The sequence below is a fragment of the Amycolatopsis sp. CFH S0740 genome (genome assembly GCF_004522315.1).
GTDB lineage: Bacteria > Actinomycetota > Actinomycetes > Mycobacteriales > Pseudonocardiaceae > Amycolatopsis > Amycolatopsis nivea.
The window spans coordinates 328,950-386,453 of record NZ_SDLS01000001.1; the positions used below are offsets into that span (position 1 = coordinate 328,950).

A 57,504-nucleotide genomic window follows, 5' to 3' on the forward strand; every position below is an offset into this window, starting at 1 on the left:
CGCAAGGTGCTGACGGTGAACCTGGATTCGCAGTTCCTGATGACCAAGGCCGTGCTGCCGTCGATGAAGGATGCGGGCTGGGGCCGGATCGTGAACCTCACCTCCAACTCGATCGGCCTGGTCGTGCCCGGGCTCTCCGCGTACATGGCCAGCAAAATGGGCGCGATCGGATTCACCCGGGCGCTGGCGAACGACGTCGCGGCCCACGGCATCACCGTCAACGCGGTCGGCCCGACCCTCACCCGGACCCCGGGAGTCGTGTCGGCCGTGTCGCCGGAACTGCAGGAGATCGTCTCGCAGGGGCAAGCCATCAAGAAGATCGGCGAAGCCGACGACGTCGTCGGCACGATCCTGTTCCTCACCAGCGAGGATCCGCACTTCGTCACCGGCCAGACGATCATGGCCGACGGCGGGCTGGTGCGGCTGTGACCGGGCAGGCACGCGCGAGCCGCGTCGCCGTCCTCACCGAGGGCGGCGGCCCGGTCGACAGCGGGCGGATCGAGGTGCCGCCGCCCGGACCCGGGCAGATCCTGGCGCGCACGCTGCTCGGCGGCGTCTGCGGCACGGACGTCCACCTGCGTCGCGGCGATTTCGGCCTCCCGTTTCCGGTCGTGCTCGGCCACGAAGGAACCGGCGTGGTCGAGGAACTGGGTGCCGGCGTAACTCACGACGCGGCGGGTGTCGAGCTGGTTCCCGGCGACGCGGTTTACTGGTGCCCGATACCGCCCTGTCACCGCTGCTACTACTGCACGGTCGAAAAAGACTTCTCCTCCTGCCCGCACGGTGCCTGGTTCCACCCCGCCGATCAGCCGGGCTGGGGCAGTTACGCGGACCTGGTCACCCTTCCGTCGGGGATGGCGGTGTACCGCATACCCGACGGCGCCTCGCCGGAGGCGGTCATCGCGCTCGGGTGTGCGTTGCCGGCGGTTCTGCAGGGGTTCGACCGGGCCGGGCTCCCCGGCGTCGTCGACAGTGTCGTCATCCAAGGGGCCGGTCCGATCGGCCTGTCCGCCGTGCTGGTAGCGCGGCAGCGCGGCGCGCGCACGATCGTGGTGATCGACCAGCACGAAAACCGCCTCGAGACCGCACGCGAACTCGGTGCCACCGCGACGATTCCGCTGTCGGTCGACGCGGAGCGCCGCCGGGAACGGGTGGCCGAACTGTGCGGTCCGCGCGGCCCGCGGCTGGTTGTCGAAGCCGCGGGGGTGCTGTCCGCGTTCGGCGAGGGCGTCGACCTCGCCGGGCACAACGGGTGCTATCTGCTGATCGGGCTGTGGTCAGGACACGGTGCCGCCTCGATCGACCCCACCGTCGTCGTGCACAAGAACCTTCGGATCGTGGGCTCGTGCTATGCCCAGCCCGAGCATTACTACCGGGCGATGAATCTGGCCGCGCGGCTCGAACGAACAATTCCGCTGGCGAGGATCATCACGCACCGGTTCGATGTCGCGGAAGCCGATGCCGCGCTGGACGCCGTCGAGCGCGGCGACGCGGTGAAGGCCGTGATCAGCCCGGGCGAAGCGAAGGAGCGCGAATCGTGACCCAGGCTGAGATCGGCGAACGAAGTTCGGCCGGCCGCAACAGGGTGTTCCTTGTCTGGCTGGGCCTGATCATCGTCACCTGTCTGTCGTTCTGGCTGGGCAGCGGCCACGGTTTCTCGTCGGCCACGGCGGCGAATATCGCGGTGGTCGCGGTCGCCTTCCTGAAGGTCCGCTGCATCGGGCTCTACTTCATGGAGCTGAAAGACGCGCCGCGGCGGCTGCGCGTCATTTTCGAGAGTTACTGTCTCGGGCTGTGCGCCGTGCTGATCGTCTTGTTGGCCGGCTAGTCCGGAACGCGTGGGCGGGACGCGAGTGTCCCGCCCACGCCCGGATCACGTGCGCAGGGTTTGCGACGGCAGCTGGCCGTAGCGTTCCCGATAGGCCGCGGCGAAGCGGGGCACATGCCCGAATCCCCAGCGGAAGGCGATGTCGGCGACCGAAAGACCGTCGCCGGAAACCGCCTCCCGCAGATCCTGATGCGCCCGGGACAGCCGTACTCGGCGGAGGTATTCCATCGGCGTGAGCCCGAGATGCTCGGCGAAGGCGGCCTGCAAGGACCGGACGCTGGTCCCGGCGACCTTGGCGAGGGCAGAGACGGTGTGCGCGGCGGCGGGGTCGGCGTCGATCACGTCGATGACGCGCGACAGGAGATGGGGCCGGGCCGGGCGGGCGGCGCCGCGGAGGAGGCGGTCGGAGAAGTTGTTGGGCTGGGCGGCGAGGAGCTGGCCGACGACGAGTTCTTCGAGCGGGCGCAGGACCAGGTCGGGGGCGTCGGAGTCGACGGCGTCGCGCAGCAGCATGACGGCGCGGAGCCAGTTGCGGCCGGGTCCGTCGGCGAGGTCGAACCCGATCGAGAAGTGCACGGCCTCGTCGGGCGGGCAGCCGAGCACGCCCTCGACGGTCCGCTCGACCACCTGCCTGCTCACTTTGACCGCGAGCTGGGCGCAGTCGGCGCTCCAGCGCATGCTCGATTCCTCGGTCGGGGTGAGCACGGCCGCCCGCCCCGGGCCGGATTCGATCTCGTCGGGTCCGCACTGCGAGAGGGTGTGGCCGCGGAGCGGGACGTTGATCTCGTAGTAGGAGTGCAGCCGGCCGGGGCGGACCACGACCTCGGTGCCGTGCCGGATGTCGGCGATGGTGAGGTCTTCGGTGCGCCGGGCCCGGAGCGCCGGGCCCGGAGCGCGACGTCGAGGTCCGCCCCGGGGCCGGCCACCTCGAGGGTGTGCGTGCTGAACACCTCGGAGATCTCCCGCTGGGCCTCGTCCCGGTCGGCGGTGCGCACGACGTCGGTGGCCCACCTCGGCGAAGTCCGGGGGAGCGGCCGGTTCGGTGTCGCGGTCATGGTGATCACCTGGCGCAGTCGTCGTTGTCCACGTGGTGACGGGGCGTGGTTCAGAGTGCCCCGGAGAGGAAGGCGTCCGCAAGCGCGGCGAAGGCGGCGGCGTGTTCGATCTGGACCCAGTGCCCGCAGCGGGCGAACACGTGCAGCTGGCTGTTCGGGATCAGATCGAGCAGCCGATAGCTGGTCGAGGGCGGGATGACCTGGTCGTCGCGGCCGTGCACGAGGAGCGTCTCGTGCGGGAGGACGGCGATGGCGTCTTCCGGGACAGCCATGGCCGCGACCTTGTCCTGGCGCGGGGCCGGGAACATGGCCGCGTACGCCTCGTGCACGCCCGGCCGGGTCGCGGCGCGGTAGCGGAGTTCGGCGAGTTCGTCGGTGGCGAACCGGGGGTCGTGGGCGAACACGTCGAGCAGGCGGCGCATGTTCTCCACCGACGGTTCGAAGCCCCAGACCGCCTCCAGCCCCGGGGTGATCGGGAAGTGCACGCCGACGCTGCCCATCAGCACGAGCCGGTCGACCCGGTCCGGATGCCGGGTGGCCAGCCGCAGCGCCAGCGAGCCGCCGAAGCTGTTGCCGACCACGGACACCCGGTCGAGGCCGAGCGCGTCGAGGAAGCCGACGAGGTGCTCCAGCCAGCTTTCGGCGTCGTAGACGGCGTCCTCGGGCCGTTCGGTGTAGCCGAAGCCGAGGATGTCCGGAGCGACGACCCGGTGCCGCTTCGCGAGTTCGGGCAGGACGAGCCGCCAATTCGCCGACGCGGACACGCCGGGGCCAGAGCCGTGGATCAGCAGCACCGGATCGCCGGAGCCTTGGTCGTGATAGTTCGTGGCGACGCCGTGCACGTCGACCCGCAGTCCGATCTCGGGTGATTCTTCGGTCATCGCGAACTCCTTTTTCCATTACGTCAGTGGCTGGCTGTTGCGAATCTGACACGCGCGAGAACTGCTGGGCAACGGCTTGCGTGCGGTAGTGCACAAATGCTTGCGCGAACTGGATGAGCCTCGCGCGCAACGGATCGAAATGGGCCCGGGAGCCCGCCTACAGTCCCTCGGACAGCGCGAACGAATCGACTCGACGACGAGGCGGGGTGTGCGATGAGCGATCAACCGGAAGTCTCCGGCGCGGTGCGGATCCTCCCCGCCGACGTGCGGCTGACTGTCCACAACGGAGAGTCGATCGTGGACGCGGTCCGCAGGCACGGCTACCGGACGCGCTATTGCTGCCGCCGGGGCGGATGCCGCGCCTGCAAGGCCGATCTGGTCGAGGGCCAGGTCCGCTATCCCGTCCCGGTCGCCGAATCCGCGCTCAGCGCGGAGGAGCGCGCCGCGGGCAAATGCCTTCCCTGCCGGGCACGGCCCGAGGGCGAGGTCGTCGTCCGGCTGTCCGAAAAGGACGCTTTGACGCGGGTCTTCGGAGCTTTCCGGCCCGCCAGCTGAAAACCGGGAGCGAACATGGGTGTGATCAGACTCGGGTACGTCCACGTGCGAGTCACCGATTTGCCGGGCTCGGCCGAGCACTACCGCGAGACGCTCGGCATGGACCAGGTCGCCGAGCAGGACGGGCGGCTCTACCTCAAGTCCTGGGACGAGCACGACCACCATTCGGTCGTTCTCGAGGAGGGCGGCGTCGGCCTGGTCAAACTGGGCTACAAGGTCGAGAAGTCCGGCGACCTCGACGAATTCGAGCGCCGCGCGGCGTCCTTCGGCGTGCGGGTCGAGCGGATGAGCAAGGGCGACAACGAAGGCGTCGGCGACGGCCTGCGGCTGACGCTGCCATCGGAACACACCCTCGAGCTGTACAGCGACGTCGAATATCTCGGCAACGCGACCGGGAACTGGAATCCCGATCCCTGGCCGCGTTCGGGACTGCGCGGCATCGGCGTGCCGCGTCTGGACCACACGCTGATCACCACCGAGGACCCGGCGCTGCTGGAACGGTTCTTCTCCGAGGTGCTCGGCTTCCGGGCGGCGGAACGGCTGGTCGGCGGCGCGGGCAACGACGAGCTGGTCGGCTCGTGGATGTTCTGCGGCGAACAGCCGCACGACATCGCGTTCGTGAAGGGGGAGCAGGGAAAACTCCACCACTTCGCCTACCACGTCGACGACTGGAACACCCTGCTGCGCGCGGGCGACCTCTTCTCGATGCACGACGTGCCCATCGACTTCGGCCCGGCGCGGCACGGCATCACCCGCGGCGAGACGATCTATTTCTTCGACCCGGCGGGCAACCGCAACGAGGTCTTCGCGGGCGGCTACCGCACCGGCCCGGATTTCCGCACGATCACCTGGACGATGGACAAGGCCGCGCAGGGCATCAACTACACCCACCGCGAACTCGACCCCGACTTCCTCAACGTCGTGACCTGACCGGAGAAACGACATGACCACTATGCACGCACCGGGCAACGCGAAACGGCTCCGCACGGTTCTGGGCGAGTTCTCGACCGGCGTCACCGTCGTCACCTATCGCGATGCCGACGGGCAACCGCGCGGCGCGACGATGAACTCGTTCACGTCGGTGTCGATGGATCCGCCGCTGGTCCTCGTGTCCGTGGCACGGCAGGCGCGGGCGTGCGAAGGCTTGACCGGCAACGAGTTCACGGTCAACATCCTCGCCGCCAACCAGCTCGACGTCGCCCTGCACTTCGCGGGAAAACCGCGGAACGGCGCGGTTTCCTGGCACGAACCGGAAACCGGCCCGCCGCGGCTGACCGGTGCGGCGGCGTGGCTGCAATGCCGGCCGTGGCGCACCTACGACGGCGGCGACCACGTGCTGGTGCTCGGTGAGGTCGCCTGCCACGACGCCCGCCGGCTCGAACCGTTGACGTTCCACCGCGGCGAATTCCGCCGCTCCGGCCTGAAACTGCCGCAGCTGCCGCGCACGGCGGCCTTCGCCGGGCGGCCCGCCTGCGCGTGGGTCGGCCGCGTGCACGAACTGCATGCCCTGTCCGACGCGGGGAACAGCGGCGAACCGCTCGACATCTGACCTTCGAACGAACTGGAGAACACCGTGAAAGTCACGTACTTCCAACAGGTTCCGTACCGGCACCTGGCCGAGGACTTCGAGCAGCGGTTCGAATCCGTCATCACGACGCCGTACCACGAAGTCACCGAACCGCAGCACGTCGCCGCCGCGTTCCGCGAAGCGATGGACGAACTGATGCACGCCGCCCGCGCGGGATTCGACGGCCTGGCCGTCACCGAGCACGGCCAAAGTTCCTACGACATGGCGCCGAACCCCGACATCATCGAGGCCGCCCTCGCCTACGCCACCGAGGCCGAGAACATCGAGACGGCGATCTACCCGGTCGGCCGGTCGCTGGGCAAGAGCCGGGAACCGCTGCGGGCGGCCGAGGAGCTGGCGATGCTCGACTGCATGTCGAACGGCCGCCTGGTCACCGGGTTCCCGGTCGGCCTCGCCTATGACGCCAACCTCAACAACGGCGTGCCGCCCGCGCAGACCCGGCAGCGGTTCGACGAAAACCTCGAACTGGTGCTGAAGGCGTGGACGCACCAGGGCGGCGCCTTCCCGTGGAACGGCAGGTTCGGGCAGTACCCCGGCGTCAACCTCTGGCCGCGGCCGCTGCAGCAGGCCCCGCACCCGCCGGTGTGGATCACCGGCATCGGCAACCCGCGCACCATGCAGATGACGCTCGAACGGGAATTCGGGTTCAACTACTTCGGCTGGTTCGGCCTGAAAGTCACCGGCCGCCGGATCTTCGACCGGTTCTGGGAAATCGCCGACCGGCTCGGCAAGGACGCCAACCCGTACCGCCTCGGCTTCATGCAGACCGTGTGCGTCGCCGACACCGACGCGAAGGCCGAAGCGCTGTATGCCAAGCACGCGGAGTACTTCTTCCGCAAAGGCATCGGCTCCATCCCGATGGAGCGGCTCGCGCTGCCCGGCGGCATCGACATCCGCGGCGTCGAAGCGATCATGCGCGACCCCGGCGACTTCGGCATCTACAGCAAGATGCGCACCGCCACCTTCGCCGAACTGGTCGACGCGGGCTCGGTGATCTGCGGTTCGCCGGACACCGTCGCCGAACAGCTGCTCGCCTACGCGCGGGAATACCGCATCGGCAACCTGCACGCGATGCTGCAGTTCGGCTCCATGCCGCACGAACTGGCGAAGGACAACATCGACCTGTTCGCCAGCGCGGTCATGCCGCGGTTGCAGCAGCTGTGGACCGAAGAGGGCTACCGGCACCGCTGGTGGCCCGAACGACTCGGCGGCACGCCGCTGGCCGATTCCGCCCGCCTGACAGGAGCCCTCGCATGACCAGCACCCTCGACCTCACCGAAAAGACCGTCGACGTCTGGGGCGGCGAGATCCAGCTCCGGGTCAAGGTAACGGGCCAGGGCCCCGGCCTGGTCTACCTGCACCCGGCCGCCGGGCTCGCGTGGGATCCGTTCCTGGAGCGCCTCGCCCAGGACTTCACCGTCTACGCCCCCGAATTCCCCGGCACCTCGCCCGCCGATCCGTACGCCGTCCACAAGGTCGACGATCTGTGGCAGCTCGTGCTCATATACGAGGAGGCGATCCGGAAACTGGAAATCGGCACGCCAGTCCTCATCGGACAGTCGTTCGGCGGGATGCTCGCGGCGGAACTGGCCGCCGCCTACCCCGACCGGTTCTCCCGGCTGGTCCTGCTCGATCCGATCGGCCTCTGGCGAGACGAGCATCCAGTCGCGAACTGGATCGCCGCCCCGCCCGCCGCGCTGCCGGAGCTGCTTTTCGCGGATCCCGAAGGCGACGCGGCGAAGGCGATGCTGACCCCGCCCGAAGACCCCGAGGAGGCGATCGCGGCGGGTGCGGGCCTGGTGTGGGCGCTGGGCTGCACCGGCAAGTTCGTCTGGCCGATCCCGGACAAAGGCCTCGAACGCCGCCTGCACCGGATCAGCGCGCCGACCCAGATCGTCTGGGGCGAGCAGGACAAGCTGATCCCGGCCGCCTACGCCGACGAGTTCGCCGCCCGGATCACCGGCAGCAAGGTCGCGATCGTCCCCGGCGCGGGACACATTCCGCAGGTCGAAGCCACCGACGCGACCTTCGCCTTGGTGGACGGATTCCTGCGCTGACCGGCCACGGGGTGGTGCGGGCCTCCGAGCCGGCACCATCCCGGATCCGTTTTATCCCGCAATGCGCACTAATTCCGTCTCCTCGCCGTCCTTTCGCTCCGATACGCCCGATTCGCCGGACCGCGGGTCGTTAGCGGAAGCACGACGGAAACATTCCGGTAACACCGCCCGGTTAACTTCCAGCGGCCGGGCGATGAGACGAGGAGTGTCTGAGGCGTGGTCGATACCGGAAGCACGGCGTGGTTGCTGGGTAGTGCGGCGCTGGTGATGCTGATGACGCCCGGCCTCGCGTTGTTCTACGGCGGGATGGTGCGTGCCCGGAGCGTGCTGAACGTGATGGCGATGACGTTCGTCTGTCTCGCCACCGTCGGCCTGATCTGGGTGTTCTACGGGTATTCGCTCGCGTTCGGACCTGATTGGTTCGGCGGGCTGCTCGGCACCCTGCGGCTGGCCGGGCTGCACGGGCTCGCGGAGCAGACGGTCGGGCCCGCTGGGAACCAGGTGCCGCTGTACGCGTTCGTGGCGTTCCAGATGATGTTCGCGGTCATCACGGTCGCGCTGCTGGCCGGCGCGATCGCCGAGCGGGCCCGGTTCTGGACGTGGACGGTGTTTTCCGTCGTCTGGACCACCCTTGTGTACATCCCGGTGGCGCACTGGGTTTTCGCTCCCGACGGCTGGATCGCGGCCAAGCTGCACGTGCTGGACTTCGCGGGCGGCACAGTGGTCGAGGTGAACTCCGGTGCGGCCGCGCTGGCGCTGGCGCTCGTGCTCGGCAGGCGGCACGGCTGGCCGAAGCAGGCCGTCCGGCCGCACAACCTCCCGTTCGTGATGTTCGGGGCCGGGTTGCTGTGGTTCGGCTGGTTCGGGTTCAACGCCGGGTCCGCGCTGGTCGCGAAGGGCTCGGCGGCGACGTCGTTCCTGAACACGACCGTCGCGGGGGCGGCCGCAGTGCTGGGCTGGCTGCTGGTCGAGCAGTTCCGCGACGGGAAGCCGACGACCCTCGGCGCCGCGTCCGGCGCGGTGGCCGGGCTGGTCGGGATCACGCCCGGCTGTGCTTACGTCGAACCGCTCGGCGCGGCCGCGATCGGGATCGTGGCCGGGGTCGTGTGCTCGTTCGCGGTGAGCCTCAAGTACAAGTTCGGCTTCGACGACTCCCTGGACGTGGTCGCGGTGCACGGGCTCGGCGGCTTCGCCGGGACATTGCTGATCGGTCTTTTCGCGACCGCAGGCGTGGCTCCCGGCGGCGTGAACGGCCTGTTCTACGGCGGCGGCCTCGACCAGCTGTGGCGCCAAGCGGTCGGAACTCTGGCGGTACTAGGGTATTCGCTGGCAGTGACCCTCCTGCTCGGCTGGGTCATGCACAAGTTCATGGGATTCCGGATCGACCGCGAAGCCGAGATCGACGGCGTCGACGAGGCCGAGCACGCCGAAGGGGCGTACGAGCTGGCAGTCCAGTCCGGACGCCGGGGCAGCGCGCTCGCCGGCGGACCGGGATCGCACCGGCCCGCGCGCGAGGAGACCCGATGAAGCTGCTGACCGCCGTGGTCAAGCCGTTCGTGCTGGACGACGTCCGGATCGCCCTGCAGGAGCTGGGCATCGCCGGGATGACGGTGAGCGAGGTCCGCGGCTACGGCAGGCAGAAGGGCCACACCGAGATCTACCGGGGCGCGGAGTACGAGGTCGACTTCATCACCAAGTACCGGCTGGAGATCCTGCTCGACGACGACCAGGTCGACGCCGCGCTGCGGACCGTGCTGGACACCGCGCACACCGGCAAGATCGGCGACGGCAAGATCTGGGTGACCCCGGTGGAGACGGTCGTGCGCGTCCGCACCGGGGAGCGTGGCCGCGACGCGCTCTAGGCCTCCGCTACCAGGGTTTTCAGCGGCCGCGCCAGGTCCGCCGCGTTCTCCGGCGCAGTAGTACAGGACGGTCAGTCCGCCGCCTCGCACGGCGTACCGGCCGTGTCCGTCGGTGGCCCGGCAAAGCGGTCGTGCGTGTCCGCACCGGGGAGCGTGGCCGCGACGCGCTCTAGGCCTCCCTCACCAGGGTTTTCAACGGCCGTGCCGGGTCCGCGGCGTTCTCCGGCGCGATCGTCTTCCCGGCGGCCAGCGCGCGTTTCACCGCCATGAAGTCGCCCGGCCGGTTGACTGCGTCGGCCGCGATGAGCGACCCGGCGCGGTAGTACAGGACGGTCAGTCCGCCGTCGCCGCCTCGCACGACGTACCGGTCGTGTCCGTCGGAGACCCCGGCGATCTGGATCTTCAGGTCGCCCTGATCGGACCAGAACCACGGGACCGCGCGCGGCGGTGCGGGTCTTCCGGTGAGGGTCGCGGCGGCGGCCCGGGCCTGGTCGCCCGCGTTCTGCACCGATTCCAGCCCGAGCGACGCGCCCGGCCGGTGCGGATGAGGCTGGGCCGCGCAGTCGCCGAGCGCCACCACGGCGGGGTTGCTGGTGCGGCAGAAGGCGTCCACGAGCACGCCGCGGTCGCAGGCGAGACCGAGGCGCTGGGCCAGGCCGATTTCCGGAGCCGCGCCGACCCCGGCGATGATCGTGTCGGCGGTGACGAACTCCCCGTCCGCCAATCGCACGCCGTCCGGTTCGACCGCGGCCACACCGGAGCCGAGGACGAACTCGGCGCCCCAGCCGCGATGCGCGGCCAGCAGAAACTCCGACAGCGGTTCGGCGGCGACCCGGCTCAGCAGCCGCGGCTGTTGTTCGAGGACAACGACTTCAATGCCGCGTTTCCGGGCTACCGCGGCGATTTCGAGCCCGATGAAACCCGCGCCGATCAAGACGACCCGCTTGGCATGCTCCAGCGCGAGCCGAAGCCGGACCGCGTCGTCGCGGCTGCGCAGGACATGCACGTTAGAACCGGAAAACGGCAGCGTGCGAGCCCGCGCCCCGGTCGCCAAAGCGAGCCGGTCGAACGCGACGGTCGTCCCATCGGACAGCGAGGCGGTGCCCCGGCCGTCCGCGTCGAGAACCGCGTCCTCGACCCGCACACCGGTCCGGACGGTGATGTCCTGCTCCTGATAGAACTCGGGCGAACGCAGCGCGAGCGCGTCGTCCCCGGCGGTCCCGGACAGGAACGCCTTCGACAGCGGCGGCCGTTGGTACGGCGGATGCATTTCCTCCCCGACGAGCAGAATCGGCTCGGCGTAGCCGTTTTCTCGCAGCGCGGCGGCGAGCCGGACGCCCGCTTCACCGGCGCCGGCGACCAGCACCCCGGCGCTCATTGGACCGGGGCGACGGTCACGGCGAGCCCGTCGAGCTCGTCGCACATCGCGATCTGGCAGGAAAGCCTGCTGGTGGGCCGCCGTTCGCTGGCGGCGTCGTCGAGCATCTCGTCCTCGAAGCCCGCCGCCGCCCCGACGAGCGGCAGGTGCTCCTCGCCGACGTAGACGTGGCAGGTCGCGCAGGACAGCGCGCCGCCGCATTCGGCGACGATTCCCGGCACGCCGTGCTTGATCCCGGTTTCCATCACCGACGCCCCCGGGCGGGCGTCGACGGTCTGGGCGGTGCCGTCCGGGCGGGTGAACACGATCTTGGGCATCGGTGCTCCTGAAAGAAAAGTCAGGGTCGGGGGCGGGGTTCGAGCCGGGTCGACCACGGGTGCCAGTGGTCGACCCGCGCGAGCGCAGCCAGCAGTGTTTCGGCGCCGCCGCGGTCCACGGCGAGCCACGAGGCGTCGGGACTGACCCGGTACGGGCTGAAATCCCAGAAGGCCAGGTCCTTGACCTCCCGGACCACCCCGGCCGCGGCCGCCAGTTCGCGTTCCAGCCGGGCGACGCGCAGCCGGAGCAGCTCGTTCTCGTGGCGCAGCGCGGTTTCTCCTCGGGTGTCCATTCAGAACACCAGCGTCAGATTCTCGTGCAGCTGCTCGGAATCGAGCAGGTTGACCTGCTTGAGCCGGATCTGCCAGCCGGACTCGCCGGGTTCCAGGACGTGGCCGTACCAGCCCGCGTGGATCTTCGCGATCCCGGCGCGGAACTCGTGTACGGCGAAGTTCGAACGGATCATCCGGACGCCGGAACCGGGATCGGTGGTCGTCTCGACATTCGTGGTCAGGCGGCGGGTGCGCGAGGCGGGGATCTGGCTGAACGCGAGGCCGGTGCGCAGCCAGTAGACGCGGTCGGTCAGCCGCCTGCGGTCGTCGAAGGCGTGCGACACCTCGGCGAGCGGGTCGCCCGCGCCGGGGGTGACCGGGACCCAGTAAAGACAGTCGTCGGTGAACAGGTCGAGCCATTCGTTGAACCGGCCTTCGTCCAGCAGCCGGGCTTCGGCGGCGAGGAACGACTGCGCTTCGGCCAGTTCCGCGGCGCCGGCGGTCGGCCAGTCCTCGCGCAGTGCCGCCGATTCGCGGGCCAGGTCCGCGTAGAACTCGTCGTCGACGTGGTACGACCAGGCCGAGGTGTCCGCGTACTCGGCGGGGATCGGGCGCATCATCGGGTTTCCTCCTCCATCAGCGCGAGCCACGCCGGGTAGTAGCTGCGCATGTGCAGTTCGTCGGTCGCGGTGCTGGACACGACGCCGTCCGGGCCGACCTCCTGCCAGCCGTCGACGCCGAACCCGCGGTTCATGAGCACCCACTCCGCCTCCGCGGCGGCGAGGCCCCGCTGGACCTCCTCGAAATTCGCCTGGTCGTCGGGTTCGCCGAAGGCAGGGAAGTCCTCCTGGGTGCGCATCCGCATCGTGTTGACCACGGGCGGCACCCCGGACACCGCGGTGGCGTGCCAGGTCAGCTGCGTGTGGTCGACGGCGAGCGGTTCGACGACCTGGATCTGATTGCCGATGACGAGCAGGTTGGGGAAGATGCTCAGGTTGATCTGCGAGCCGACGCACAGGTCGAGCAGCCGGTCCGCGTCGGGCCCGTGCTCGGCGCGGATCCGTTCCTCGAACGCCTCGCGGCCGGGCTGGGGCCGCTGGTTGGCCCAGAAGCTGCCCGGGCCGTCGTAGTTCGGCCGCTGGTCGATGACGCTGTGCCCGTTGCCCAGCATGTGCGTCCGCATCGGCCCGTCGTCCGGGGTGCGGCCGAAGTAGGCCATGTCCTTGCTTTCGCCGAGGCGGGACGCCATTTCGAGCAGCGACCGGTGGGAGAACGCGGGATGGTAGCCGTCGCCCGCGTTGTCGTAGGCGAGTTTCCAGTTGCCCCGGTAGCCCATCCGGTGGGCAGCGGCCCGGACGAGCACCTCGCCCGGAGAACGGTCGATCCAGTAGTCGAGCCACGTCGTCGCCGGTCCCAGCCAGTCGGCGACCGGGGGAGCGGCTTCGTTGAGCGTGCCGAAGACGAAGCCGCGGTACGACTCCACGCGCGGCACGACGTGCAGCCCGAACTCGGTTTTGTCGAACCCTGGTCCGTACCCCTGCGGCCACGGCGTGCCCACGAGCTCGCCGGTGTTGCGGAAAGTCCAGCCGTGGTAAGGGCATTGGAAGCTCTTGGCGACGCCCTGTTCCTCGCGGCAGATCGTCGCCGCGCGGTGGCTGCACCGGTTGAAGACCGCGTGCAGCTTCCCGGCGCGGTCGCGGGTGACCAGGACCGGGCGGAGTCCCATGCGGACCGACAGGAAGGAATGCGGTTCGGGCAGCTGGGATTCGTGCGCGAGATACACCCACGAGCGGCCGCCGAAGACCTTGGTCATCTCCTCGGCGAAGACGGCGGGATCGGTGTAGAGCGTGCGGTGGACCCGGTCGGGCCGGACGAGCGGGCCGAAGCGCGTCGCCGCCGATTCCGGGGCCAGGGCTGGTTCTTGCTGGAGAGTCATCCGTCGACCTTCTGCGTTCGGGGGTGCGCGGCACCCGGGGACACGGTGGGGCCCGACGCGCGGTGCCGGGCGAGCAGGCGCGCGCCCACCCGGGCGTATGCGGACGGGTTGAGCGGCCGGAGCCATTCGGCGAACCGCTCCCTGCGGCTGACGCCGATGCCGATGTCGCTGAGCAGCTCGTCGATGTTGTGCACGGAGAACGGGACGATGTTGGTCCCGCGCGCGTGCCTGCCTTCGGTCCGCCGCTCCATCCAGGCGAGCCGTTCGGCCACCTGCGCCCGGCGTTCCTCGACCGGCGGAAGATCGAGATTCCCGGTCAGATGCGCGGCGATCCACCAGGCGGCGATCTCCGCGCTGAGCGGGCTGAAGAACGACGAGTTGTAGCCGCAGAACGTCAGCGCGGGCACGTCGTGCGGCAGCACCTGCCGGTACAGCGCGAAGTTGCCCGCCTCGTCGGTGATCCGGCGCTGCACCTCGTCGCCGAGGAACGGGAGCGACTGCCGCCAGCCGGTGCCGCAGACCACGACGTCCGCGGGCAGGATCGTCCCGTCCGACAACTCCGCGACAGTCTGTCCACTTCGGACCGCGAGGCGCTGGATCGTGCGGTCGCGGTGCACGGCGATCCGGCCGTCGGCTACCGACTCGTAGAACGATTTCGTCGCGAGACTGACCGTGCTGCGCGCGATCCGTTCGAGCGGGCCCTCGGGGACCAGGCCGGTTTCGCGCAGCCGGAGCTGGCGGGTGATGAGCGCCTGGACGCTCGCCAGCATCGCGTTGCGCAGCGGTCGTCCGGGCCCGTGCAGGAACCGCTCGAATCCGCGCGGACGCAGGTAGCGGAACAGTCCTTCGCCGAGCCGGGTCAGCAGCAGGTACTTGTAGTTGACGACCCCGCCGAGCTTGCGCGGGATCTTCCACAGCAGTTCCCGGGCGACTACCGAGGTGGACGCCGCAACCCCGCTGAACACCGCGGCCGCGTCGCAGGCCGATTTCCCGTACCCGACGACCAGCGCGTGTTTCCCGGCGACCTGGTCGAGGTCGGCGACGTCGGAGACGCTGCAGATCCGCCCGCCGGCCGCGGTGAACTGCTCCGCGCCGGGGTAGTCCGGCACGAATGGGGTGCTGAAGATGCCGTTGGCGACCACCAGGTGGTCGACCGTGCAGGGCGGCAGGTCCTTGCCGGAGGCGATGTCCTTCAGCCGGAGCGTCCACTGTGGAACGGATTCGTCGAGTTCGGCGCGCGTGACCTGGGTGCTGAGCCGCAGCAGCGGTTTCAGATCGCGTTCCTCCACATAGGACTCCAGGTACTGCTGCACCTGTTCGCCGGTCGGCCATTCCGGGTAGTCGCGCGGCATCGGGAAATCCGAGAGCACGTAGCTGTCCTTGCCGTTCTGGGTGGTGAGACCGGGGTAGCGGCGGGTGCGGCTCCACACGCCGCCGACGTCCGGGCTGCTGTCGAAGACGGTCACGTCGAAGCCGAACTCGCGCAGCACCTTGGCGGAGCTGAGCCCGGCGAAGCCCGCGCCGATGATGCCGATCCGGTACGGCCTGGTCATGGGGTCACCTTTTCTGGTCGGGGGCCGTCGAGACGGGTCCAGCGGCCCGGCGGCAGCACGGTCAGCCGCAGCGCGGGGTAGAGGACGGCGGTGGTGGCGATGGCGACGAGGAAGCCGAGTCTCGTGACCCCGCTCAGCACGAGCGTTTCCGCCAGCGCGGAGGCGGCCAGAAGACTGAGCACGCCCGCCCAGTTGACCCGCTCGACCGCGCCGGGGCCGGCCGGGCGGCGACGCCGGACGACGAAGTAGTCGACGATCATCAGCGTGCACAGCGAGGTGGTCAGGATGCCCAGCGCGTCCAGCCAGGACGCGAGCACGTTGAGGATCCCGCCCGCGATCATCGCCAGCGCGGCGGCGTTCGCGACCACCAGCATGACCAGCCGGCCGGGGCTGCGCCCGGTCAGCCCGTCGACGAGATTCGTCAGCGACAGACTCGCCGAATACGCGTTGACGACCTGGGCTTTCGCTTGCGCCGCATACACCAGCGCGAACCCGACCGCCCCGGCGAGCACGACGAAGAACGCGCCGGGATTCGCCGAGACCATGCCCGCGACCTTCTCTTCGGCCGACGCGCCGGGCTGTGTTGCGGCGAGGGCCGGATCGCTGTTCAGCCGGATCCCGACCACCACGCTGCCCGCCTGCACGATCAGCGTGCCGAGGATCGGCACCAGGAGGTTCACCACGATCGAACCGCCGACGGCCATCACGCCGACGTCCTTGCTGGTGCGGGCGTACCGGGCGAAATCCGCGCCCAGCAGCGCGAGCGCACCCGCGATCCCGGCTAGCAACGCGAGCGCCGCCTGGACGCGGTCGGCCTGCCCGGCGAATCCCGGCACCCCGGGACCGGAGCCGAGGATGGCGCCGACCGAGCGTCCCGACGAGGACACTGCGATGCCGGCAACGACCACGAACAACACGGCCGAAACGGCGGTGAGAAGCCCGGAAGTCCGCTGTACCAGGGAAATCCCAAACGTCGGGAGCACGAGCCACAGCACGGTGAGCACCCCGAGGATCAGCACCGCGTTGCCGAGGCTCGGCGCCCAGCCGAAGAGGAACAGCGTGCCGTTGTACAGCATCGCGTTCTCCAAGGCCAGGAAGCTCACGATCATCACCGCGAAGATCAGCGAGGCAAGCACCGAACCGCGCGAACCGAGCCCGTAATACCGGGCGGTCAGCGTGCTGGAGGTCCCTTGCACGCGGCTGACGTGGCCGACCGCCCAGCCGAGCCCGCCGCCGAACAGGGCGGTGGCGGCTCCGACGGCGAGGCCCCAGCCCACCCCGGCGATGAGGGTCACGGCCGCGCCGACCGACAGCACGACGAGGGTGGACCCGGCCCCGGCGGTGTTCCACAGCAGGCCCCAGCCGCCGCGGCGGGCGGATTCGGGCACGCTTTCCAGCGCGTAGTCCTCGATCACGGCGCCGAGGCCGGTCTTCGGCGGTGCGGCGGCGGGGACAGTTCTTGGCGACGAATCGGGTGTGTCGACAGACATTGGCGACGCTCCAAACGATGGCGGGGTCAGAAGAGTTCGAAGTACTCGCGGTGCTCCCATTCGGTGACCTCGGCGGCGTACGCGGCCGGGTCGGGCTGCTCGTTGACGTGCGCCTCGTAGCGCTCGACCTCGCTGCGCTTCATGCGTACGAGGTAGTCGACGAAGCTGTCGCCGAACTCCGCGCGGAAGAACTCGCTGGCGTCCAGCTCGTCCAGCGCTGCCCGCAGGCTCGTCGGCAGCTGCGGCGCGTCCGAGGCGTAGGGGTCGTCGGACAGCGCTCCGGGGCTGCGTTTGCCGAGGATGCCGTCGAGTCCGGAAGCGGTTTGCGCGGCGAGATACAGGTACGGATTCGCCGACGGTTCGCCGACCCGGTTCTCGACGTGGGTCGCCGGGTCTCCGTGCCCGCCGATGACGCGCATCATCGCGGCGCGGTTGTCCAGCCCCCAGGTGCAACGGTCGGGCGCGAGGGAATGCGGGCGACGGCGCCGGTAGCCGTTGATCGACGGGGTGGTGAAGACCGACGCCGCGGCGGCGTGGGCGAGCGTGCCGCCGACGTAGTGCGTCCCGGTCTCGGACAGCGCCTCCGCTTCGGTGCCGGGCACCATCGCGTTGGCTCCGCTCACCGCGTCGACCAGCGAGGTGTGCAGATGCCAGCCGCTGGCGTAGAAGCCGGGGATAGCCGGGGTGCACATGAACGTCGCGTGGTGACCGTGCCGGCGCGCGACCTGCTTGACGACACTGCGGAACAACAGCACCGAATCGGCGACGGCCAGGCCCTGCTGGACGTCGAAGGTCGTCTCGACCTGGCTGGGCGCCCACTCGTCGTCGATCGAGCGCAACGGCAGTCCCAGCGCGGAGACTGCTTTGCGGATCGGCCGGAGCACGTCGTCGATCTCGTCGAGGTGCCCGTCGAGCAGGTAGTTGTAGCCGCGGGCGACGGGCGCCACCTTGGGCGGGTCGCCGGGCAGCCCGGGCGCGCCGAGCGAACCGGTTTCGAGCATCGGGTCGAGCACGCGGGTGAGGTACCACTCGAGTTCGATCCCGGCGACGAGCGAGAACCCGGCTTCGGCCAGTTTTTCCAGCTGCCGCCGGAGAATCGCGCGCGGAGCGAAGGGGAACGGCGACCCGTCGCGCAGGTACAGATCGCACACGACCCACGCGGTCTCCGGCACGTGCGGCAGGACGGCGAAGGTCTCCGGGTCCGGCACCATGGTCACGTTCGGGCTGCCGGAGAGTTCCGGGATGCCGAAGCCGCCGCCGGGGCTGAACGGGTTGAACACGATGGCGTTGGCGGTGTCGAAGAAGAACGGCGCCATGGTGATCTCCATGCCGTCGCGCAGCGCCGCCGCGTACGCCTTGACGGTCACGGACTTGCCGCGCGGGAGCCCGTGCTGGTCCGGCCACACGAGGCGGACCATTTCGACCCCGGCGGCCTCGATCTCGGCGAGGTTCTTCTCCGCGGCGGCGCGCTGTTCCGGGGTGTGCAGGCCGTGGCGGTCCACGAAAGTGCTCACTGGGTTTCTCCTTGTCGGCCGGTCACTCGGCCAGCTGGGGGATGAGGATTTCGCCGCGTTCGGGGCCGATCGCCGAATAGCCGCCGTCCACCGCGAGGTCGGCGCCGGTCACGAACGAGGCCGCGGGGGAGCAGAGGAAGAGCACCGCGGCGGCGATCTCGGCGGGGTCGCCGGCGCGCCCGAGCGGATGCAGGGGAGCGGCGACCCGGTCGGTCTTCTCCCGGTCTCCGCCGGACAGCCGGTCCATCACCGCGGACCAGGTCCAGCCCGGGCAGACGGAGTTGACGCGGATGCTGTCGGCGGCCAGGTCGAGCGCCATCGACCGGGTCAGCTGCGCGACCGCGGCCTTGCCCGCCGGGTAGAGCCAGCGTCCGGCTTGGGCGACGCGGCCCGAGATCGAGGTGAAGTTGACGACCGCGGGCCGGTCCGAGGCGGTGAGCAATGGCAGCAGCGTGGTGGTGACCAAAGCGGTGCCGATGACGTTCACGTCGAGGCTCTGTCGCCAGTCCGCTCGGGTGGACTTGCTGCCGTCGTCCACATAGGAACAAGCGAGGTTGACCAGCGCGTCGACCTTGCCCGGACCGGCCGCGAGCGCGTCGCGGACGCGGCCGAGCGCGGCGTCGTCGGTGATGTCGACGTGGTGGAACGTGACGGCTTCGCCCAGTTCACCGGCCAGCGCGGTTCCGCCAGGTTCGTCGATGTCGAGCACCACGACCTGCGCGCCCGCCTCGGCGAACGCGCGGACGATCGCCGCGCCGATGAGCGTCGCCCCGCCGGTGACGATGGCGGTCGTTCCCTCGAAGCCGGTCATCGCAGCACCAGGTCTTCGGCGAGGGACAGCCGGTCGGCCAGCTCGTGCGCGCGTTCGCGGAGATACAGCACGAACGAACCGCGCGGGTCGACCACGAGGTCGTATTCGTCCAGCACCACCAGGGAAGTGGTGCCGAGTTCGACCACGGCCGGTCCGGACAGCCGCGCACCCGGCGCCATCCGGTGGCCGTCCATGATCCGGGCGGGCACCATCGCGCGCCGTGCCGGCGACCAGATCTCCCGCTCGCCGATCTGCGGGTCCTCGGTCAGATCCGCGTCGAGCGCGCCGAGATCCAGCGGCGGACGGGGCGTCGCGCCGATCGCGGTCAACCGGACGTTGAGCACCTCGACCGGTTCGTCCTCCGCCCGGTAGCCGAACAGAATGTCGTGCTGGGCGTGGAAAAGCTCGGCCAGCTTCGTCCGGTCGGGCGCGTCCATGCCGTCGATGCCGACCGGCACGTTGATCTCGAACCACTGACCCGCGTACCGCATGTCCAGCGACGGCTCGAAGGTGACAGCGCTTTCGGGAATTCCTTCCCCGCGAAGGGTTTCGCGCCCCTCGGCGGCCATCGAAGCCCAGATCTCGCGCAGCCGGTCCAGGCTGAACTCGGCCAGCGAACCGGAAATGCTGCGCACGTAGTCGTGCTTGAAATCGCAGGCGAGCATCCCGGCCGCGCAGAAAATGGAGGACTGCCGCGGCGTCACGAGGACCGGGATCTCCAGTTCCGACGCGATCGCCGCGGCGTGGACCGGGCCCGCGCCCCCGGCGACCACGATCGGGAAGTCGCGCGGGTCGAGCCCCCGCCGCACCGTGATCGCCTGGACCCCGGCCGCCATGGTCACGTTCACCAGGTCGTAGACCCCGGCCGCAGCCGAGACGAAGTCGAGGCCCAGCGGCTTGGCCACGTCCCGTTCCAGCGCGGCCCGGGACGCCGCCGCGTCGAGCGGAATCCCGCCCGCCATGAACGAACTCGGGTCGATGTAGCCGAGCGCGACGTCGGCGTCGGTGACGGTCGCGCGGGTGCCTCCCCGGCCGTAGCAGGCAGGACCGGGGACGGCTCCGGCGCTTTCCGGCCCGACCCGCAGCATCCCGCCGTCGTCGACCCGCGCGATGCTGCCGCCGCCCGCGCCGATGGTGTGGATGTCGACCATCGGCAGCGCGATCCGCCAGCGGTCGATTGTGCCGTCGGTCATCACCAGCGGGCGGCCGTCGTTGACCACGGCGGCGTCGAAACTGGTGCCGCCCATGTCGACGGTCAGGCAGCGGTCCCAGCCGTGCGGGGCGACCTCGAACAGCCCGGCGGTCGGGCCGGAGGCGGGCCCGGACAGCAGGGACAGCGCGGCGCGGCGGGCGAGTTCGGCGGGGGTGGCGACGCCGCCGTTGGACTGCATCAGCAGGAGCAGGCCGCCGAACCCGGCTTCCTCCAGCGTTTCGGTCAGCCCGGCGAGATAGCGGCTGATGATCGGGCCCGCGTAGGAGTTCAGCACCGCCGTCGAGGTCCGGTCGTAGTAGCGGACCTGGGCCAGCAGCGCGCTCGACCGGGTCACGTAGATCCCGGGCAGTTCCTCGGCCAGGATCTCGGCGGCGGCGTCCTCGTGCTCCGGGCTCGCGTGCGAGTGCAGGAAGCTCACCGCGACCGCTTCGACGCCCGCGTCCCGGAACGTCTTCGCCGCGCGCCGCACGGCTTCCGGATCGAGCCCCGTCACCTCGGCGCCCGTGTGGTCGAGCCGCCCGGGCACGGGGAGCCGGAGGTGGCGCGGGACGAGCGGCACCGGAGCTTCGAGCCGGTTGTTGTACGCCTCCTCTCGGGTGCCGTCGCGCATCGGCAGCACGTCGCGGAATCCTTCGGTGGTCAGCAATCCGGTGGCGGCGCCGCGCCGGGTCAGCAGCGCGTTGGTGGTCACGGTCGTGCCGTGGACGATGGTGCCGACGCTGCCGAGCAGTTCCTCGACGGACTGCCCGCGCAGGTCCGCGATCTCCCGCAGCCCCTGCACGACCGCCCGCGAGGGATCGGACGGGACGGAACTCGTCTTGTGGGCGAGATGGCTGCCGTCCGGGTGGACCACGAGGAAGTCGGTGAAGGTGCCGCCGACGTCGATCCCGATCCGCAGCTCGCCGCTTCGTGCCGCGCTCATCAGTGAGTCCTTCCGTTCGAGTTCCGCAGGGCGGCCGTGGCCGCCTCGGCGACGGCCCAGCCGCCGTCCGGTCCGCCGGCCAGGACGACGCCGTAGTCGTCCCGCGCCCGTTCCGCGCTCAGCAAGCCGTCGCGCACCTCGCGGCAGACGGTCTCCGCCGGGCGCCGCCGCGGATCGCCGTATCCGGCCCCGCCGCCGCTCTCCGAGCGCACGACCGATCCCGCGGGCAGCGCGACCATTTCCTTGGAGCCCCACAGATGCGTGGTCCCGTCCGGGAACTCCACGACGATCCGGTTGCGCCCGGCGGGATGCCCGCCGAACAGGCCCGGCGCGGCTTCAGCCCCTTCGCATTCGACGTCGTCGCCGATCGTGACTCCGACCTCGGTTTCGCCGTAGCACCGCCAAGCCGAGCGGGTGCCGAGGCCGCCGCGCCATTCGCCCGCGCCCGCCGAATCCGGCAGATACTCGTGGTATTCCAGGAAATGCGGCGACGTGAGTTCGAACATCTCCGGGTCGGGCGCGCGCATCTGGCCCGCGGTGCCGGTGAAGCCGAACGCGTCCCAGCCGTCGGCCCCGCGCATCGCGCCCGGTCCGCTGCGCTGGAACACCGTCAGCGTTACGAACGGGCCGCCGCTGCGCGGGTCGACGCCGTTGAGCGCGGTGCAGATGAACTGGTTCCAGCCCGCGGTGACCCGGTCCGGCAACGCGTCCGCCAGCGCGGTCATGATCGCTTCGAGGACTTCGTCGCACATCTGGTTGCCGAAGATCGTCGCGGCCGGGAACCGCGGGTTCAGCAGCGAGCCTTCCCGGAAAACGGTGCTGAGCGGGGCGAACAGTCCCTGGTTCGTCGGGATGACGATGCCGCCCGCGGCGATCAGCATCAGGAACACGATCCGCACCGCGCCCTTCGCCGACGCGGGCGGCATGTTCGCGATGCCGGGGGACTGGTCGTCGGTGGCGCTGAAGTCGAAGGTGATCTCGTCGCCTTCGATCCGGACCTCGCACGCGATCCGGTACCGGGCGGAGGCGTCGACGCCGTCGGACACCATCCAGCTCTCGCCGTGGTAAACTCCGTCGGGCCAGCGGGCGATCTCGGCGCGCACCTGGCGTTCGGAGCTTTCGAGGACGTAGTCGAGATGCCGGTCGAAGGTGTCCCGCCCGTAGCGCTCCAGCACGTGCAGCAGCCGGCGCCGGCCGACCTGGCAGGCCCCGATCATGGACTGGATGTCCTGCATGACGAAGTCGATCCGGATGTTCGCGCCGACGAAGTCCCACACGTCCTTGCGGACCTTGCCGCCCGCGTGGATCTTGACCGGGGTGATCCGCAGGGCTTCCTGCCAGATCTCGCGCGCCTGCGGGTTGTATCCGCCCACGGTCATGCCGCCGATGTCGGCCATGTGGCCTTTCGCCGCGGCCCACGCGACGAGTTCGCCCTCGTGGAAGATCGGCAGGTACACGCCGGTGTCGGCGTTCTGGTTGCCGCCGGTGAAGACGTCGTTGTGCAGGATCACGTCGCCCTCGGCGAGGTCGTCGCCGAAGTAGTCGATGATGTACTCCAGCGGCGGCTGCGCGCCGAACGCGATGATCGCGGCGAACTCGGCCTGCGCGAGCGCCCGGCCCTTCGCGTCGAACAGCACGGTCACCAGGTCGCCGATCTCGTTGAAGATCGGGGACCGCGACGAGCGCATCAGCATCGTCGCCATTTCCTTGGCGATCGCGTCGACCCGGCGCTGCAGGACCGAGGCGAGGATGGGGTCTACTTCGGTGGTCGTCATTTCCGGCCTCCCGCGGCCAATCGGTAGAGCTGGACCGGGAACTCGGACAGCGTCCGGCAGCCCTGCTCGGTGACGATGTGCGTGTCGGCCATGTAGCCCATGGCCGAGGTTTCGGCTTCCCAGAGCATCGGGTGCAGCGCGAGCACCATGCCCGCGCCGAGCACCGGCACCGCGCCCGCGGAACTGTCGTCCTGGACGACGTCGAGGCCGACCCACGGCTCTTCGAGAACGTCGAGCCCGAGCCCGTGCCCGGACCAGTACGACGATTCGACGCCCTGTTCCTCGACCGCCCGGATGACGTTCTTCTGAACGTCCGAAGTGGCCACGCCCGGCCCGATCGAGGCGGCCGCGGCGGCCATCCCGGCGGCGACGGCGTCGGAAACCCGTTGCACCGCACCGGAAGGCGGCGCGAAAGTGACCATTCTGGACAGTTCGACCCAGTACCCGGCCGGTCCGACGACCTCGTAGGAGAAGGTGAACACGTCGTGTGCGCGCAGGATCCGGTCGCGCGGAGCGCCGAAGGTCGGGCACGGCCCGGACGGTTCGTCGTCGGCGTACATGGTGAGGAACAGCGGATCCTCGCCGCCCAGAAGTGCCGCCGTGGCATACATTTCCGCCGCCACCGCGCGCTCGGTGATGCCCGGGCGGGCGATCTCGAGAAGCCGCTCGAAGCAGCGATCGGTGATATAGGCCGATTCCTCGGCTCCGGCGAGTTCTTCCGCGCTCTTGACCGCGCGCACCCGCTCGAACATCGCGGACGCGTCGACCAGCTTCGCGCGCGGAAGTTCCGCGGCGAGGCGGAGGTACTCGCGGACCTTCATGATCTCGCCGAGCCCGACGATGCCGATCCGCCCGTTGCGCGGCCGGGATTTCAGGACCTCGACCAGTCCGTCGCCCAGCTCGTGCGGATACCGGTAGTCCGACACCCATGCCGACCGCGGCCGCCTGCCGCCGGACAGGTTCCGCGGCAGCACCATGACCGGTTCCTCGCCCGCGAAGACGACGCAGTACCCGTAGCGGTGGGCCAGGTTGTAGTCGGCCACGTACCGGAGAGTTCCTTTGTGGCCGCGGTAATCGCTGCCCGCGACCACCAGGACGTCGAGACCTTCCTCCGCCATCGCGGCGTGCAGCCGCTCCCAGCGCCGGTCGCGTTCCCGCAGTGAAGCACTCATCCGCCGTTTCCCTCCCGGTGTGAACCCGTTCACGCCTGGGGGAAAAGCTACGAGCGCGGCGACGTCAGGCCGATCCCTCGCGGGAGGCCGGGCCGGTTACCCCTCGAAGGAGGGAGGCGCGCTCAGGACGACGCGGGTGAGCGCTTGCCGCGAGCCGATTCCGAGCTTGCGGTAGACGGCTTTCAGGTGCTGTTTCACCGTGTAGGGGCTCAGCAGGACCCGCGCGGCGATCTGGTCGTCGCTGAGGCCTTCGACGGCCAGCACAGCGATTTCGCGTTCCCGCGGCGTCAGCCGTGCCGCGATCGACGGCGGAAGCCCGGCCGCGTCCCGTTCGAGCCGCAGCACCGCGACCGCGACCTCGTCGTCCGGAACGGGTCGGGAACGCAGCGAGAGCCGCAAACCGCGCTCGGCAAGGGGCACCGTCCACGCGAACCCGTCGCGGGGATTCCGGGCGGCCATCGTCTCTTCCAGCCACGATTCGGGGTCCTCATCGGACACTTCGCGCAGCAGCTGCCGGGCCGCTTCGTTGAGCCGCCGCTTCCCGGTGCGCAGGTCGGTCGTCACGAGCGCGACGGCGGCGAGATCCAGCGCGGCCCACGCGTTGTCGCGTTCGCGCCGAAGATCGTCGCGCGCTTCGAGCGAGGCGACCGCCGACCCGACGACCCGCCCCAGCGCCGAGGCGACCGCGACCTCGGCTTCGCCGGCGAGCAGCCCCGGATCCTGATCGGCGAAGTTCAACGTCCCCAGTATCCGGCCGCCCGCGACGATCGGGGCCTCGAGCACCATCCGCATCCCGTGCAGCGCGAGGACGTCCTGGTAGAACGGCAGATCCTGCCAGTCGTCGGGCGGCATCAGGTGCGCGCTGTGCGCCGCGCTGCGGGTGTCCACCGCCCGACGCAGGACCGGATCCTGCTCGCGTCCGGCGTCCTCGTACCGGGCCAGGAAAAGGTCGCTGACGCCTTCGGTCGCGGAACGGTGCCGCGCCGACGAGAAGAGATAAATGCCGAACGACCGCGTCGGCAGCGCGGACCGGGCCACGCGGAGATAGACCTCGAGCAGCTCTTCCGTGCTCGTGGCCGCCGACAGCTCGTCGGTAGCGGACACGACCAGCCGGGCTGTTCGTTCGTCGGGACCGCGCTGGGACATCGTTTCGTTCTCTCGGCCGGATTTCGGGATTCTAGCCCCTGCGGCCGGAGATCACGTGTCGTGCAGCACGAGCCGCGCGAGCGCAGTGCGGGAATCCACGCCCAGCTTGCGGTAAATGCTCTTCAAATGCTGCTTCACCGTGTAGCGGCTGAGAAAGATCTTCGCGGCGATCTGATCGTCGTGCAGTCCGGACACCGCGAGCCGGGCCACCTCCCGTTCGCGAGGCGACAGCAACGCCGACAGCGAAGGACTCAGCGCGATCTCGCCGCCCGGGCCGTCCTGGATGTCCAGTGTGGTCACCGACAGCGCGGGCTGGCTGGGCACCCGCACCGTGCGCAGCGTCGCTCTCACCCCGCCGGACTCGGCGACCTGCGTGCTGGCATCGGGATTCGCCGCCATCACGTTCTCCAGCCACTCCGTCGGCCCGTCCGGCGCCACCCGGCGCAGCGCTGCCCTCGCGGCCGCGTTGAACCGCCGCTGCCCGCCCCGATGGTCGGTCAGGACCAGTGCGTCGTCGCACACGTCGACCGCCGTTTCGAGATGATCGCGTTCCCGGAGAAGGGTTTCCTGCCGGAGGAGCCCGCTCAGCACCAGCCCCACGACCCGCCCCAGCGCCGTCGCGACGGCCAGGTCCTCGTCGGAGGAGAGCGCCCCGGCGTCGCGATCGGCGAAGTTGAGCGTGCCGACGATCTCGGCCCCCGCGACGATCGGCGTCTCCAGCACCATCCGCCAGCCGTGCAGCGACATGACTTCGCGGTACACCGGATGCTCGGTCCAGCGGTCCTGGCTCATCAGACGCGAACTGTGCGCCGCCTGGTTCGCGGTGAGACACTGCCGCAGGACCGGGTCGCGCTCGCGGCCGAGCTCCTCGTACCTGGACAGGAAGACGTCGCTGGCCCCCTCGGTGGCCCGGCTGACCGGCGCGCGATTCCGCGGGTCGCGCACGTAGATGGCGAACGAACGCGAGGACAGCAGCTGCGGCACGGCCCGCATGTAGCAGTCCTGCAACTCGGCGACGTTCGCCGCGGCCGCCAGCGAGTCGACGACCGCGACGAGCGCCGGGGACGCCACACCGGGGCGAGCTGGTCCGGTCATCCAAGACCCTCCTCCGGATCGTTCTTCCCGCCCGCGCGGTGGGGTTGCGGCCTGCGAACGGGGCCACAGTGAACCATCCCGGGCATCCCTCGTAGGAGGGAATCGCCTGGTCGTGGCGGGGGGAACGGGTGCTTGGCCGAGCCGCCGGGCTCGTGGCACGGCAGGCTGGGGGCGGGTCGGCCCGTCGTCGGGCGGACGGCTGGGCTTGGCGGCGCCGGATGTGCGGGCGGCGGGTCGCGGGCGGGGTCGGATGTGCGGGCGGGGTCGGCCTGCCATCGGGAGCGGGTGGCTGGGCTCGGCGGGGGTCGGATGTGCGAGCGGCGGGTCGGCCGATGTCCGGAGCGGGCGGGCCTGGGCGATGGTGGTCCCTCGAGATCCCGCCCAGCCGCGATTGCCCGCAGCCCATGCTCCGCTCACCCGCGCAACGGCGACCGCCCGCGGCCCTCGAGAAACGGCGTGTAAGAAGCGGAATGATCGTGCCCGCACGCGCACCGGTCGAGATCGCCCCCGAGGAGCTGCCTCGGCGTGACCCCGGTCAGCCGGAGACATTCCCGGCTGAGATGCGCCTGGTCGGCATACCCCGCGTCGACGGCCAGCCCCGCCGTCCCGTCCGCACCCCGCCGCCCGCTCGCGACCGCCCCGGACTGGGCCAGCGCCAGAAACCCTTGGAACCGCAACGTCCGCTGAAGCACCTTCGGACTCGTCCCGACCGTGTGCAGACACCTCCGCCGCAACTGGCTCGCCGACAACGCCAAGTGCGCGGCAACCGCGTCCACGCCGACCGGTTCCCACGGCATCAGCACCCGCACCGCTTCCCGGATGAGCGGATCCAGCCCGCCTGCCCTGCGGTACTCCCGCAGCAGATGCGCCTGCAACGCGGCAAGCCCCGCCTCGGGCGTCGGAGCGACCGCCACGGCCTCCACCAGCCGATCCACGACCCGCCCCCACACGTCAGCCAGCCCGACGCACTGGTCGGCCAGCTCGTCGAGCCCAGCGGGTAGGGGAGGAGCCGCCCCCGGCCGGAACCGCACCCCGACGACCGTCGTCTGCGCCGGAATGACCTCGACCTGCGGCCCGGTCAACGGCCCGAGCAACTGCGGACGCCCACCGACCGGGAAGTGAATCTCGACCCCGCCCGCAGGCAGATGCCGCTGCACATACGGGACGTCGCCAGTGCGCTGGATCCACACCGTGCGCACCACCGCACTCAGACCCGGCACCGGCGGACGCTCCACATACGCAGTCACCCTCGTACCGAAGCGCCCCACCAGCCGCGCGTCAAGCACGGACACACTGTGCCCCTATGTCTGGCGCAGTTTTTCCAGATAGTCACCTAGTGCGGCAAGCATTCCCCGGCTGGCGGTTCGCTCCTCCGCGGCACGACAACACCGCTCGGCATCCGCATCGCGGGGAGTCCGCCCACAGCGCATCCCATCCTCGACGACGCGCAGACTGCCGACCGGAAGACCGAAGATCGCCAACTGCCGCCCGGCGGACTGTCGGCCAAAGACTGCCGACTGGCAGACCGCCGACCGAAGACCGCCGACCGGCGGACTGTCGACCGGAGACAGGCGACCGGAGACGGGCGACCAGTGGACTGGCGACCGGAGACAGCCGACCGGAGACAGCCGACCGGAGACAGCCGACCGGAGACAGCCGACCGGCGGACTGTCGACCGGCAGACCGCAGACGGTAGATCCCAGACCGCAGATCCCAGACCGAAGACCGCCCACCGTCGACCGGCAGACCCCCGACCAAATACTGCATACAAAATCCAGCCGAACGAAGACCGTCCGCAGGATCCGGCTCAGATGTACCCGCACACGTCCATCGCCGCGACCACCTTCCGGAACCCCGCGATATTCGCCCCGCTCACGTAATCCCCGGCCACCCCGTGCTCGTCGGCCGTCTCGAGGCACGTCCGGTGAATGTCGGTCATGATGTCCCGCAACGTCCGGTCGGTGCGCTCGAACGTCCACCGCTCCCGCGCCGCGTTCTGCTGCATCTCCAGCGCGGACACCGCGACCCCGCCGGCATTCGCGGCCTTCCCCGGCCCGACCGCCACCCCGGCCTCGCGGAAGATCTGCAGCGAACCGGGCGTGCACGGCATGTTCGCACCCTCCGCGACCGCCCGGACGTTGTTCTTCACCAGCCGCAATGCGGACTGCTCGTCCAGCTCGTTCTGCGTCGCGCACGGCAACGCCAGGTCACACGGCACATCCCAGGGCGTGCCGTCGGTGACGTACTTCGCCGACGGCACATGGTCGACGTACTCGGAAAGCCGCCCGCGCCGCGCGACCTTCAGTTCGTGCAGCAGTTCCAGGTCGATCCCGCGCGGATCGTGGACGTACCCGCCCGAATCCGAGCACACGACCGGCTTCGCGCCGAGCTCCTGAAGCTTCGCGATCGCGTGGTAGGCGACATTGCCCGACCCGGACACCACCGCGGTGCGGCCGGAGAACGAGTCGTCGCGCGCGCCGAGCATCGCCTCGAGGAAGTACACCGTCCCGTATCCGGTGGCCTCCGGCCGCGCCGGAATGCCGCCCAGCAACGGGTTCTTGCCGGTGATCGTGCCCGCGTCGTAGCGGTTGGTGAGCCGCTTGTACTGGCCGAACAGGTACCCGATCTCGCGCCCGCCGACGCCGATGTCGCCCGCCGGGACGTCGGTCTCCGGCCCGATGTGCCGGACCAGTTCGGTCATGAACGCCTGGCAGAACCGCATGATCTCGCCGTCGCTGCGGCCGGCCGGGTCGAAGTCGGACCCGCCCTTGCCCGCGCCGATGCCGAGGCCGGTGAGCGCGTTCTTGAAGATCTGCTCGAAGGCGAGGAACTTGACCGTGCCGAGCGTGACGTCGCCGCGGAAGCGCAGCCCGCCCTTGTACGGCCCGAGCGCCGAGCTGAACCCGACCCGGAAGCCGCGGTTGACGTGCACCGCGCCCGCGTCGTCGGTCCAGACCACCCGGAACATCACCTGCCGCTCCGGCTCGCACAGCCGCTCCAGCATCGCCGCGTCGCGCAGGTCCGGATCCCGCTGCAGCGCGGGCCGGATCGCTTCGAGCACTTCGAAGACGGCCTGGTGGAACTCCGGCTCGGCCGGGTTCTTCCGGACGATCTCCTCGTACACTGCGCGCGATGTCTGGTCGAGAGCCATCCGCCGATGATGCCGTCCGAATGCCGGATTTCGCACCCCGGACGGGGTTTGCGAGGTTAGGGGTGACCAGACTCACGCATCGAGCACTACATCCGCAGTGGGGATCGCCTGACAGGAAAGGCACTGGTCAGCGGGCAGATCGTCGGCGATCGCGACCAGGTGCGCGACCGTTCCGCCCAGCACCGTCACGGCGCAGCTCTCGCACTGCCCGAGCCGGCATCCGCTCGGCAGCGCGACCCCGGAAGCCTCGGCGAACCGCAGCAGGTCCCCGTCGCCCGCCCGCCAGGTGGCCTCGCGGCCGGACCGCGCGAACCGCACGGTGGCTGTCGCGTCGTCCGGGATGTGGACCGGCGCGGGCGCGGCGTGGAACTTCTCGGTGAAGATGTCGAAGCGCGGCACGCCCCGCTCCACCAGCCCGGCGGTCAGCTCGTCCAGCATGCTTTCCGGACCGCACAGGTAGAACCGGGCCCGCCGCCGGATCAGCTCGGCGTCGACGCGGTCGGCGGTGATCCGGCCGGTGAAATCGCAGGACTCCTCCGGACCAGGACGGCTGTAGTGGTCCACGATCTGGACAGAGGGCAGCCGAGCCGCCAACCCGGCGATGCGCGCGCGGAACGCGTGCCGGGAGCGGTCGCGGCTGCCGTGGTGCAGCACGATCTCCGGCGCGGACGCGGGTTCGAGCGACTCCAGGTAACTGAGGAACGGCGTGATCCCGATCCCGGCCGCAAGGAGCACGATCGGCCGCGAATGGACAGTCGGCAGCGCGAACCCGCCGGAAGGAGCCGTGACCAGCAACCGGGTTCCGGGCTCAAGCCGGTCATGCACAGCGGGCGAGAACTGCCCGCCCGGCACCCGCCGCACCGCGATCGCGTACCCGCCGTCGGCGGCTTTCGCCGACCCGGTCAGCGAGTAACTGCGGGTCAGCCCCGGCGCGTCCGGCCAGGCGACGGTGATGTGCTGCCCGGCCCGGAACTCCGGCACCGCGCCGCCGTCCACCGGCTTGAGCCGCACCGACCGGATGTCCTCGGTCTCCAGCTCCGCCCGCTCGACCGCGAACTCCCGCTGCCCGGTCCACGGCTCGGGCTCGTCCGGCCGGACGTCGCAGAACGTCGAACGCAACGGCACCGACCCGCTCACCGGATCATGGGCGTCGTCGCCGACGAGCGAGTTGTAGTTGGTCCCGCCGTCCTCGAGCGGGTCCGAACCGGGCAGCGCGAGGTCAGGAGCCGGCTGCCACCAGCCGTACTCCGCCACGACCACGTCGCGATGCAGCGTGGGATCGATCCGCGCGCGCATCCGGACGTCCGCCGAAGCCGTCGTGATGCGGACCCACTGCCCGTCCTCAATCCCGCGCTCCGCGGCGAGTTCCGCGCTCAGGTCGACGGCCGGCTCGGGAGAACGTTTGCGCAGCGACGAAATCCCGCGATGCTGGCTGTGACAGAAGTATCCGTTCTTCGCACAGGTCAGCACCAGCGGATGCCGAGCGTCCGGGACCGGCGGCTCGGCAGTCGGAACCGCCGGGTAGCCGTGCTCGGCAAGCCGTTCGGAATACAGTTCGACCCGGCGAGTCGGCGTCGCAAACCCAGTCACCGCGCCATTTTCCGCAAGATCGGCGTATTTGCGGTACTCAGTCCGCAACGGCAGATCGATGCCGCCGGGCTGTTCGCGCAACTGGGCGGCAGTGAAGCCGAGCGGGGCCAGTTGGTGATCCCAGCCGTCCTCGATGCGTCCGTTGAAGAAGTCCGCGCCCATCCCGAGCCGTCCGGCCAGCTCGAACACGACCTCAGTGTCCGAACGCGACTCGCCGATCGGATCGGTCATCCTCGGCCGCAGCTGCACGTGTTCCTGCGCCGCCTGGCTGATCTCGAAACCGGCCTTGACCGCCTCGTGCTCCCACGGCGTCTGAACCGGCAGCACCAGGTCGGCGAAGCGCGCGGTCGGGTTCTCGAACAGATCGAGATGCACTGCGAATTCCAAGCGCCGCAACGCTTCCGCGGTACGGTTCGGGTCCGGTTGCGACAGCAGAAGATTCCCGCCGAAGGACACCAGCGCCCTTACCGGATAAGGCTTTTCTTCGAGGACAGCGCGGCAGAAGTTCCGTGCAGTCACCCAGCCCTGGTCCGGCGGACCGAGTGGGAACTCTTGCAGGCCAAGGGCTTTCGCTCGCTGCTCAGGCGCGAGCTGGTCCGCCGACGTGACCGGCGCGACCGCGAGCTTCGGAAGCACGACGTTGCCGCCGGGGGAGTCGTAGCTGCCGGTGAGCGCGTAGAGCGTGGCAATCGCGCGCTCGGTCTGCGTCGCGTTCGCGTGCTGCCCGACGCCCGACCAAGCCGCATACGTCACGGACTTCGCCTCGGCAAGGTCGGCCGCGAAGGCTTCGATCGCCGGGGCTTCGACGGTCGTCACGGCTTCGGTCCGATCGAGCGGCCACGCGGCACAGGCCTGCGCGTAATGCTCGAATGCGGGCACGCAGTCGACCGGGCCAGCCAGCGTGCGCACCCGGCGTTTTCCGTGCAGAGCAAACCTTTCCGGACCGCTTGCTGGATAATTCGTGTCGTACGGCTCAGCTCGTCCGGCGACCTCGTCCCACACCGCGAACCCAGCCGCGCCGGGATCGATTTCCGCCGCCCGGAGAAACCGGCCCGTGTCGGTGCGGACCAGCAACGGAGCGTTCGTCCACGACCGCACGAAAGCCTCGTCGTGCCCGCGACGTTCGAGCAACTCCCGTGCGACGCCGAGCGCGAGCGCGCCGTCCGTGCCCGGCCGCACCCGGAGCCAGTGCTCAGCCCGCACCGCGCTGGCCGTCCGCCGCGGATCGACGACGGCCAGCTTCGGCGTGCGAGCCTCAGCCAACGCGGCGGACTGAGCGAGCCATGCCTTGGCCGGATTGTGCCCCCATAGCACCGCGAATTCCGTACCCGCGTAATCCGGGGCGGGCAACGCCGAGCCGAACGTGAACGCGTGCGCGTAGTCCTTGTGCCAGTTGCAGATTTCGGTTGCGTACAGCGTATTGGGGCTGCCGAAAAGCCGGATGAACCGCTCGACCCAGTCGATCGAGTCGGACATCGGCGTGCCGCTGGGGGAGGTGACCGAGAACGCGACAGCCTCGGCCCCGCTGGTCGCGCGGATGCCGCCGAGCCGTTCGGCGATCTCGGACAGCGCTTCGTCCCAGCTGATCTCGCGCCAGCGCGGATCCGGATCGGACTTCGGCGTCGTGCGGCGCAACGGCCGGCGCAGCCTCTCGGGGGAGCGCACGAGCTCCGGCGCGGCGCGGCCCTTCGGGCACAACGCGGCACCGGTCGGATGTGCCGGATCCGGCCGGACGCCGCGCAGCGCGCCGTTCTCGACCGTGTAGACCGCGCCGCAGCGCGACCGGCACAACGTGCAGTAACCCCGGATCTCAGGCATTAGTTACTCCTTAGTAACCGGCTACCGGTTACTCCTGTACCCTGCTGGACCTAGGCGGGCGAAGTCAAGCCCGGGGAAGCGGAGGTGCGTCCCGTGACGCAGCTGCAGCGCACTAACCTGCGCGAACAAGTGCTCGAAGTGGTGCGGCAGGCGATGGTGTCCGGCGAACTGCGTCCCGGCGACATCTATTCGGCCGCCGCGCTCGCGACGCGGCTGGGCGTGTCGAGCAGCCCGGTGCGCGAGGCGTTGCTGACGCTGGTCAACCAGGGCCTGCTGGAACCCGTCCGCAACCGGGGCTACCGGGTCGTCGCGATCACCGAACGCGACCTGGACGAGATCTACGAGATGCGGGTGCTGCTGGAGATCCCGGCGACGCTGTCCGCCGGGGCGGCCGCCGGTCCGGACGACCTCGCCCGGCTGGACGCGCTGGCCGGTGAGATCGAGTCCGCAGCCGAGGCAGGCGATGTCGCGCGCTTCCTGGAGGCGGACCGCCGGTTCCACCTCGATTTGCTGGCCCTGGCCGGAAACGGGCGGCTGATCGACGCCATCGCCACGCTGCGCGACCAGACACGCTTGTACGGCTTGGAAAAGCTCGCCGAACGCGGCCGGCTGGCGGACTCGGCGCGGGAACACCGGGAGATGCTGGCGACGATCGCGGAGCGGGACTGGGCTCGGCTGGAGGACCAGGTCCGGGCGCATCTGAAGCACGTCAGGGCCGAATGGGCGGCTGGCTGAACGAGGGTGCGCTGGATCAGGTCAGGTGCCGCAACACCGCCGCCACCGCGGGCCGCGGATCGCCCGGGTGGGTCGCGGTGATGTTCCAGGTCGGGCCGCCGCGCGTGAACCGGCGGCCGGTGAGGTCGGGGAACTGCGCGGCGACGGACACCGGCAGCACGCAGCCGCCGAGGTCGTGCCGGACCAGTTCCGCCGCGGCGGGCGCGTCGGTGACCTCGTGCACGACGGTCCGGCGCACCCGAGCCGACTGGAACGTCCGGTCGGTAGCCTCCCGGATCGCCCAGCCCGGCGCGAAATCGACCACCGCTGTACCGGCGGCTTCGGCGGCCGACACGGGCCGGTCCGCTGCTCCGTCGCCGGCCGCGGTGACCAGCACCATTTCCTCCCGCCGGACCGGGCGGCTGACCAATCCGTCGCTCGGGGCGCACCCCGCGACGGCGACCATGATGTCCACAGTGGACGTCACGACCGCCTCGCGGAGCTGATGCGGCGGCGCGGTCCGCACCAGCACTCGCACGCCGGGGTGATCCCGGCGCAACGCACTCAGCGCCCGATGCGGTTCCGGCCACGCCCCGGGCATGACCCCGATCCGGACCTCGCCGGTAATCTCCCAGCGCGCCCGGTCGACGGTGGCCCGAGCGTGGCTGGCCGCCTCCAGCGCCGCTCGCGCCGCCGGGAGAAACGCTTTGCCCGCAGGCGTCAGCGCGACCCGGTGGGTAGTGCGCTCGAACAGTTCAGTGCCGAGATCGCGTTCGAGCGCACGGACCACAGTGGACACTGTCGACTGCACGGTATGCAGCCGACGCGCGGCAGCGGTGAACCCGCCCTCCTCGGCCACCGCCACGACGGTTTCCAGCTGCCGCAGGTCCATCCGTCCTCCTGGGTTCGTCCTTGAACCACTCCGGTCGTAGTACTACGCGTGCTACGCGCTGGTCCCGGCGAGCACCTCGCGGACCAACCGCGCGGTTTCGCTCGGCGTGCGCCCCACGCGGATCCCGGCCGCCTCGAGTGCTTCCTTCTTGGCCGCCGCCGTCCCGGAGGACCCGGACACGATCGCGCCCGCGTGTCCCATGGTTTTGCCTTCGGGAGCGGTGAATCCCGCGACGTACCCGACGACCGGCTTCCGGACGTTCTCCCGCACGTACGCCGCAGCGCGCTCCTCCGCGTCGCCGCCGATCTCGCCGATCAGCACGATCACGTCGGTGTCCGGGTCCTTTTCGAACGCCTCGACCGCGTCGATGTGCGTGGTGCCGATGACCGGGTCGCCGCCGATGCCGATGCAGCTGGAGAAGCCGATGTCGCGGAGTTCGTGCATGAGCTGATAGGTGAGCGTGCCGGACTTCGACACCAGCCCGATCCGCCCCGGGCCGGTGATGTCGGCGGGAATGATCCCGGCGTTCGACAGCCCGGGGGAGATGAGCCCGGGACAGTTGGGCCCGATGATCCGGGTGCGGCTGTCGCGCGCGTGCGCCCAGAACGCGGCGGAGTCGTGCACCGGCACGCCCTCGGTGATCACCACTGCGAGCCCGATGCCCGCGTCGACCGCTTCGAGGACCGCGTCCTTCACGAACGGCGGCGGCACGAACAAGACCACTACATCCGCACCGGTCTCCGTCATGGCCTCAGCGACGCCACCGAAGACCGGCAGCTCGTGCCCGTCAAGGGAAACCGTCTGCCCGGCCTTGCGCGGATTGACCCCGCCCACGACGTTCGTGCCCGCGGCCAGCATCCGGCGGGTGTGCTTGGTCCCTTCCGCGCCGGTGATGCCGGAAACGAGGACCCGGCTGGTGCTGTCGAGGAAAATCGCCATCGTTCAGCCCTCCGTCCCGGCCGCGAGCTTGGCCGCTTCGCGTGCGGCGTCGTCCATCGTCGCGACGACTGTCACCAGCGGATGCGCAGCCTCGTCGAGGATCCGCCTTCCTTCCGCGACGTTGTTCCCGTCGAGCCGGACTACCAGCGGTTTCGTCGCGCGATCGCCCAGCAGCGCCAGCGCTTTCACGATGCCGTCCGCGACCGCGTCGCACGCCGTGATCCCTCCGAAGACGTTCACGAACACACTGCGCACGTCCGGATCCCCGAGGATCACCCCGAGCCCGGCCGACATGATCTCCGCGGACGCCCCGCCGCCGATGTCGAGGAAATTCGCCGGCCCGACCGCGCCCGCGTCGCGCGCCGCGGCAGCCACTACATCCAGAGTGGACATCACGAGCCCGGCGCCGTTGCCGATCACGCCGATGTCGCCGTCGAGCTTCACGTAGTTGAGCCCCTGCTCGGCGGCCTGCTGCTCGAGCGGATCCCCGGTGTCCGCTTCCGCGAAGGCCCGATGCCCGGGATGCCGGAACGCGGCGTTGCCGTCCAGCGTGACCTTCCCGTCGAGCGCGACGATCTCCCCGCCGCGCGTGCGGGCGAGCGGATTGACCTCGACGAGCGTCGCGTCCTCGGCGGTGAACACGTCCCACAACCGGACCAGCACCCCCGCCGCTTCGACCGGAAGCCGTGCCGCCGCCGCGATCCGGCGCGCTTTGACGAGATCGACCCCGACCCGGATGTCGATCGGCACCTTGACCAGCGCCTCCGGCCGGGTCGCGGCGACCTCCTCGATGTCCATCCCGCCCGCCGCCGACGCCATCGCGAGGAAACTCCGGTCGGCGCGGTCGAGGAGATAGGAGACGTAGTACTCCTCGGCGATATCGCTGGCCTCGGTCACGAGGACGCGATGCACGCGGTGCCCTTTGATGTCCATCCCGAGGATCTCGTCGGCAACCGCCGCCGCGTCCTCGGGACGGGCCGCGAGCTTGACCCCGCCCGCCTTGCCCCGCCCGCCGGTCTTGACTTGCGCCTTGACGACAACCGGCCCGCCGATCTCGACGGCCGCGGCGCGCGCTTCGTCCGGCGTCGCGGCCACGCGGCCACGGGGAACCGGCACGCCGTGCGCGGCGAAGAGGTCGCGCGCTTGGTGTTCCAAGAGGTCCATCGGAATTCCTTCCTTGCGGGCGGGGGAGCGGGTTGTTCGGGGCTGGTGGTTCTGCGGTTGCGGAGCGCTCGGTGGCTCGGCTGCGGTTTCTGGCAGGGCCGTGGGTGGCTGGTCTGGATAGCTGGGCTGTGGATGGCCTCGCGGCGAACGACTCGGCCGCCCGGTGCCGCGCGAGCGACCGAGCGTCGAACCTGCCGCCGTGCCGCAGCCAGTTCGGCCGAGCGGCCCGACGGGCTTGCTGCCGTGCCGCAGCCCGCTCGGCTGAGCGATCCGACGGGCTAATCGCCGTTCCGCAGCCAGTTCGGCTGAGCGCCCGACGGGCTTGCTGCCGTGCCACGGAGCACCTCGGCCGAGCGATCCGACGGGCTAACCGCCGTGCCGCAGCCAGCTCCGCCGAGCGACCCGGCGGCTAGCCGCGGTACCACCGAGCACCTCGGCCGAGCAACGACGCCCGCCTTGTCGCCAAGCCCCGGCCGATGAGCCGCCCCGCCGCGCGCGTCGTGCAGCAGGTCGACCCCGCGAATCAGCCGGCGAGCCGCCCGTCGAAGCCGGTGGCGGATCGTCCGGTCGGTCGGCCGGACAAACCTGCGGATGCCCCTGGACAGCGGGCGGCTCGAAGAGTAAGTCTAATGCCTACCTCATACGGTATGCAATCTACAGTCTTCCGGCGACGAGCCGCTGACCTGCGGCGACAGATTCGGCGGGCCGCGGAGAGGCACGAGCAGACCGGGACGAGCGCGCGGGTCAGAGAGGTCCGGCGCGGGACAGGAGGAGTTGCGCATGTCGCCCACCACGACCGGCCGGCAAGCAGGCCAGCACACCGGCGAGAACGCCAGCGGGCAGACCGGGGACAAGGCCGAAGCGAAACCCGTCGGCGATGCCAGCGAAGACCGGCCAGTCAGCCAGAGCGCCGGAGACGAGAATCGGCAAACTAGCCAGAGCGCCGGAGACGAGAATCGGCAAGCCAGCCCGAGCACCGGGGGCAAGGACCAGCAAGCCAGCCCGAGCGCCGGAAGCAAGGCCAGTAACGAAACCCGCCAAAGCGCGGGTGCCAAGGCCAGCGAGAACGGGCAAACCAGCCGAAGCGCCCCGGACAAACCCAGCGGGACCGCAGGTCAGCACCCAGCCACCACCGGGGCAGCGCCGGACACGATCTCCGGCGGCCACCTGGTTGCGAAAGCCCTGAAGGCCGAAGGCGTGGACACCATCTTCACCCTCTGCGGCGGCCACATCATCGACATCTACGACGGCTGCGTCGACGAGGGCATCAGCGTCATCGACGTCCGCCACGAGCAGGTCGCGGCGCACGCGGCCGACGGGTACGCGCGGATCACCGGCCGCCCGGGGTGTGCGGTGGTCACGGCGGGGCCGGGGACGACCGACGCGGTCACCGGCGTCGCGAACGCGTTGCGCGCGGAGAGTCCAATGCTGCTGATCGGCGGCCAGGGTGCGTTGAGCCAGCACAAGATGGGCTCGCTGCAGGACCTCCCGCACGTGGACATGATGACCCCGATCACCAAATTCGCCGCCACCGTCCCGCACACCGCGCGGGCCGCTGACCTGGTGTCGATGGCGTTCCGCGAAGCCTTCGCGGGCGCGCCCGGACCGTCCTTTTTGGAGATTCCCCGCGACGTCCTCGACGCGCGCGTGCCGGCGGAGAACGCGCGCATCCCGCAGTCCGGCCGCTATCGGGCCTCCACACGGAACGCGGGCGATCCGGCGGATGTCGAAAAGCTCGCGGATCTGCTGGTACACGCCAAGAAACCGGCGATTCTGCTCGGCAGCCAAGTCTGGACGACCCGCGCCACCGAGCCCGCGACGGAACTCGTGCGCGCGCTGAACATCCCGGCCTACATGAACGGCGCCGGCCGCGGAACTCTGCCGCCGGGCGATCCGCACCATTTCCAGCTTTCCCGCCGTTATGCCTTCGACAACGCGGACGTGATCGTCATCGTCGGCACGCCGTTCGACTTCCGGATGGGTTACGGCAAAAGGCTTTCCCCGGACGCGAAGGTGGTCCAGATCGACCTCGACTACCGGACCGTCGGGAAGAACCGCGACATCGACCTCGGCATTGTCGGCGACGCGGGACAGATCCTCGCCGCGGTCGCGGACGCTGCGTCCGGGCGGGTGGACAACGGGGCGGTGGGCCGCAAGCCGTGGCTGGAGGAATTGCGGGCGGTCGAAGAAAAAGCCAAGCAGAAGCGGTTGCCGCAGCAGCATTCCGACGCGAATCCGATCCATCCGTACCGGCTGGTGCACGAGATCAACGAGTTCCTGACCGAGGATTCGATCTACATCGGCGACGGCGGCGACATCGTCACCTTCTCCGGCCAAGTCGTGCAACCGAAGGCACCGGGGCACTGGATGGATCCCGGTCCACTCGGGACACTCGGCGTCGGGATTCCGTTCGTGCTGGCCGCGAAACACGCGCGGCCGGACCAAGAGGTCGTCGCGCTCTTCGGCGACGGGGCGTTTTCCCTTACCGGGTGGGATTTCGAGACGCTCGTGCGGTTCGACCTGCCGTTCGTCGGGATCGTCGGCAACAACTCGTCGATGAACCAGATCCGCTACGGCCAGGCGCAGAAATACGGCCTGGCCCGCGAACGCATCGGCAACACCCTCGGCGACGTCCCCTACGACCAGTTCGCCCGGATGCTCGGCGGCTACGGCGAGGAGGTCCGCGACCCGGCGGACATCGCCCCGGCACTGCGCCGCGCCCGGGAATCCGGCAAGCCTTCGCTGATCAACGTCTGGGTCGACCCGGACGCCTACGCCCCCGGAACCATGAACCAGACGATGTACAAGTAGTCGGGAGGAGCCGAAGATGGGAAAGGCACTGGAGGGCGTCCGCGTCCTCGACATGACCCACGTCCAATCCGGACCGTCGTCGACGCAGATCCTCGCCTGGCTCGGCGCGGACGTCGTGAAGCTCGAAACCCCCGGACGCGGCGACATCACCCGCGGCCAGCTGCGCGATCTGCCCGGAGTGGACAGTCTGTACTTCACGATGCTGAACGCCAACAAGCGCAGCATCACGCTCAACATGAAAAGCGAGCAGGGCAAGGAAGTCTTCACCAAGCTGGTGTCCTCAGTGGACGTGCTGGTGGAGAACTTCGGACCCGGCGTCGTGGACCGTTTCGGGTTCTCCTGGGATCGGCTCCGCGAGATCAACGAGCGGCTGATCTACGCGTCCATCAAGGGTTTCGGCCCGGGCCGGTATGCGAATTTCAAGGCCTACGAGGTGATCGCGCAGGCGATGGGCGGCTCGATGAGCACGACCGGCTTCGAACAGGGACCACCCACTGCGACCGGCGCGCAGATCGGCGATTCGGGCACCGGCATCCACCTCGTCGCGGCGATTCTGGCGGCGTTGTACCAGCGTACGAGCACCGGGCGCGGCCAGCGGGTGCAGGTCGCGATGCAGGACGCCGTGCTCAACCTGTGCCGGGTCAAGCTGCGCGACCAGCAGCGGCTGGCGCACGGGCCGCTGGGCGAGTACCCCAACGAACGGTTCGGCGACGAGGTGCCGCGGTCGGGCAACGCGTCCGGCGGCGGCCAGCCGGGCTGGGCGGTGCGGTGCGCGCCGGGCGGGCCCAACGACTACATCTACGTCATCGTCCAGCCGGTCGGCTGGGCTCCGCTGACCGAGCTGATCGGGCGGCCGGAACTCACCGAGGACCCGGACTGGGCGACCCCGGAGGCGCGGCTGTCCAAACTGGACAAGGTGTTCGCGATGGTCGAGGAATGGACCGAACAGCGCACCAAATGGGAGGTCATGGAGCTGCTCAACGCCCGCAACATCCCTTGTGGACCGATTCTGTCCACTAAGGAGCTGATCGAGGACGAGACGCTGGCCGAGCTGGGGTCGGTGGTCGAGGTGCCGCATCCGGAGCGCGGCGCGTTCAAGACCGTCGGCTGCCCGTTGAAGCTGTCCGATTCGCCGGTGGAGGTCGAGCGTTCTCCGTTGCTGGGCGAGCACAACGACGAGGTGCTCAGCGAACTCGGCTACAGCGCGGCGGATGTCGAGCAGCTGCGCACGGCGGGCGTGATCTGACGATGACGACGGAAACGGGCCGCGCGGCGGTCGAAGAAATTCTGAAGCGAGTAGCCGGGGAAGGCCGCTCCGTGTTGACCGCACCGGAGGGCCGCGCAGTTTGCGAGGCATACGGCATTCCGACGCCGCAGGAACGGCTCGCCACTTCTGCGGAGGAAGCGGTGGCGCAGGCCGGGGAAATCGGCCTTCCGGTGGTGCTGAAGATCGTGTCGCCGGACATCCTGCACAAGACCGAAGCTGGCGGCGTGCTCGTCGGCCTCGGCAGCGAACAGGAAGTCGCTGACGGCTACGCCAAGATTCTGGCTAACGCCAAGGCTTACGACGCCTCGGCCCGGATCACCGGCGTGCAGGTGCAGCAGATGCTGACCAGCGGGCAGGAGGTGATCATCGGCGCGGTCACCGATCCGAGCTTCGGCAAGATCGTCGCGTTTGGACTCGGCGGAGTTCTGGTCGAGGTGCTGAAGGACGTCACCTTCAGGCTGGCGCCCACCAGCACCGACGAAGCTCTGTCCATGGTGGACGGTATCGCGGCCGCGGAAATCCTCAATGGAGTGCGCGGCAGCGAGGCGGTCGACAAAGCGGCGCTGGCCGACGTCGTGCATCGGCTGTCGCAGCTGGTCACCGACTTTCCGCAGCTGGCCGAGGTCGACCTCAACCCGGTGCTCGCCACCGGCGACGGGGCGACCGCCGTGGACGTGCGGATCCTCGTCGACCCGGCGGCGGCCGCGGAACCGGTGCGGTTCAGCCAGGACGAAATCCTCGCGGCAATGAACCGGATCATGAAACCGGCCGCGGTCGCGGTGATCGGCGCGTCCGCCGAGGACGGGAAGATCGGCAATTCGGTGATGAAGAATCTCGTCAACGGCGGCTACGCGGGCGAGATCTACCCGATCAATCCGAAGGCCGCGGAAATCCTCGATCGCAAGGCGTATCCGAGCATCGCGGACGTCCCCGGCGATGTGGACGTGGCCGTCTTCGCGATCCCGGCCAAGTTCGTGCCGGCGGCGCTGGAAGAGGCGGGCGAGAAGGGGGTCGCCGGGGCGATCCTGATTCCTTCCGGCTTCGGCGAGACGGGGAATATCGAGCTGCAGAACGAGGTTCTGGCCATCGCGCGCAAGCACGGCGTGCGGATTCTCGGCCCGAACATCTACGGCTATTACTACACGCCGGAGAATCTGTCCGCGACGTTTTGCACCCCCTATGACGTCAAAGGCGGCGTCGCGCTGTCCTCGCAGAGCGGCGGGATCGGGATGGCGATCCTCGGCTTCAGCCGGTCGGCCGGGATGGGCGTGTCCGCGATCGTCGGCGTCGGGAACAAGGCCGACATCGACGAAGACGATCTCCTCACCTTCTTCGAGCACGACGACAACACCGAACTCGTCGCCATGCACCTGGAAGACCTCAAGGACGGGCGCGCGTTCGCCGAGACCGCGAAGCGGGTGTCCGCGAAGAAACCAGTGGTGGTGCTGAAGGCGGGACGGACGTCGGAAGGCGCGAAAGCGGCCGGGTCACACACCGGCGCGCTGGCCGGCAATGACCGCGTGTACGACGACATCCTGCGCCAAAGCGGTGTCATTCGCGCACCAGGCCTCAACGACCTGCTCGAATACGCGCGAGGCGTGCCGAAACTGCCCACGCCGAAGGGCGAAAACGTCGTGATCATCACCGGCGCGGGCGGTTCCGGAGTGCTGCTTTCGGACGCCTGCGTGGACAACGGGCTCACGCTGATGCGGATCCCGGACGACCTGGACGCCGCGTTCCGCGAGTACATCCCGCCGTTCGGCGCGGCCGGAAACCCGGTCGACATCACCGGCGGCGAGCCGCCGTCGACCTATCGGAACACCCTCGCGTTAGGACTGTCCGACGATCGTATTCACTCGTTGGTTCTCGGTTACTGGCACACGATCGTCACGCCGCCGATGGTGTTCGCCGAGCTGGTCGTGGACGTGGTGGAGGAGTTCCGGCGGAAAGGCATCCACAAGCCGGTGGTGGCGTCGCTGTCCGGAGATGTCGAGGTCGAGCAGGCCAGCGAGCACCTGTACGCGCACGGCGTCGTGGCCTATCCCTACACGACCGAAAAGCCGGTCGCGGTGCTCGGCGCGAAGTACCGGTGGGCGCGTTCGGCGGGTCTGCTGCCTTGATCAAGTCCGGAGGGAGGCGTACGTTGCCCGACACCTAACCGCTGGTCAGCGGAGTGCGGCGAGGAAGGGACGCCGGGACGCGGGGTCGCGTCCCGGCTCGGGGGAACGGAGACAGCCCGGCACGGGAACCGAAGTCAACGGTGACGAAAGAGAATTCTCATGACCGCAGCCCAACCGACATACCAGGAGATCGTCGACGACAACGGGCGGACGTACCGGATCGGGGAGAGCCCCCGGGACCTGATGGGCCGGTCCCGCAGCTGGATGGTCTGGCTGCCGTGGGTGGCCATGATGGCGGTGAGCGTTTTCGAATACGGCTGGGGAGCCGTCGAGGGGACGCTGGAGGAAAAATACGGCTGGTCGTTGTCGGACGCGTTCTGGCTGGCCAGCATCTGGGCCGTGTTCCAGGCCGGGGTCGCTTTCCCGGCCGGCCGGCTCCGGGAGAAGAACATCGTGTCGGCGAAAACGGCGATGCTGGCCGGGGCGGTGTGTTCCGGGATCGGCTACTTCTCCATCGCGCACAGCGGAAATCTGGTGGTGGCGTTCATCGGGTATTCGGTGCTGGGCGGGATCGGCGCCGGACTCGTGTACGCGACCTGCATCAACATGGTCGGGAAATGGTATCCGGAGAAGCGCGGCGCCCGCACCGGATTCGTGAACGGCGGCTTCGCGTACGGTTCGGTGCCGTTCATTTACCTGTTCAGTGCCTTCCTCGGCCATGAGAACGTGACGATCACGCTCGACGCGATCGGCCTGTACATGCTCGTGGTGGTCGGGCTGTGCGGGTTCCTCTTCAAGGACCCGCCGAAGAACTGGTGGCCCGCCGAGGTCGACCCGATCGCCTGGCTTAAAGGCAGCGCGGCGGGGAAGGCCCGGAGCCTGGAAAAGAACCCGCCCGCGGTACGGCAGTTCACTCCGATGGAGGCGATCCGCACCGGAATGCTGCCGCTGATGTGGGTCACCCTCGTGGTGATCGGCGGGGTTTCGCTGTTCGGGATCAATTTCCAGGTCGATTTCGCCAAGGAAAGCCAGTTCGGCGCCTTCGTAGCGGCTTCGTCGGCGGGAATCTTGGCCATTGTGAACGGTGTCGGCCGGGGGATCGTCGGCTGGGCTTCCGACCGGATCGGCCGGAAGGCGACGTTGTTCTGGGTGCTGGTGATCGCGGCATTGGCGCAATTCGGCGTGCTGTGGTCGGGCAAGACGCACAGTTTGTTCTGGTTCATGGTATTCGCGGTGCTGACCGGATTCGGCAGCGGCGCGTTCTACCCGCTGTTCGCCGCGCTGGTGCCGGATTACTTCGGCGAGAACCACAACGCGACGAACTACGGCATCGTCTACAGCGCGAAACTGGTCGGCGGTGTCGGCGGCGGCGGTCTGGCGGCCGGAGTGATCGCCGCGTGGGGCTACACCGGCGCGTATGTGCTGGCCGGGTGCATTGCTCTGCTGTCCGCGGTGATGACGTTGTTCTTGCGGCAGCCAGGACGTTCCGGTCGCGGCTCGCCGGAAAAGGCGGGCGAGCGGATCGCGCGCACCGCTCCGGCGGCGGGCAACTGAATTTCCCTTGCGGGCCCGGGAGCGACGGGACGGCTGGCACCCGCCCCGTCGCTCCCGGGTTGCTTTGTTTCCTCTCGCGGGACCGTTCAGCTGGCTGACCCGGCGCGCGCGGTGATTATTCCGCCGCGTCGGGCCGTTCGTGGAATGCCTGGCGCGTGCGTTCGGTGTGCTGAGCCATGATTTTCTCGGCTTTTTCGACGTTGTGCGCCGCGATCGCCTCGATCAGCGCGGCGTGCTCCTGCCACGCGTCGCGCCCGCGGGGCCGAGCGATCGGCGTGTAGTACCAGCGCACGCGGCGGTCGACCAGGCCGATGAGCTCGGTCAGGACGGCGTTGCCGGTGAGCTCGGTGATGTACGCGTGCAGGTCGGCGTTCGCCGCGACGAGCCGCTCGCTGTCGTCCGCGGCGAGGGCTTTCATGCCGACGTCCTGCAGCTCCCAGAGGCGCTTGATGTCGTCGTCGGTCGCACACGCCGCGGCGAGACGCGCGGAGTGGGTCTCCAGCACCGCCCGGACGCCGAGGAGCTGGTCGGCTTCCTCGTCGGTGGGCAGGTGCACAAACGCGCCCTGCGCGGGCCGGAGGTCGACCCAGCCCTCGCTTTGCAGGCGCTGCAACGCCTCGCGCACCGGCTGGCGGCTGACGCCCAGGTACTCGGCGAGGTCGGCCTCGACGAGGTGCTGCCCGGGTTCGAGGGTGCGGTTGATGATCAGCTCGGCGAGCGCGTCGTACACGACCTGCCGCAGCGGCGCGGGCCGCTCCACCCGGTTGGCGCTCTTTCCGGAGAGCGACCCCTTGGCCGTCCGGCGGCCGGTGGGCCCGCGTTCGGGCAGGGGAGAAACGGACTCGGTCACGGTGCACCTCGGGTGGGATCAGCGGCGGGATTCGAGGAACTCAGTTTTCAGGATACAGGTTTTAGTATGCAAAATCCCAGGATTCTGGATCACGTGGGCGATCTTCCCTCGCGCGGGTGGCGAGCCGGGCCGGGCGAGGGGATCGGACGCTGGTGGGAGCGGTTGCCGGTCTGTGTCCGACAGTGAAGTGGATCCGCGGCGGTCGGCCGTTCCCGACGGGGAGGTGGATCCGTGGCGGTCGCCGCGTCGTGCGCGCTGGGCACCGGCACGGATCCTGATGCGGGCGAAGCTCGTCCGCGGGGATCTGATGCTTAGGCTAACCTAACTCCATGGGGATCATCCGTGCGGTGCCGGACCTGGAACGCGTCGTGGGCGAGCGGCCGCTGCCGGTCATGATGAAGTCGATCGACCATCTCGACCCGCATTGCCTCGCGCTGCTCGCGCACAGCCCCGCCGCCGTGCTCGGTTATGTCGACGCCGGGGGACGACAGCGGGCCGAACTGGTCGGCGGGACACCAGGATTCGCCGTCGCGGAGTCCAGGTCACGGCTGCGGCTGCCGGTTCCGTCGGCGGCCGCGCCGGGTGCCGGTGCCGCGCTGCTGGTGCTCGTCCCGGGGTGGCGCGAGACTTTGCGGATCAACGGAACCCTTGCCGAAGACGGTCTTCTCGTCGAGGAAGCGTTCCTGCACTGCGGCAAAGCGGTCCTCCGTTCGAACCTGTGGGGACCGGGGTCAGCGCCGGAGGACGCCGTCGAAGAGGGGACTGCGCTCGGTCCCGCAGCGGCTGCTTTCCTTGCTGCCGCACCGTTCGCCGTGGTGACGTCGCGGGACGGATCCGGGCGCGCCGACGCCAGTCCGAAGGGCGATCCACCCGGCGTGGCCCGGATGATCGGACCGACGACGGTCGCGCTCGCTGACCGGCCCGGCAACCGGCGTACCGACACGTTCCACAATGTCGTCGAGCGCCCTGAGGTGGCTGTCTTGGCCGTCGTTCCCGGCGACGTTCGCACGTTGGAGATCACCGGGAAGGCGGTAGTCAGCACGGAGGACGGGCTGCGCGAGTCGATGACCGAGCGCAACCGCACCCCGAAAGCGGTGCTCAAGGTGGAGGTCGAGACCGTCCGGCTCGCGCGGAACGGTGCCCTGCGCGAGTCCGGGTTGTGGGACTCCGCCAAGCACGTCGATCTCGCCGACCTGCCGCGGTCGTCGACCATCTGGACGGACCACCTCAAGCTGAACGAGACCGCGGGCGCGGCCGCGGAACTGGTGCGGGCCGGGGTGAACGAACCGCTGCTCCGAGCGGGTCTCGACGAGGATTACCGGCAGAATCTGTGAGCCGCCGGGTGGGCTGAGGGTGATCATCGGCCCGGCGAAGACTACTCAAATGACCGATGTCCGTCCCGGCGATCTCCCGTAGCGTGAGGCGCGCCCAGTCGTCGACGTTGCGAGGTCCGGATGGCTCAAGAACGCATGACAACCGACACCGACACGGCCGCCAGCGGTCTGCTGCTGAGCGTGGAACCGCTGACCGCCGCGGTGGACCGCGGCAAGGCCAACGGCGCCGTGGCCGACAACGACGGCAACGACTAGCCGTTGTCGCGCTCCATGACGGAGATTCCCGGACTGGCCGGCCTCGTGGCACCGCTCGAGGCCGGCCAGTTCTTCGCAGAGGTCTTGGGCAAGGAGCCGCGGCGGTTCCCGGGGGAGAAAGGCCGGTTCGCGTCCCTGCTGCCGTGGCCGGAGCTGGACCGGGTGCTGCGCCAGCACCGCCTGGAGTTCCCCCGGCTGCGGCTCGCGCTCGACGGCGACGTCGTCCCCGCGCACACCTACACCGAAATGGTGTCGACGCGGCGCAACGGCCTGGTCCCGCGCGTGCTGCCGGCCCCGTTCGCCGAACACTTGCGCGCCGGCGCGACGCTCGTGCTCGACTCGGTCAACGAACTGGTCGGCGAAGTCGGCGAATTGGCGGGCAAACTCGAACACGACCTGCGCGAGCGGATCCAGGTCAACCTGTACGCGGGCTGGGGCACCACGCACGGCTTCGACGTCCACTGGGACGACCACGACGCGTTCGTCATCCAGCTTTCCGGGCGGAAACGGTGGCGCCTGCACGGGGTCACCCGGCGTTCGCCGCTGCAACGCGACGTCGAACTTCCGGAACGCCCCGAAGGCGAACCGCACGACGACTTCCTGCTCGAGGACGGCGACGTCCTCTACCTGCCGCGCGGGCATTGGCACGACGTGTCGGCGGTCGGCGAGGAGTCGCTGCACCTGACGATCGGGTTCAACGCCGCCACCGGCGTGGATCTCGTGGCGTGGCTGGCTGACCAGCTGCGCTCCGACGAACTGTTCCGCGCTGACCTGCCCCGGTTCGCTGGTCCGGACGCGCGTGCGGAGCGGGCCGAAGCGCTCCGCCGGCGGCTCGCTGAGGTGACCGCGGGCGACGTCGTCGACCGTTTCCTTGCCGACCGGGACGCCCAGGCCCCGGCCCAGACCCGCATCGGCCTGCCGTGGGCGGCCACGGCGGACCTGCTGCCGCCGGACGACGATTTCGAGGTCCGGCTGCTCGTCCCACGCGCCGCACTGGTGGACGACGACGGGACGGTTGCGCTGGTCGGTGCCGGGAAACGGCTAGTCTTCGCCGAGGCCGCGCGTCCGGTGCTCGCTGCGTTGCTCGAGTGCGGTCCGCAGCCGTTCAAGGTTCTGGTCGACGCCGCGCCAGGGGTGCCTCCGGAGACGGTGCGGGCGCTGTTGAAGGAGCTGGTGGTTCAGGGGCTTGTTGCTCGGGCCTGACTGCGGGCTTTGTCGGGGTGCCTTGGTGGTGCGGGGCAGCGTGAGTTGGGTGCTGTGAGGCCTCGACGCTCGGCCCTGGTCGCAGGGTTCGTCGGGGTGCGAGGCTGGCTCCCGGTCTGGGCTGCGGAGTTTCGCCAGGCGCGATCGCTGAGGCCACGGCGCTCGGCCCCGGTCACCGCCGTCGGGTGTGCGGGTGCTGCCCGGGTGGCTGGTGGTGAGAGGCCGGGCTGCACGGGCTTGAAGGAGGGCGTCACGCGGCCCGGCGACATTGCCGCCGCGACCTGGCGGCCATGACGGTGCGAGCGCTGGTCGCCCGCGGTCTGGGACGCCCGGCGCATTGCCCGATCGAGTGACGTCGCGCGACAGTGACGGTCGCCTCGAAAAGACCTGGCGCGCCGTCAGCTATACTTAGGCATGCCTAAGCCCGACGTGCCGCACTCGGGCCCGGGGATCTGCTTCCCGGGCCGGAATGGTGCGCCCGGATGCGCCGCGCTCACCCGGGAGCTCGGTGGCGAGCCTGCCGGGACCGCCGCGCGCATGACGTCCTGGCTGCTGGTCGAGCAGCCGGGTTCGTGGGGCCCGGACGCGCTCGAAGACGTGCTGTCCGCCGTGTTCCCCGCCGAACGCCTCGACGCCGCCCGCGCCGCTGGCCTGCGCCCCCTGCTGATCCGAAAGCCGGGACGGCACGCGCGGACGCCAGGTGCCCCGCGCGCGGTTTACGTCGCGAGCGGACATCCCGGCGACCGTTGGACGGAACGGCTCGACCTCGCTGACCTGGCTGATCTCGCCCATCTTGATCTCGAAGCAGTCGCGGCCGGACGTCGCGGGCACGGGGAACCGGTGTCCGGTCCGCTTTTTCTCGTCTGCACGCACGGCAGCAAGGACATGTGCTGCGCCGTTTTCGGCCGGCCGCTGGCGACGAGCCTCGCGCAGAACCATCCCGGGCGGGTGTGGGAGGTCAGCCACGTCGGCGGGGACCGCTGGGCCGGAAACCTCCTGACCGTGCCGGACGGTTTCCTCCACGGCAGCCTCGCGGTGCCCGACGCCGAACTCGCGGCGAAGGAAGCGCTCAGCGGCAACGTCCGGCTGGAGAACCTGCGCGGGCGTACGTCGGCGGAGAGCGCGTGGTCGCAGTTCGCCGAGATCGAGGTCCGCGGACGCACTGGATTGCGCGGTCTCGACGCGGTGCTGGCCGTGACCGAGGAATCCCGGGGCGACGCCCGAAGCGTCCTGGTCGAGGCGGGAGAGCGACGCTACGAGGTGATGGTCCGGCGGACGGTGCCGACGTCGTCCGTGCACAGCCGATGCACTGCGCGGCTGGTGCTGTCGGGGTTCGTGGCGGAGTCAGTGCGCGAAGTTTGACCTCGGTGGTTGCGCCGCTCGGCGAGGGACTCCGAAGGCTGGCCACGCCACCGACTGGCGGTCCGCGAGCGGCGGCTGGTCTGCCGGACTTCAAGCGGGCGCATCGCAAGACACCACGGCACCCGGCAGTTCGCGCTCGTGAGTGGCGATGCCGGTACTAACCGGCATCGCCACTCACGAGCCCCAACCGGGCTTCTCCGCAGCGGGGGCGCAAGGTTCGCCCCGCCGATGGGCGCGGTCGGCCTCGCGGAGTTCCGCAAGGTGCGGTGCGCGGGCTAGGGGATGTTGCGGAGTTCCGCGAACGGGACGGTGCGGGATTCCGCAAGGGGAGCGCTTCGGTTCTCCGCGAGACGAATCAGATTCCCCCGAAGGACCTCTCACCGTCCTCTGCGGGAGCGGGCGGACATGCCCGGCGCACCGATCCCCGCCGCGCACCCCGTCGTTCGTCATCGGCGCTTCCGATCACCAAAACCTGGCCCGCAGTCACCGGAGGGGATACTGTATGCAATCTATCATCGGCGGGATACCGACCGGGAGGCGACCATGCGGGTGGCGGTTCTGGGCGCAGGAGCGATCGGCGCGTACGTCGGCGCGGCGCTGCATCGCGGTGGCACCGAAGTTCACCTCATCGCGCGCGGTGCGCATCTCGCGGCGATGGCGGCGGACGGGGTGCGCGTCCGGAGTCCCCGCGGGGACTTCACGGCGCATCCGCACGTCACGGCGGATCCGAGCGAGGTCGGGCCGGTCGACTACGTTTTCCTTGGCCTCAAAGCACATTCGTATCCGGACTGCGGTGCCCTCCTCACCCCGTTGCTGCGGGAGAACACCGCGCTCGTCGCGGCGCAGAACGGCATTCCGTGGTGGTATTTCCACGGGCTGGCCGGTCATCCGCTGGCCGGCCGCCGCGTGGAAGCCGTCGATCCGGGCGGGGCTACCAGTCGGGTGCTGGACGTCGAGCGGGCGATCGGGTGTGTCGTCTACTGCTCGACCGTCATCGAGGAACCGGGCGTCATCCGGCATCTCGAGGGCACGCGGTTTTCCCTCGGGGAACCGTCCGGGGAGAGTTCCGTCCGCTGCCGGAAGCTCGCCGACGCGATGGTCGCGGGCGGGCTCAAAGCCCCGGTCGAGCCGAGGCTGCGCGACGACATCTGGGTCAAGCTGATGGGCAACGTCGCGTTCAACCCGCTGTCCGCGCTCACCCGGGCGACCATGGCGCAGATGTGCGAGCACGACGAAACCCGCGCGCTCGTCGCGGCGATGATGACCGAAACCCTGGCGATCGCGCGGGCGGCGGGTGCGGATCCGCAGGTCTCGGTCGAGAAACGGATCGACGGCGCGTGGCGCGTCGGGCACCACAAGACGTCCATGCTGCAGGACCTGGAAGCGGGCAAACCGCTGGAGATCGACGCGATCATCGGTGCGGTCGTGGAGCTCGCGGATCTCACTGGCGTCGAGGCGCCCGCGTTGCGGCATGTGCACGCCGCGATCGGATTGCTCAATCGGACGGCGATTCCGGTCGGCTGAAAAGGAAACCGCGCGACCGTCCACTGTGGAATAAAGCGTGACCACTGTGGACGGTCGCGGCTAGAGCCGCTCGCCGAAGAGGTCGGCAAGGGTGCTGCGCCCGGATCGAGCGACGCCGTGGCGCGCCCGGCGTCTCGAGGAAACCTGCCCGCTTCCCGTTGACCGGAGCCTCCGCATCCAGCTATTCTCGAACTACGGAAGAAAACTTCCACGAAGCGAAATTAGCTGATCGAGATGTGAGGAGCCGAGGTACTCATGACCGGTCCCGCCGGGGAGCGGCACTCGCTGCCCTACACCGCCAACCTGTCGATCCTGTTCACCGAACTCCCGCTGCTCGAGCGCGCGCAGGCCGCTCGGGCAGCGGGCTTCACCAAGGTGGAGTACTGGTGGCCGTTCGACAGCGCCGACCCGTCGGGAGCCGACGTCGACCGGTTCGCGCGGTCGATCGAGCAGGCGGGCGTCCAGCTGACCGGGCTGAACTTCTACGCGGGCGACATGGCCGCGGGCGAGCGCGGGCTCGTGTCGTGGGTCGGCCGCGAGGCGGAGTTCGCGACGAGCCTGACGGTCGCGCTCGGGCTCGCCGAACGGCTCGGCTGCCGCAGCTTCAACGCGCTGTACGGCAACCGGATCGACGGGACCGCACCGTCCGAACAGGACGATCTGGCCCGCACGCACCTCGCGACCGCGGCGAAGGCGGCCGAGGGCATCGGCGCACAGCTGGTGCTCGAACCGCTCTCCGGCACCCCGGCGTACCCGCTGAAGACCGCGGCCGACGCGGTCGCGGTGCTCGACGAGCTCGGCCTGGACAACGTCCGGCTGCTCGCGGACCTCTACCACCTGGCGGTCAACGGCGACGACCTCGACACCGTGATCGCCCGCTACACCCCGCGCACCGGGCACGTGCAGATCGCCGACGCGCCGGGCCGGCACCAGCCGGGCACGGGGGAGCTGGATCTCGAAGGACATCTGGAAAAGCTGCAGGCGGCGGGCTACGCCGGACCGGTGGGCATCGAGTACAAACCGGACGGTTCCACTGTGGACTCGCTGGCCTGGCTGCCGTACGAGCGAAGGGGAAACTGATGAGCAGGATCGGGTTCATCGGACTGGGCGTGATGGGCACGCCGATGGCCGCGCACCTGGCCGCCGCCGGACACGAGGTGAGCGGGTTCGACCTCAACGCCGACGCGCTGGCGAAGCTGGAAGCGGCGGGCGGGCGCGCGGCGAAGGACGTCGCCGACGCGGTGTCCGGGGCCGAGGTCGTGATCACCATGCTGCCGAACCACCCGCAGGTCGAGCAGGTCGTGCTCGCCCCGGGCGGCGTGCTCGACACGATCGCGCCCGGCACGCTGCTGGCCGACATGAGCACCATCCGGCCGGAGACGTCGATCGAGGTCGCGAAAGCCGGTGCGGCCAAGGGAATCCGGGTGCTGGACGCGCCGGTGTCCGGCGGTCAGGCCGGGGCCGAGCAGGCCACTCTGTCCATTATGGTCGGTGGCGACGAGGCCGATTACGCCGCGGCGAAGCCGGTTTTCGACACGCTCGGCAAGACCGTGGTGCACGTCGGCCCGCACGGTGCGGGCCAGGTCGTGAAGGCGGCCAACCAGCTGGTGGTCGGCGGGATCTACGGGCTGGTCGCCGAGGCGATCGTGCTGCTGGAAGCGTCCGGAGTGGACGCGGGCACCGGGCTCGACGTCCTCGCGGGCGGTCTCGCCGGCAGCCGGATCCTGGAACTGAAACGGAAGTCGATGGTCGCGCGGCAGTTCGAGCCGGGCTTCCGGATCGACCTGCACCACAAGGACATGGGCATCGCGCTGGCCGCGGCCCGGCAGTCCGACGTGGCGCTCCCGCTCACCGGCCTGGTCGCGCAGCTGGTCGCGGCCGGGCGGGCGATGGGCTACGGCTCGCTGGACCATTCCGCGCTGCTGAAGGTCGTCGAAGAACTGTCCGGCCGCTCGTCCGAGGAGGTTTGACCATGGCCCGGGTCCCCGCTATGCAGGCAGTCGTCGACGTGCTGGTCGACGAAGGGATCGACGTCGCCTTCGGCTGCCCAGGAGCGGCGATCCTGCCGCTGTACGACGCGATGCAAGGCCGCGGCATCGACCATCTGGTGGTCCGCCACGAAGAAGGCGCGACGCATATGGCCGACGGCTGGGCGCGCACGACCGGCAACGTCGGCGTCGCGATCGGCACGTCCGGTCCGGCCGGCACCAACATGATCACCGGCCTCTACACCGCGCACGCGGATTCCGTCCCGATCCTGTGCATCACCGGGCAGGCCGCGACGACGAAGCTGCACCAGGAAGCGTTCCAGGCGGTCGACATCGTCGAGATCGCGCGGCCGGTCACGAAGTGGGCGGTCCAGGTGAAGGAAGCCGCGCAGCTGCCGTGGATCTTCCGCGAGGCGTTCCGCATCGCGCGGTCCGGACGGCCCGGCCCGGTCCTCATCGACCTCCCGATCGACGTGCAGAAGCAGATGATCGAGTGGGATGCGTCGATCGACTCGGCATTGCCGGTCAGCACGGTCAAACCGGCTCCGGCGCGGGTCGAGCGGGCACTCGACATGCTGCTCGCCGCCGAACGCCCGCTGATCCTGGCCGGCGGCGGCGTCGTCCTCGGCGAGGCGAGCGAACCGTTGCGGCAGCTGGCGGAGCGGCTCGGCGTCCCGGTCGGCGTCACGCTGATGGGCAAGGGCAGTTTCCCGGAGGACCACGAGCTGTTCGCCGGCATGGCGGGCATCCAGACGTCGCAGCGCTGGGCCAATGCCGCGTTCCTGGAGTCGGACCTGGTCCTGGCGCTGGGCGCGCGGTTCGGCGACCGGCACACCGGCGAGCTGTCGGTGTACCGCGGCGACCGGAAGTTCATCCACGTCGACATCGAGCCCACGCAGCTGGGCAAGGTGTTCGGCCCGGACCTCGGCGTCGTCTCGCACACGCGGGAGTTCCTGGAAGCGCTGCTGGCGGCGCTCGACGCGCGCACCGCCCCGGCGCGGGACCGCGCGTGGGTCAAGCGGCTCGGCGACCTCAAGGCGGAGCTGCCGCGCAAGGAGGACTTCGACTGCGCGCCGATCAAGGCGCCGCGGGTGTTCAAGGAGCTCAACGAGTTCTACGGCCCCGAGACGTACTTCGTGACGGCGATCGGGCTGTACCAGATCTGGTCCGGGCAGTTCCAGCGCGCGCACCTGCCGCGGCACTACCAGGTGTGCGGCCAGGCAGGTCCGCTCGGCTGGGAGATCCCGGCGGCGATCGGCGTCAAGAAGGCCCGGCCGGACGCGGAGGTCGTCGGCGTGGTCGGCGACTACTCGTTCCAGTTCCTGGTGGAGGAGCTGGCGGTCGCCGCGCAGTACGACGTCGGGTTCGTGCTCGTCATGCTCAACAACGAGTACCTGGGCCTGATCCGCCAGTCCGAGCTGCCGTACGAGATGAACTACCAGGTCGACATCCACTACGACGACCACGGCACGGACAACGTGAAGATCATGGAGGCCTACGGCTGCTCGGGCACCCGCGTCGAGGACCCGGGCGAGATCCGGTCGTCGCTCGAATGGGCGCGGAAGGAAGCCGAGCGCACCCGGCGGCCGGTGCTGGTCGAGATCATGATCGAACGCGAGGGCAACGCCGCGATGGGCGCCGCACTGGACGCGGTGCGCGAGTTCGAAGCGGCCGACTGACCGGGAACCGGGCCGGAGCGGGCTTGCTCCGGCCCGGTTTTCGGTGCTACTGCGCGGGAATCAGTTCGGCGAGGGAGGCGAGGGCCTCGGCGTCGCGGGTTCCCGGCGTCGCGTGGAAGACCACCAGTTGCAGGCTGACCGGTCCGGGGATGTCGAGTTTGTCGCTGTGCAGGTCCAGATTTCCGACCGCTGGGTGGCGGAAACGGACGAGGTGGCCGGTGCGCGGTTTGACGTCGTGCCGGGCCCAGAGGTCCCGGAACTCGTCGCTGCTGGCAGTGAGGTCGGCGATGAGTTCGGCTGCCGCGGGGTCGGCGATGCTGGGGCCGAGTGCGGCGCGCAGGCCCGCGACGCCGTCCGCGGCCATCTGCTCCCAGTCGCGGCGGAGTTCTCGTTCGGCCGGGTCGAGGAAGACCGCGCGGAGCAGGTTCCGGCCGACCGCGTAGTTCGGCGAAACCGCTGCGGCGACGGGGTTCGCGGCGAGCACGTTGGTGAGCCGGTCCTGGACGTACGCGGGGTTCGTCGCCCAGGTGGAGATCAGTTCGGCGATGCTCGCGGGTACCTGCGGCTCGGGCTGGCCAGGCTGGTTCGCGCTCGCGAGCTGATGCAGGTGCTGGCGGGCGGCTTCGTCGAGGCCGAGCGCCCGCGCCAGCGCGTCGAGCACCTGCGCTGACGGGTTCTGGTCGCGGCCCTGTTCCAGCCGGATGTAGTAGTCGCTGCTGATTCCCGCCAGCAGCGCGAGTTCCTCGCGACGCAGGCCTCGCACGCGCGTCGTCCGTTGTCCGGCAGCCCGACGTCGGCCGGGGAGATCCGCTCTCGCCGGGCGCGGAGGAAGTCGCCGAGGAGGTTGTCCACCGAGTCAGTGTATTTGATTCAGTGACTGCTGTACTGTTGCGCCTGTGCTGACCTCTGAGACTCGCGAACTGGCACTCGCCCGGCTCGGCCGCGCGCTGGCGGATCCGACCCGATGCCGGATTCTCGTGGCACTGCTGGACGGGGTGGCGTACCCGGCGCAGCTGGCCGCGGAACTGGAGCTGAGCAGGTCGAACGTCTCGAACCATCTCGCGTGCCTGCGCGGGTGCGGGCTGGTGCTCGCGACGTACGAGGGCCGGCAGGTCCGGTACGCGATCGCTGATCCGCATCTCGCGCACGCGTTGGCGGAGCTGACGAAGGTGGTTTTGGCGGTCGCGCCGACGGACGCGTGTGCCGAGGAGCCGCAGGCGGCGCGATGACCGAGCCCGATCGGGACTGCTGCGCGGAGTCGGCGGGCGGCGAGACCGTGTCGCTGGCTGGCCCTCCGGTGGTGGATGCCGCGCGACGGGCGGTCTTGCGGCGGCGAGTGCGGTGGCTGGTCGCCGGGACCATCACGTACAACGTGGTCGAGGCGATCGTCGCGGTGTCGGCCGGTACGGTCGCGTCGTCGTCGGCGCTCATCGCGTTCGGGCTCGATTCGGTGGCCGAGGTGCTGTCCGCGGTGTCGGTGGCGTGGCAGTTCGCCAGCGCGGATCCGAAACGTCGCGAGCGGGCTGCGCTGCGGGTGATCGCGGTGTCGTTCTTTCTCCTGGCGGCCTATGTCGCGGTCGATTCGGTGCGGTCGCTGTCCGGCGAGGAGGCTTCGCATTCGACGGTCGGGATCGTGCTCGCCGGGGTGTCCCTGGTCGTGATGCCGGTGCTTTCCGGTGCGCAACGCGGGGCCGGGCGCGAACTCGGCTCGGCGAGCGCGGTCGCCGACTCGAAGCAGACGCTTCTCTGCACTTACCTCTCTGGCGTGTTGTTGGTCGGGCTGCTGGTGAACGCGCTGTTCGGTTGGTATTGGGCCGATCCGGTCGCGGCATTGGCGATCGCGGCGGTCGCGGTCCGCGAGGGGCTCGAGGCCTGGCGGGGCGAGCACTGCTGCTGATCGCGGGTCAGGCGTTGCTGGATGGCGCGCAAGGTCATCGCCAGCGCGACGAATACGCCGATCAGCAGCAGCGCGGGGACTAGATCGCTCACCTCGGTTGGCCTTTCTCCGGTTGGTCGTCTCGGATCGAGAGCATGACCTGGTGCGGGCCCGGATTTCGCCGCCGCTCACGCTTCCTTGACTGCACTCCAGCCGATGTTGACGCGGCACGGCCCCTGCGTTATGCGGACACGTGTCCGGTACGCTGTCCGGACACGTGTCCGTATTGTTGGCAGGGGCAGGAAATGTCAGGTGTGGCAGGGAAAGTCGTCGCGATCACCGGGGCGAGCAGCGGAATCGGCGAGGCGGCCGCCCGGCTGCTCGCCGCACGGGGCGCGCCGGTGGTCCTGGGGGCGCGTCGCGAGGATCGGCTGGACGCGCTGGCGAAGGAAATCCGCGGCGAAGGCGGTCGCGCGGTCGCGTGCGTGACCGACGTGACCCAGCGCGCGGACCTGGACCGGCTGGTGCAGCGGGCGGTCGAGGAGTTCGGCCGGCTCGACGTGCTGGTCGGGAATGCCGGGATCGCCAAGCTGGGGCCGGTCGCGGACGCGGATGTCGACGGATGGTCGGCGATGATCGACGTCAACGTGCGCGGGGTGCTCAACGGGATCGCGGCGGCGATGCCGGTGTTCCGGCGGCAGGGGCGGGGCCATCTGGTGACGACGGTGTCGACGTCCGGGTTGAAGATCGTGCCCGGGCAGGCGGTTTACGCCGGGACGAAGAACGCGGTGCGGACGATTCTGGAGGCGCTGCGGCAGGAATCGACGGACGGCGTGCTCCGGACGACGTCGGTGTCGCCCGGATTCGTCCGGACGGAGCTGGCGGATTCGATCGACGATCCGGGGGAGCGCGAGCAGATCCGGCGACGGGTCGAGGAATTCGCGCTGGATCCGGCCGCGGTGGCGCGGGCGATCGCGTTCGCGGTGGAGCAG

Annotated in this window: 49 protein-coding genes (2 of these 49 running past the window's edge); 25 read left to right on the top strand and 24 right to left on the bottom strand. The window is 69.9% G+C overall.

The window, feature by feature from the left end:
* The 3 genes in view from EIZ45_RS01640 to EIZ45_RS01650 are tightly spaced (each overlapping or abutting the next) and all read left to right on the top strand, a layout consistent with a single transcriptional unit that may run on beyond the window.
* Window positions 1–429: the 3' portion of an SDR family NAD(P)-dependent oxidoreductase gene (locus EIZ45_RS01640; RefSeq protein ID WP_134661574.1), read on the top strand. It extends 315 nt beyond the left edge of the window; the window shows 429 of its 744 coding nt (coding positions 316–744); its start codon lies beyond the left edge, outside the window; its stop codon occupies window positions 427–429.
* Window positions 426–1,541: a zinc-binding dehydrogenase gene (locus EIZ45_RS01645; protein ID WP_037805811.1), complete on the top strand. Its 1,116-nt coding sequence runs from the start codon at window positions 426–428 to the stop codon at window positions 1,539–1,541. The genes EIZ45_RS01640 and EIZ45_RS01645 overlap by 4 nt, the downstream gene beginning before the upstream one ends.
* On the top strand, window positions 1,538–1,828 hold the full coding sequence (locus EIZ45_RS01650; protein WP_199817145.1) for a cytochrome C oxidase subunit IV family protein: 291 nt from the start codon (window positions 1,538–1,540) through the stop codon (window positions 1,826–1,828). Before EIZ45_RS01645 ends, EIZ45_RS01650 begins: the two co-directional genes overlap by 4 nt.
* Before the next feature lie 45 nt (window positions 1,829–1,873).
* Here EIZ45_RS01650 and EIZ45_RS01655 read toward each other — a convergent pair whose 3' ends face one another.
* Complete coding sequence (locus tag EIZ45_RS01655; protein WP_167756315.1) at window positions 1,874–2,839, bottom strand: AraC family transcriptional regulator; 966 nt, start codon at window positions 2,837–2,839, stop codon at window positions 1,874–1,876.
* A 94-nt stretch (window positions 2,840–2,933) separates the two neighbouring features.
* Window positions 2,934–3,764, bottom strand: a complete 831-nt coding sequence (locus tag EIZ45_RS01660) for an alpha/beta fold hydrolase (RefSeq protein ID WP_134661572.1) — start codon at window positions 3,762–3,764, stop codon at window positions 2,934–2,936.
* Window positions 3,765–3,977: 213 nt separating this feature from the next.
* Here EIZ45_RS01660 and EIZ45_RS01665 point away from each other — a divergent pair, with 213 nt between their 5' ends.
* The 7 genes from EIZ45_RS01665 to EIZ45_RS01695 all read left to right on the top strand — a co-directional run bounded on the left by EIZ45_RS01665 (window position 3,978) and on the right by EIZ45_RS01695 (window position 9,826).
* Entirely contained in the window at window positions 3,978–4,319 is a 342-nt protein-coding gene (locus tag EIZ45_RS01665; RefSeq protein ID WP_134661571.1) for a 2Fe-2S iron-sulfur cluster-binding protein, read from the top strand.
* Window positions 4,320–4,334: 15 nt separating this feature from the next.
* Entirely contained in the window at window positions 4,335–5,249 is a 915-nt protein-coding gene (locus EIZ45_RS01670) for a catechol 2,3-dioxygenase (RefSeq protein ID WP_134661570.1), read from the top strand.
* A gap of 13 nt (window positions 5,250–5,262) precedes the next feature.
* The gene (locus EIZ45_RS01675) at window positions 5,263–5,868 is read left to right on the top strand and encodes a flavin reductase family protein (RefSeq protein WP_205669766.1); all 606 of its coding nucleotides are present in this window, start codon (window positions 5,263–5,265) and stop codon (window positions 5,866–5,868) included.
* Window positions 5,869–5,892: 24 nt separating this feature from the next.
* On the top strand, window positions 5,893–7,164 hold the full coding sequence (locus tag EIZ45_RS01680; RefSeq protein WP_134661569.1) for an LLM class flavin-dependent oxidoreductase: 1,272 nt from the start codon (window positions 5,893–5,895) through the stop codon (window positions 7,162–7,164).
* Window positions 7,161–7,964 (top strand): alpha/beta fold hydrolase, encoded by an 804-nt coding sequence (locus tag EIZ45_RS01685; protein ID WP_134661568.1) that lies wholly within the window; start codon window positions 7,161–7,163, stop codon window positions 7,962–7,964. The genes EIZ45_RS01680 and EIZ45_RS01685 overlap by 4 nt, the downstream gene beginning before the upstream one ends.
* 216 nt (window positions 7,965–8,180) lie before the next feature.
* Entirely contained in the window at window positions 8,181–9,491 is a 1,311-nt protein-coding gene (locus EIZ45_RS01690) for an ammonium transporter (RefSeq protein ID WP_134661567.1), read from the top strand.
* Window positions 9,488–9,826, top strand: coding sequence for a P-II family nitrogen regulator (locus EIZ45_RS01695; protein WP_037805822.1), 339 nt, complete (start codon window positions 9,488–9,490; stop codon window positions 9,824–9,826). Before EIZ45_RS01690 ends, EIZ45_RS01695 begins: the two co-directional genes overlap by 4 nt.
* Window positions 9,827–9,995: 169 nt before the next feature.
* On the opposite strand, the gene EIZ45_RS01700 is transcribed toward EIZ45_RS01695, so the two are convergent.
* From EIZ45_RS01700 to EIZ45_RS01785, 17 genes are all read right to left on the bottom strand, one after another.
* Window positions 9,996–11,204 carry an NAD(P)/FAD-dependent oxidoreductase gene (locus EIZ45_RS01700; protein ID WP_134661566.1) on the bottom strand — a complete coding sequence of 403 codons (1,209 nt, stop codon included), beginning with the start codon at window positions 11,202–11,204 and terminating at the stop codon, window positions 9,996–9,998.
* The gene (locus EIZ45_RS01705; RefSeq protein WP_037805825.1) at window positions 11,201–11,521 is read right to left on the bottom strand and encodes a 2Fe-2S iron-sulfur cluster-binding protein; all 321 of its coding nucleotides are present in this window, start codon (window positions 11,519–11,521) and stop codon (window positions 11,201–11,203) included. Before EIZ45_RS01705 ends, EIZ45_RS01700 begins: the two co-directional genes overlap by 4 nt.
* Window positions 11,522–11,541: 20 nt before the next feature.
* Window positions 11,542–11,814, bottom strand: coding sequence for a hypothetical protein (locus EIZ45_RS01710; protein WP_051728488.1), 273 nt, complete (start codon window positions 11,812–11,814; stop codon window positions 11,542–11,544).
* Window positions 11,815–12,414, bottom strand: coding sequence for an aromatic-ring-hydroxylating dioxygenase subunit beta (locus EIZ45_RS01715; RefSeq protein ID WP_134661565.1), 600 nt, complete (start codon window positions 12,412–12,414; stop codon window positions 11,815–11,817). It abuts the gene before it with no gap.
* On the bottom strand, window positions 12,411–13,730 hold the full coding sequence (locus tag EIZ45_RS01720) for a Rieske 2Fe-2S domain-containing protein (RefSeq protein WP_134661564.1): 1,320 nt from the start codon (window positions 13,728–13,730) through the stop codon (window positions 12,411–12,413). The genes EIZ45_RS01715 and EIZ45_RS01720 overlap by 4 nt, the downstream gene beginning before the upstream one ends.
* On the bottom strand, window positions 13,727–15,283 hold the full coding sequence (locus EIZ45_RS01725; protein WP_134661563.1) for an NAD(P)/FAD-dependent oxidoreductase: 1,557 nt from the start codon (window positions 15,281–15,283) through the stop codon (window positions 13,727–13,729). The genes EIZ45_RS01720 and EIZ45_RS01725 overlap by 4 nt, the downstream gene beginning before the upstream one ends.
* Window positions 15,280–16,773, bottom strand: a complete 1,494-nt coding sequence (locus tag EIZ45_RS01730; RefSeq protein WP_205669765.1) for a hypothetical protein — start codon at window positions 16,771–16,773, stop codon at window positions 15,280–15,282. The genes EIZ45_RS01725 and EIZ45_RS01730 overlap by 4 nt, the downstream gene beginning before the upstream one ends.
* A gap of 26 nt (window positions 16,774–16,799) precedes the next feature.
* Window positions 16,800–18,287: a glutamine synthetase family protein gene (locus EIZ45_RS01735; protein ID WP_134661562.1), complete on the bottom strand. Its 1,488-nt coding sequence runs from the start codon at window positions 18,285–18,287 to the stop codon at window positions 16,800–16,802.
* A gap of 22 nt (window positions 18,288–18,309) precedes the next feature.
* Window positions 18,310–19,098, bottom strand: coding sequence for an SDR family oxidoreductase (locus EIZ45_RS01740; RefSeq protein ID WP_134661561.1), 789 nt, complete (start codon window positions 19,096–19,098; stop codon window positions 18,310–18,312).
* Complete coding sequence (locus EIZ45_RS01745; RefSeq protein WP_134661560.1) at window positions 19,095–21,233, bottom strand: hydantoinase/oxoprolinase family protein; 2,139 nt, start codon at window positions 21,231–21,233, stop codon at window positions 19,095–19,097. Before EIZ45_RS01745 ends, EIZ45_RS01740 begins: the two co-directional genes overlap by 4 nt.
* Window positions 21,233–23,008, bottom strand: coding sequence for a hydantoinase B/oxoprolinase family protein (locus tag EIZ45_RS01750; RefSeq protein WP_134661559.1), 1,776 nt, complete (start codon window positions 23,006–23,008; stop codon window positions 21,233–21,235). The genes EIZ45_RS01745 and EIZ45_RS01750 overlap by 1 nt, the downstream gene beginning before the upstream one ends.
* Window positions 23,005–24,180, bottom strand: coding sequence for a Xaa-Pro peptidase family protein (locus EIZ45_RS01755; RefSeq protein ID WP_134661558.1), 1,176 nt, complete (start codon window positions 24,178–24,180; stop codon window positions 23,005–23,007). The genes EIZ45_RS01750 and EIZ45_RS01755 overlap by 4 nt, the downstream gene beginning before the upstream one ends.
* Before the next feature lie 96 nt (window positions 24,181–24,276).
* Window positions 24,277–25,326, bottom strand: a complete 1,050-nt coding sequence (locus EIZ45_RS01760; RefSeq protein WP_134661557.1) for a LuxR C-terminal-related transcriptional regulator — start codon at window positions 25,324–25,326, stop codon at window positions 24,277–24,279.
* A gap of 51 nt (window positions 25,327–25,377) precedes the next feature.
* Window positions 25,378–26,421: a helix-turn-helix transcriptional regulator gene (locus tag EIZ45_RS46680; protein ID WP_134661556.1), complete on the bottom strand. Its 1,044-nt coding sequence runs from the start codon at window positions 26,419–26,421 to the stop codon at window positions 25,378–25,380.
* 413 nt (window positions 26,422–26,834) lie between these two features.
* Entirely contained in the window at window positions 26,835–27,668 is an 834-nt protein-coding gene (locus EIZ45_RS01770; RefSeq protein ID WP_134661555.1) for an AraC family transcriptional regulator, read from the bottom strand.
* 560 nt (window positions 27,669–28,228) lie between these two features.
* On the bottom strand, window positions 28,229–29,572 hold the full coding sequence (gene gdhA, locus EIZ45_RS01780) for an NADP-specific glutamate dehydrogenase (RefSeq protein ID WP_037805849.1): 1,344 nt from the start codon (window positions 29,570–29,572) through the stop codon (window positions 28,229–28,231).
* Window positions 29,573–29,644: 72 nt separating this feature from the next.
* A complete protein-coding gene (locus EIZ45_RS01785; RefSeq protein ID WP_134661554.1) occupies window positions 29,645–32,980 on the bottom strand; it encodes a molybdopterin-dependent oxidoreductase in 3,336 nt (1,111 codons plus the stop codon).
* Between the two features lie 93 nt (window positions 32,981–33,073).
* Between EIZ45_RS01785 and EIZ45_RS01790 the strand changes: the two genes are divergently transcribed.
* A complete protein-coding gene (locus tag EIZ45_RS01790) occupies window positions 33,074–33,715 on the top strand; it encodes a GntR family transcriptional regulator (RefSeq protein ID WP_240690518.1) in 642 nt (213 codons plus the stop codon).
* A 16-nt stretch (window positions 33,716–33,731) separates the two neighbouring features.
* On the opposite strand, the gene EIZ45_RS01795 is transcribed toward EIZ45_RS01790, so the two are convergent.
* The 3 genes from EIZ45_RS01795 to sucC are packed head-to-tail and all read right to left on the bottom strand — an operon-like array spanning window position 33,732 to window position 36,689.
* On the bottom strand, window positions 33,732–34,586 hold the full coding sequence (locus EIZ45_RS01795; RefSeq protein ID WP_134661553.1) for a LysR family transcriptional regulator: 855 nt from the start codon (window positions 34,584–34,586) through the stop codon (window positions 33,732–33,734).
* Window positions 34,587–34,637: 51 nt separating this feature from the next.
* Complete coding sequence (gene sucD, locus EIZ45_RS01800; RefSeq protein ID WP_134661552.1) at window positions 34,638–35,525, bottom strand: succinate--CoA ligase subunit alpha; 888 nt, start codon at window positions 35,523–35,525, stop codon at window positions 34,638–34,640.
* Window positions 35,526–35,528: 3 nt separating this feature from the next.
* Window positions 35,529–36,689 (bottom strand): ADP-forming succinate--CoA ligase subunit beta, encoded by a 1,161-nt coding sequence (gene sucC, locus EIZ45_RS01805; protein WP_134661551.1) that lies wholly within the window; start codon window positions 36,687–36,689, stop codon window positions 35,529–35,531.
* A 780-nt stretch (window positions 36,690–37,469) separates the two neighbouring features.
* On the opposite strand from sucC, the gene EIZ45_RS01810 reads away from it, so the two are divergent.
* The 4 genes from EIZ45_RS01810 to EIZ45_RS01825 all read left to right on the top strand — a co-directional run bounded on the left by EIZ45_RS01810 (window position 37,470) and on the right by EIZ45_RS01825 (window position 44,441).
* The gene (locus tag EIZ45_RS01810; protein WP_240690517.1) at window positions 37,470–39,500 is read left to right on the top strand and encodes a thiamine pyrophosphate-binding protein; all 2,031 of its coding nucleotides are present in this window, start codon (window positions 37,470–37,472) and stop codon (window positions 39,498–39,500) included.
* A gap of 16 nt (window positions 39,501–39,516) precedes the next feature.
* Entirely contained in the window at window positions 39,517–40,746 is a 1,230-nt protein-coding gene (frc, locus tag EIZ45_RS01815) for a formyl-CoA transferase (RefSeq protein WP_134661550.1), read from the top strand.
* Between the two features lie 2 nt (window positions 40,747–40,748).
* Window positions 40,749–42,887, top strand: coding sequence for an acetate--CoA ligase family protein (locus tag EIZ45_RS01820; RefSeq protein ID WP_134661549.1), 2,139 nt, complete (start codon window positions 40,749–40,751; stop codon window positions 42,885–42,887).
* A 159-nt stretch (window positions 42,888–43,046) separates the two neighbouring features.
* Window positions 43,047–44,441, top strand: a complete 1,395-nt coding sequence (locus tag EIZ45_RS01825) for an OFA family MFS transporter (protein ID WP_134661548.1) — start codon at window positions 43,047–43,049, stop codon at window positions 44,439–44,441.
* A gap of 115 nt (window positions 44,442–44,556) precedes the next feature.
* On the opposite strand, the gene EIZ45_RS01830 is transcribed toward EIZ45_RS01825, so the two are convergent.
* Window positions 44,557–45,291, bottom strand: a complete 735-nt coding sequence (locus EIZ45_RS01830) for a GntR family transcriptional regulator (RefSeq protein ID WP_037805865.1) — start codon at window positions 45,289–45,291, stop codon at window positions 44,557–44,559.
* Window positions 45,292–45,620: 329 nt separating this feature from the next.
* On the opposite strand from EIZ45_RS01830, the gene EIZ45_RS01835 reads away from it, so the two are divergent.
* From EIZ45_RS01835 to gcl, 7 genes are all read left to right on the top strand, one after another.
* Window positions 45,621–46,625: a pyridoxamine 5'-phosphate oxidase family protein gene (locus EIZ45_RS01835; RefSeq protein WP_134661547.1), complete on the top strand. Its 1,005-nt coding sequence runs from the start codon at window positions 45,621–45,623 to the stop codon at window positions 46,623–46,625.
* Window positions 46,626–46,895: 270 nt separating this feature from the next.
* A complete protein-coding gene (locus EIZ45_RS01840; RefSeq protein WP_134661546.1) occupies window positions 46,896–48,083 on the top strand; it encodes a cupin domain-containing protein in 1,188 nt (395 codons plus the stop codon).
* Window positions 48,084–48,497: 414 nt separating this feature from the next.
* Entirely contained in the window at window positions 48,498–49,445 is a 948-nt protein-coding gene (locus EIZ45_RS01845; protein WP_205669764.1) for a sucrase ferredoxin, read from the top strand.
* Window positions 49,446–49,988: 543 nt separating this feature from the next.
* Window positions 49,989–50,969: a 2-dehydropantoate 2-reductase gene (locus EIZ45_RS01850; protein WP_134661545.1), complete on the top strand. Its 981-nt coding sequence runs from the start codon at window positions 49,989–49,991 to the stop codon at window positions 50,967–50,969.
* 255 nt (window positions 50,970–51,224) lie between these two features.
* Window positions 51,225–52,049 carry a hydroxypyruvate isomerase family protein gene (locus EIZ45_RS01855; RefSeq protein WP_037805872.1) on the top strand — a complete coding sequence of 275 codons (825 nt, stop codon included), beginning with the start codon at window positions 51,225–51,227 and terminating at the stop codon, window positions 52,047–52,049.
* Window positions 52,049–52,939 carry a 2-hydroxy-3-oxopropionate reductase gene (locus EIZ45_RS01860; RefSeq protein WP_134661544.1) on the top strand — a complete coding sequence of 297 codons (891 nt, stop codon included), beginning with the start codon at window positions 52,049–52,051 and terminating at the stop codon, window positions 52,937–52,939. Before EIZ45_RS01855 ends, EIZ45_RS01860 begins: the two co-directional genes overlap by 1 nt.
* A 2-nt stretch (window positions 52,940–52,941) precedes the next feature.
* Window positions 52,942–54,636, top strand: a complete 1,695-nt coding sequence (gcl, locus tag EIZ45_RS01865; protein ID WP_081684948.1) for a glyoxylate carboligase — start codon at window positions 52,942–52,944, stop codon at window positions 54,634–54,636.
* Window positions 54,637–54,682: 46 nt separating this feature from the next.
* Here the strand turns inward: gcl and EIZ45_RS01870 are convergent, their stop codons facing one another.
* On the bottom strand, window positions 54,683–55,399 hold the full coding sequence (locus EIZ45_RS01870) for a helix-turn-helix transcriptional regulator (RefSeq protein WP_240690516.1): 717 nt from the start codon (window positions 55,397–55,399) through the stop codon (window positions 54,683–54,685).
* Window positions 55,400–55,532: 133 nt separating this feature from the next.
* Between EIZ45_RS01870 and EIZ45_RS01875 the strand changes: the two genes are divergently transcribed.
* The 3 genes from EIZ45_RS01875 to EIZ45_RS01885 all read left to right on the top strand — a co-directional run.
* Entirely contained in the window at window positions 55,533–55,865 is a 333-nt protein-coding gene (locus EIZ45_RS01875; RefSeq protein WP_043834458.1) for a helix-turn-helix transcriptional regulator, read from the top strand.
* Window positions 55,862–56,533, top strand: a complete 672-nt coding sequence (locus tag EIZ45_RS01880) for a cation transporter (protein WP_134661543.1) — start codon at window positions 55,862–55,864, stop codon at window positions 56,531–56,533. The genes EIZ45_RS01875 and EIZ45_RS01880 overlap by 4 nt, the downstream gene beginning before the upstream one ends.
* 284 nt (window positions 56,534–56,817) lie before the next feature.
* Window positions 56,818–57,504 carry the 5' portion of an SDR family oxidoreductase gene (locus EIZ45_RS01885; RefSeq protein ID WP_134661542.1) on the top strand. The gene runs 54 nt beyond the window's last position, so the window shows 687 of its 741 coding nt (coding positions 1–687); the start codon lies at window positions 56,818–56,820; the stop codon falls past the right edge of the window.

Coding starts and splice junctions, on each gene's coding strand:
- EIZ45_RS01660 (WP_134661572.1), bottom strand. CDS start 3,764: ATGACCGAAGAATCACCCGAGATCGGACTGCGGGTCGACGTGCACGGC.
- EIZ45_RS01665 (WP_134661571.1), top strand. CDS start 3,978: ATGAGCGATCAACCGGAAGTCTCCGGCGCGGTGCGGATCCTCCCCGCC.
- EIZ45_RS01670 (WP_134661570.1), top strand. CDS start 4,335: ATGGGTGTGATCAGACTCGGGTACGTCCACGTGCGAGTCACCGATTTG.
- EIZ45_RS01675 (WP_205669766.1), top strand. CDS start 5,263: ATGACCACTATGCACGCACCGGGCAACGCGAAACGGCTCCGCACGGTT.
- EIZ45_RS01685 (WP_134661568.1), top strand. CDS start 7,161: ATGACCAGCACCCTCGACCTCACCGAAAAGACCGTCGACGTCTGGGGC.
- EIZ45_RS01695 (WP_037805822.1), top strand. CDS start 9,488: ATGAAGCTGCTGACCGCCGTGGTCAAGCCGTTCGTGCTGGACGACGTC.
- EIZ45_RS01700 (WP_134661566.1), bottom strand. CDS start 11,204: ATGAGCGCCGGGGTGCTGGTCGCCGGCGCCGGTGAAGCGGGCGTCCGG.
- EIZ45_RS01705 (WP_037805825.1), bottom strand. CDS start 11,521: ATGCCCAAGATCGTGTTCACCCGCCCGGACGGCACCGCCCAGACCGTC.
- EIZ45_RS01710 (WP_051728488.1), bottom strand. CDS start 11,814: ATGGACACCCGAGGAGAAACCGCGCTGCGCCACGAGAACGAGCTGCTC.
- EIZ45_RS01715 (WP_134661565.1), bottom strand. CDS start 12,414: ATGATGCGCCCGATCCCCGCCGAGTACGCGGACACCTCGGCCTGGTCG.
- EIZ45_RS01720 (WP_134661564.1), bottom strand. CDS start 13,730: ATGACTCTCCAGCAAGAACCAGCCCTGGCCCCGGAATCGGCGGCGACG.
- EIZ45_RS01725 (WP_134661563.1), bottom strand. CDS start 15,283: ATGACCAGGCCGTACCGGATCGGCATCATCGGCGCGGGCTTCGCCGGG.
- EIZ45_RS01730 (WP_205669765.1), bottom strand. CDS start 16,773: ATGTCTGTCGACACACCCGATTCGTCGCCAAGAACTGTCCCCGCCGCC.
- EIZ45_RS01740 (WP_134661561.1), bottom strand. CDS start 19,098: ATGACCGGCTTCGAGGGAACGACCGCCATCGTCACCGGCGGGGCGACG.
- EIZ45_RS01745 (WP_134661560.1), bottom strand. CDS start 21,233: ATGAGCGCGGCACGAAGCGGCGAGCTGCGGATCGGGATCGACGTCGGC.
- EIZ45_RS01750 (WP_134661559.1), bottom strand. CDS start 23,008: ATGACGACCACCGAAGTAGACCCCATCCTCGCCTCGGTCCTGCAGCGC.
- EIZ45_RS01755 (WP_134661558.1), bottom strand. CDS start 24,180: ATGAGTGCTTCACTGCGGGAACGCGACCGGCGCTGGGAGCGGCTGCAC.
- EIZ45_RS01760 (WP_134661557.1), bottom strand. CDS start 25,326: ATGTCCCAGCGCGGTCCCGACGAACGAACAGCCCGGCTGGTCGTGTCC.
- EIZ45_RS46680 (WP_134661556.1), bottom strand. CDS start 26,421: ATGACCGGACCAGCTCGCCCCGGTGTGGCGTCCCCGGCGCTCGTCGCG.
- gdhA (WP_037805849.1), bottom strand. CDS start 29,572: ATGGCTCTCGACCAGACATCGCGCGCAGTGTACGAGGAGATCGTCCGG.
- EIZ45_RS01785 (WP_134661554.1), bottom strand. CDS start 32,980: ATGCCTGAGATCCGGGGTTACTGCACGTTGTGCCGGTCGCGCTGCGGC.
- EIZ45_RS01795 (WP_134661553.1), bottom strand. CDS start 34,586: ATGGACCTGCGGCAGCTGGAAACCGTCGTGGCGGTGGCCGAGGAGGGC.
- sucD (WP_134661552.1), bottom strand. CDS start 35,525: ATGGCGATTTTCCTCGACAGCACCAGCCGGGTCCTCGTTTCCGGCATC.
- sucC (WP_134661551.1), bottom strand. CDS start 36,689: ATGGACCTCTTGGAACACCAAGCGCGCGACCTCTTCGCCGCGCACGGC.
- EIZ45_RS01810 (WP_240690517.1), top strand. CDS start 37,470: ATGTCGCCCACCACGACCGGCCGGCAAGCAGGCCAGCACACCGGCGAG.
- frc (WP_134661550.1), top strand. CDS start 39,517: ATGGGAAAGGCACTGGAGGGCGTCCGCGTCCTCGACATGACCCACGTC.
- EIZ45_RS01820 (WP_134661549.1), top strand. CDS start 40,749: ATGACGACGGAAACGGGCCGCGCGGCGGTCGAAGAAATTCTGAAGCGA.
- EIZ45_RS01825 (WP_134661548.1), top strand. CDS start 43,047: ATGACCGCAGCCCAACCGACATACCAGGAGATCGTCGACGACAACGGG.
- EIZ45_RS01835 (WP_134661547.1), top strand. CDS start 45,621: ATGGGGATCATCCGTGCGGTGCCGGACCTGGAACGCGTCGTGGGCGAG.
- EIZ45_RS01840 (WP_134661546.1), top strand. CDS start 46,896: ATGACGGAGATTCCCGGACTGGCCGGCCTCGTGGCACCGCTCGAGGCC.
- EIZ45_RS01845 (WP_205669764.1), top strand. CDS start 48,498: ATGCCTAAGCCCGACGTGCCGCACTCGGGCCCGGGGATCTGCTTCCCG.
- EIZ45_RS01850 (WP_134661545.1), top strand. CDS start 49,989: ATGCGGGTGGCGGTTCTGGGCGCAGGAGCGATCGGCGCGTACGTCGGC.
- EIZ45_RS01855 (WP_037805872.1), top strand. CDS start 51,225: ATGACCGGTCCCGCCGGGGAGCGGCACTCGCTGCCCTACACCGCCAAC.
- EIZ45_RS01860 (WP_134661544.1), top strand. CDS start 52,049: ATGAGCAGGATCGGGTTCATCGGACTGGGCGTGATGGGCACGCCGATG.
- gcl (WP_081684948.1), top strand. CDS start 52,942: ATGGCCCGGGTCCCCGCTATGCAGGCAGTCGTCGACGTGCTGGTCGAC.
- EIZ45_RS01880 (WP_134661543.1), top strand. CDS start 55,862: ATGACCGAGCCCGATCGGGACTGCTGCGCGGAGTCGGCGGGCGGCGAG.